This is a genomic window from Bacillus fungorum (genome assembly GCF_002746455.1).
Classification (GTDB): domain Bacteria; phylum Bacillota; class Bacilli; order Bacillales; family Bacillaceae_G; genus Bacillus_A; species Bacillus_A fungorum.
The window spans coordinates 1-50,715 of sequence record NZ_NWUW01000028.1 but is presented as its reverse complement, the minus strand read 5'-3'; the positions used below and the strand labels follow the sequence as shown (position 1 = coordinate 50,715).

The 50,715-nt window shown below is 36.1% G+C and carries 47 protein-coding genes, 1 tRNA gene and 1 riboswitch; of the genes, 31 read left to right on the top strand and 17 right to left on the bottom strand.

The features are described from left to right. Positions 1-129: 129 nt before the first annotated feature. From CO726_RS25515 to odhA, 5 genes are all read right to left on the bottom strand, one after another. Positions 130-1,671, bottom strand: coding sequence for a SagB family peptide dehydrogenase (locus tag CO726_RS25515; RefSeq protein WP_099686114.1), 1,542 nt, complete (start codon positions 1,669-1,671; stop codon positions 130-132). A 15-nt stretch (positions 1,672-1,686) separates the two neighbouring features. Further along, the gene (locus CO726_RS25510) at positions 1,687-3,636 is read right to left on the bottom strand and encodes a TOMM precursor leader peptide-binding protein (protein ID WP_099686113.1); all 1,950 of its coding nucleotides are present in this window, start codon (positions 3,634-3,636) and stop codon (positions 1,687-1,689) included. After that, the gene (locus CO726_RS25505) at positions 3,633-5,552 is read right to left on the bottom strand and encodes a putative thiazole-containing bacteriocin maturation protein (protein ID WP_099686112.1); all 1,920 of its coding nucleotides are present in this window, start codon (positions 5,550-5,552) and stop codon (positions 3,633-3,635) included. The genes CO726_RS25510 and CO726_RS25505 overlap by 4 nt, the downstream gene beginning before the upstream one ends. 125 nt (positions 5,553-5,677) lie before the next feature. After that, positions 5,678-6,928: a 2-oxoglutarate dehydrogenase complex dihydrolipoyllysine-residue succinyltransferase gene (gene odhB, locus CO726_RS25500; protein ID WP_099686111.1), complete on the bottom strand. Its 1,251-nt coding sequence runs from the start codon at positions 6,926-6,928 to the stop codon at positions 5,678-5,680. Between the two features lie 132 nt (positions 6,929-7,060). Then, a complete protein-coding gene (gene odhA / locus CO726_RS25495; RefSeq protein WP_099686110.1) occupies positions 7,061-9,928 on the bottom strand; it encodes a 2-oxoglutarate dehydrogenase E1 component in 2,868 nt (955 codons plus the stop codon). A gap of 826 nt (positions 9,929-10,754) precedes the next feature. Here odhA and CO726_RS25490 point away from each other — a divergent pair. From CO726_RS25490 to CO726_RS25465, 5 genes are all read left to right on the top strand, one after another. Continuing rightward, positions 10,755-10,964, top strand: a complete 210-nt coding sequence (locus CO726_RS25490; protein ID WP_098758762.1) for a helix-turn-helix transcriptional regulator — start codon at positions 10,755-10,757, stop codon at positions 10,962-10,964. Between the two features lie 2 nt (positions 10,965-10,966). After that, the gene (locus CO726_RS25485; RefSeq protein WP_001109902.1) at positions 10,967-11,344 is read left to right on the top strand and encodes a hypothetical protein; all 378 of its coding nucleotides are present in this window, start codon (positions 10,967-10,969) and stop codon (positions 11,342-11,344) included. 28 nt (positions 11,345-11,372) lie between these two features. Then, a complete protein-coding gene (locus tag CO726_RS25480; protein ID WP_001178300.1) occupies positions 11,373-11,555 on the top strand; it encodes a DUF3976 domain-containing protein in 183 nt (60 codons plus the stop codon). A 324-nt stretch (positions 11,556-11,879) separates the two neighbouring features. Next, positions 11,880-12,425 carry a hypothetical protein gene (locus CO726_RS25470; RefSeq protein WP_136699849.1) on the top strand — a complete coding sequence of 182 codons (546 nt, stop codon included), beginning with the start codon at positions 11,880-11,882 and terminating at the stop codon, positions 12,423-12,425. Positions 12,426-12,582: 157 nt separating this feature from the next. Next, positions 12,583-13,179 carry a hypothetical protein gene (locus CO726_RS25465; protein WP_136699848.1) on the top strand — a complete coding sequence of 199 codons (597 nt, stop codon included), beginning with the start codon at positions 12,583-12,585 and terminating at the stop codon, positions 13,177-13,179. Positions 13,180-13,242: 63 nt separating this feature from the next. Here CO726_RS25465 and CO726_RS25460 read toward each other — a convergent pair. Next, positions 13,243-13,315 (bottom strand) — tRNA-Val (locus CO726_RS25460). Positions 13,316-13,503: 188 nt separating this feature from the next. Then, positions 13,504-13,728, bottom strand: coding sequence for a hypothetical protein (locus CO726_RS25455; protein ID WP_099686106.1), 225 nt, complete (start codon positions 13,726-13,728; stop codon positions 13,504-13,506). A 285-nt stretch (positions 13,729-14,013) separates the two neighbouring features. Between CO726_RS25455 and CO726_RS25450 the strand changes: the two genes are divergently transcribed. The 6 genes from CO726_RS25450 to calY all read left to right on the top strand — a co-directional run bounded on the left by CO726_RS25450 (position 14,014) and on the right by calY (position 18,983). Next, positions 14,014-14,241, top strand: coding sequence for a hypothetical protein (locus CO726_RS25450; RefSeq protein ID WP_000251865.1), 228 nt, complete (start codon positions 14,014-14,016; stop codon positions 14,239-14,241). Positions 14,242-14,395: 154 nt separating this feature from the next. Next, complete coding sequence (locus CO726_RS25445) at positions 14,396-15,682, top strand: D-alanyl-D-alanine carboxypeptidase family protein (protein ID WP_099686105.1); 1,287 nt, start codon at positions 14,396-14,398, stop codon at positions 15,680-15,682. A 192-nt stretch (positions 15,683-15,874) separates the two neighbouring features. Beyond that, positions 15,875-16,444, top strand: a complete 570-nt coding sequence (gene sipW, locus CO726_RS25440; RefSeq protein ID WP_087951725.1) for a signal peptidase I SipW — start codon at positions 15,875-15,877, stop codon at positions 16,442-16,444. A 60-nt stretch (positions 16,445-16,504) separates the two neighbouring features. Continuing rightward, positions 16,505-17,092 (top strand): CalY family protein, encoded by a 588-nt coding sequence (locus tag CO726_RS25435; protein WP_000172849.1) that lies wholly within the window; start codon positions 16,505-16,507, stop codon positions 17,090-17,092. Between the two features lie 161 nt (positions 17,093-17,253). After that, positions 17,254-17,988 (top strand): DUF4047 domain-containing protein, encoded by a 735-nt coding sequence (locus CO726_RS25430; protein WP_099686104.1) that lies wholly within the window; start codon positions 17,254-17,256, stop codon positions 17,986-17,988. A gap of 401 nt (positions 17,989-18,389) precedes the next feature. Continuing rightward, positions 18,390-18,983: a biofilm matrix protein CalY gene (gene calY, locus CO726_RS25425; protein ID WP_087965352.1), complete on the top strand. Its 594-nt coding sequence runs from the start codon at positions 18,390-18,392 to the stop codon at positions 18,981-18,983. Positions 18,984-19,063: 80 nt separating this feature from the next. Here calY and CO726_RS25420 read toward each other — a convergent pair whose 3' ends face one another. Then, the gene (locus CO726_RS25420; RefSeq protein WP_099686103.1) at positions 19,064-19,387 is read right to left on the bottom strand and encodes a helix-turn-helix domain-containing protein; all 324 of its coding nucleotides are present in this window, start codon (positions 19,385-19,387) and stop codon (positions 19,064-19,066) included. Between the two features lie 79 nt (positions 19,388-19,466). Next, entirely contained in the window at positions 19,467-19,601 is a 135-nt protein-coding gene (locus tag CO726_RS25415; RefSeq protein ID WP_060630024.1) for an anti-repressor SinI family protein, read from the bottom strand. Positions 19,602-19,944: 343 nt separating this feature from the next. On the opposite strand from CO726_RS25415, the gene inhA1 reads away from it, so the two are divergent. From inhA1 to CO726_RS25360, 11 genes are all read left to right on the top strand, one after another. Then, positions 19,945-22,332 carry a M6 family metalloprotease immune inhibitor InhA1 gene (gene inhA1, locus CO726_RS25410; protein ID WP_099686102.1) on the top strand — a complete coding sequence of 796 codons (2,388 nt, stop codon included), beginning with the start codon at positions 19,945-19,947 and terminating at the stop codon, positions 22,330-22,332. Between the two features lie 170 nt (positions 22,333-22,502). Continuing rightward, positions 22,503-23,870 (top strand): aldehyde dehydrogenase, encoded by a 1,368-nt coding sequence (locus CO726_RS25405; protein ID WP_099686101.1) that lies wholly within the window; start codon positions 22,503-22,505, stop codon positions 23,868-23,870. A gap of 238 nt (positions 23,871-24,108) precedes the next feature. Then, complete coding sequence (potA, locus tag CO726_RS25400) at positions 24,109-25,092, top strand: spermidine/putrescine ABC transporter ATP-binding protein PotA (RefSeq protein WP_136699847.1); 984 nt, start codon at positions 24,109-24,111, stop codon at positions 25,090-25,092. Beyond that, positions 25,089-25,937 carry a spermidine/putrescine ABC transporter permease PotB gene (potB, locus tag CO726_RS25395; protein WP_000715496.1) on the top strand — a complete coding sequence of 283 codons (849 nt, stop codon included), beginning with the start codon at positions 25,089-25,091 and terminating at the stop codon, positions 25,935-25,937. Before potA ends, potB begins: the two co-directional genes overlap by 4 nt. Positions 25,938-25,943: 6 nt before the next feature. Then, the gene (gene potC, locus CO726_RS25390; protein ID WP_000714199.1) at positions 25,944-26,744 is read left to right on the top strand and encodes a spermidine/putrescine ABC transporter permease PotC; all 801 of its coding nucleotides are present in this window, start codon (positions 25,944-25,946) and stop codon (positions 26,742-26,744) included. Between the two features lie 38 nt (positions 26,745-26,782). Further along, entirely contained in the window at positions 26,783-27,832 is a 1,050-nt protein-coding gene (potD, locus tag CO726_RS25385; RefSeq protein WP_099686099.1) for a spermidine/putrescine ABC transporter substrate-binding protein PotD, read from the top strand. Positions 27,833-27,891: 59 nt separating this feature from the next. Further along, complete coding sequence (locus CO726_RS25380) at positions 27,892-28,539, top strand: phosphatase PAP2 family protein (RefSeq protein WP_099686098.1); 648 nt, start codon at positions 27,892-27,894, stop codon at positions 28,537-28,539. A 109-nt stretch (positions 28,540-28,648) separates the two neighbouring features. Beyond that, positions 28,649-30,841, top strand: coding sequence for an MMPL family transporter (locus CO726_RS25375; RefSeq protein WP_099686097.1), 2,193 nt, complete (start codon positions 28,649-28,651; stop codon positions 30,839-30,841). A 99-nt stretch (positions 30,842-30,940) separates the two neighbouring features. Continuing rightward, positions 30,941-31,357 carry a hypothetical protein gene (locus CO726_RS25370; RefSeq protein ID WP_060630031.1) on the top strand — a complete coding sequence of 139 codons (417 nt, stop codon included), beginning with the start codon at positions 30,941-30,943 and terminating at the stop codon, positions 31,355-31,357. 98 nt (positions 31,358-31,455) lie between these two features. Continuing rightward, positions 31,456-32,379, top strand: a complete 924-nt coding sequence (locus CO726_RS25365) for an RluA family pseudouridine synthase (RefSeq protein WP_099686096.1) — start codon at positions 31,456-31,458, stop codon at positions 32,377-32,379. A 91-nt stretch (positions 32,380-32,470) separates the two neighbouring features. Next, complete coding sequence (locus CO726_RS25360) at positions 32,471-33,076, top strand: DUF1648 domain-containing protein (protein WP_099686095.1); 606 nt, start codon at positions 32,471-32,473, stop codon at positions 33,074-33,076. Between the two features lie 40 nt (positions 33,077-33,116). Here CO726_RS25360 and CO726_RS25355 read toward each other — a convergent pair whose 3' ends face one another. From CO726_RS25355 to CO726_RS25340, 4 genes are all read right to left on the bottom strand, one after another. Next, on the bottom strand, positions 33,117-33,929 hold the full coding sequence (locus CO726_RS25355; protein ID WP_099686094.1) for a CAP domain-containing protein: 813 nt from the start codon (positions 33,927-33,929) through the stop codon (positions 33,117-33,119). Between the two features lie 455 nt (positions 33,930-34,384). Beyond that, positions 34,385-35,713: a (Fe-S)-binding protein gene (locus tag CO726_RS25350; protein WP_099686093.1), complete on the bottom strand. Its 1,329-nt coding sequence runs from the start codon at positions 35,711-35,713 to the stop codon at positions 34,385-34,387. After that, positions 35,710-37,122 carry a glycolate oxidase subunit GlcD gene (glcD, locus tag CO726_RS25345; RefSeq protein WP_099686092.1) on the bottom strand — a complete coding sequence of 471 codons (1,413 nt, stop codon included), beginning with the start codon at positions 37,120-37,122 and terminating at the stop codon, positions 35,710-35,712. The genes CO726_RS25350 and glcD overlap by 4 nt, the downstream gene beginning before the upstream one ends. 117 nt (positions 37,123-37,239) lie before the next feature. After that, positions 37,240-38,355, bottom strand: coding sequence for a CdaR family transcriptional regulator (locus CO726_RS25340; protein ID WP_099686091.1), 1,116 nt, complete (start codon positions 38,353-38,355; stop codon positions 37,240-37,242). 136 nt (positions 38,356-38,491) lie between these two features. On the opposite strand from CO726_RS25340, the gene CO726_RS25335 reads away from it, so the two are divergent. The 9 genes from CO726_RS25335 to CO726_RS25295 all read left to right on the top strand — a co-directional run bounded on the left by CO726_RS25335 (position 38,492) and on the right by CO726_RS25295 (position 46,648). Continuing rightward, positions 38,492-39,466, top strand: coding sequence for a YncE family protein (locus CO726_RS25335; protein WP_099686090.1), 975 nt, complete (start codon positions 38,492-38,494; stop codon positions 39,464-39,466). Then, positions 39,459-40,130: a response regulator transcription factor gene (locus CO726_RS25330; RefSeq protein ID WP_099686089.1), complete on the top strand. Its 672-nt coding sequence runs from the start codon at positions 39,459-39,461 to the stop codon at positions 40,128-40,130. Before CO726_RS25335 ends, CO726_RS25330 begins: the two co-directional genes overlap by 8 nt. 3 nt (positions 40,131-40,133) lie before the next feature. Next, entirely contained in the window at positions 40,134-41,534 is a 1,401-nt protein-coding gene (locus CO726_RS25325) for a sensor histidine kinase (RefSeq protein ID WP_099686088.1), read from the top strand. Positions 41,535-41,761: 227 nt separating this feature from the next. Continuing rightward, complete coding sequence (locus tag CO726_RS25320) at positions 41,762-42,451, top strand: FadR/GntR family transcriptional regulator (protein ID WP_281259857.1); 690 nt, start codon at positions 41,762-41,764, stop codon at positions 42,449-42,451. Positions 42,452-42,619: 168 nt separating this feature from the next. Continuing rightward, positions 42,620-43,339, top strand: a complete 720-nt coding sequence (locus CO726_RS25315; RefSeq protein WP_099686086.1) for a (Fe-S)-binding protein — start codon at positions 42,620-42,622, stop codon at positions 43,337-43,339. A gap of 16 nt (positions 43,340-43,355) precedes the next feature. Beyond that, positions 43,356-44,777: a LutB/LldF family L-lactate oxidation iron-sulfur protein gene (locus CO726_RS25310; protein WP_099686085.1), complete on the top strand. Its 1,422-nt coding sequence runs from the start codon at positions 43,356-43,358 to the stop codon at positions 44,775-44,777. Next, a complete protein-coding gene (locus tag CO726_RS25305) occupies positions 44,777-45,487 on the top strand; it encodes a LutC/YkgG family protein (protein ID WP_099686084.1) in 711 nt (236 codons plus the stop codon). Before CO726_RS25310 ends, CO726_RS25305 begins: the two co-directional genes overlap by 1 nt. A 112-nt stretch (positions 45,488-45,599) precedes the next feature. Continuing rightward, the gene (locus CO726_RS25300; protein ID WP_099686083.1) at positions 45,600-46,322 is read left to right on the top strand and encodes a prepilin peptidase; all 723 of its coding nucleotides are present in this window, start codon (positions 45,600-45,602) and stop codon (positions 46,320-46,322) included. A gap of 14 nt (positions 46,323-46,336) precedes the next feature. Then, on the top strand, positions 46,337-46,648 hold the full coding sequence (locus CO726_RS25295; protein ID WP_099686082.1) for a cyclic-phosphate processing receiver domain-containing protein: 312 nt from the start codon (positions 46,337-46,339) through the stop codon (positions 46,646-46,648). Positions 46,649-46,675: 27 nt separating this feature from the next. Here CO726_RS25295 and CO726_RS25290 read toward each other — a convergent pair whose 3' ends face one another. From CO726_RS25290 to CO726_RS25275, 4 genes are all read right to left on the bottom strand, one after another. Further along, positions 46,676-47,527: a formate/nitrite transporter family protein gene (locus tag CO726_RS25290; protein ID WP_098758793.1), complete on the bottom strand. Its 852-nt coding sequence runs from the start codon at positions 47,525-47,527 to the stop codon at positions 46,676-46,678. A gap of 206 nt (positions 47,528-47,733) precedes the next feature. Then, positions 47,734-48,528 (bottom strand): TerC family protein, encoded by a 795-nt coding sequence (locus CO726_RS25285; protein WP_000383326.1) that lies wholly within the window; start codon positions 48,526-48,528, stop codon positions 47,734-47,736. A gap of 90 nt (positions 48,529-48,618) precedes the next feature. Next, positions 48,619-48,784: riboswitch (yybP-ykoY riboswitch) on the bottom strand. 38 nt (positions 48,785-48,822) lie between these two features. Then, positions 48,823-50,142, bottom strand: coding sequence for a TrkH family potassium uptake protein (locus CO726_RS25280; RefSeq protein WP_099686081.1), 1,320 nt, complete (start codon positions 50,140-50,142; stop codon positions 48,823-48,825). 114 nt (positions 50,143-50,256) lie between these two features. Next, complete coding sequence (locus CO726_RS25275; RefSeq protein WP_000241212.1) at positions 50,257-50,442, bottom strand: alpha/beta-type small acid-soluble spore protein; 186 nt, start codon at positions 50,440-50,442, stop codon at positions 50,257-50,259. Between the last annotated feature and the right edge of the window lie 273 nt (positions 50,443-50,715).

Genomic DNA, 50,715 nt, shown 5'->3' with positions numbered 1-50,715 from the left:
TTCCTTTCTTTTGGTGATTTGGTTGTGGTGACTTAATTATATCAAAGTTGGACGATTCTTTTTTATGTTTTATGCAAAAAAAGAGGTTGCCCAAAAGTAACTATTCAGCTACTTTTGGGACAACCTCTTCTAATTATTCAAAGCCCCTTTTAACCAATTCCGCGCTCGATACGCCCCAACAGGAATTTGAATCAGTGACGTCTCATTTCCAACATCTATCCCGTACAATTGATCACATGAATTTGTATCAAAACTTAGTAACGGATGCCCGCCCATCCCCATAGCAGTTGCAGCAAAAACGAGTTTATGAACGAGTATACCAGCTTCCATTTGGTGAATGCGGTACCCTCTATAGCCTAATGCATGTGTATAGTAATCTTTCTTTCCGACTACATGTAGGCAAAGCGGTACTTGAAAAAGATTTACGTTATCCATCGTCATACTAGATTGAAGGGGATAACGAAGGTCTCCGTATCGAAGTGGTTGTATAGAATGAGCTTTACTGTTATAAGCGTAAGCACCGTTTTCTATATCTTTTACGTTATAAAAACATCCATATAATGAAACGCGTGCATTTTCATTTACATACTGACCATCAAGGTCGTTGTAATATGGGAAGGAAAGGCTTGCTTCTTGTAGTAAAGTAGCGAGTTCGGCTGCATCCCATTTCGTAAAAATAAAGTCAGCATCAGGGGAATATCGCTTTTTACAAAGTTGTAAGAAATCGTATGATAACCGCTCTACTTTCGGCAGCTGTACAGCGTGGGTATTATATTGATAGTGCTCTTCATGATTCAGTGTTTGGAAGTGTGCTGTCGATTCGATCATAGAAGCTTCATTTATTCTTGTTATCATAGGATATTCATCTACTCGCTTTGATCGAACGAAATGTTCATGTGTTAACGGCGGGATTTGCTGCAACAGGTCATGAGAAGTAACGGTTTTATTTTCACGGTGATCATTGTAAAACCAATCAGTTTGTGGTTCTGTACTGAAAGGAACAACGGCATACACACTTTCTTCGCCTTCTGAAAGTCCGAGTAAATGATTCATTGCACGATCTAAAAACTGAAAATATACGCCATTTGTGTAACCGAACTGTTTGGCACATTCAAGTAATTGACCGATGAGAACACCACTATCTAATCCTTGAAGCCGATATGAAAAGTTATTGTATTTAAAGAAGTTTTTCCAAAACATAGTGGACACAAATACAGCACCAAAACAAGAATGTAAGTTACAGCGATTGCCGAGCGCTTCTGTAATATACGAATCGAAATTACCTTCACGAAGTAAGATAAGTCGGTGATGCGCAGCATCGTAATGGTAAATGCCGTCTGGGTAATCGTCAATCTTTAAATATATATACAATTCATTTGGATATAAGGCACCACCTGAAGGGATAGATCTTCGGAATAAAATTTTCTCGCTATTTAACTGGCATAATTGTGTTAAACCAAATGAATACCAAAGGTAATGACCAATCTCCTCCAAAGTAGGTGTAGTAGAAGAGTTCGGCAAAGACGACGGTATTTCTAAAGAGAGAGGGATAACAGGTACATTTCGATATAATTTATAAGGAAGCGGTGCATCTTCCCAATCCACTTCATGATTCGGCATAATTTCATCAATAGAAAAATGGAGATGATGTAAAAAAGTATCCAGCTGCATGAAATCCCTCCTTTTCTATGGAAACGGATGCGGATGTGGATTTAATTGTTCATTTGTTAAAGGTTCGGCTGTATATCCGAGTGTCATTGGTACAGTATAAACTCGGTCCAACCCTGTAAGTCGAGTAAGATGGTGACCGAACGTCATCGGTAGCATGCCTGGGATAATGACTTTTACACAATGTAATCCGTTTTTTTCTATAAGAGATACTGTTTGATCTACAACGATTACTTCAAGGTCAGATTGATGCAAGCGATTTAAAAGTTGATGAAGATCGGATGTTAAGTCTATATTAAACGATTGTAATGCATTCATTTCTTGGAACGTTTGCACCGGAGCATCTTCACGTAAAAGGAAGTGAAGACGTTCTTCCGCTTCTTTCAATCCGTACAGCATACTATGGTCTTCCATTTTATTTACGAGATAAGGATCGTGTAAGCAGTTCTCGTAGTGCTCTCTTTTTTGTTCGAGTTCATCGTCTGTTATTAGTAACATGCCTGCTATTTCGTGAATGGCACTCTTTAAAGCGCGGACTGGGTCTAAATGAGAGCCACCTGCACAAACAACGTTCATTCCATCTTCACGCGTATTTTTCGCAATTACCCATAAGCTTGGGATGCCGTGTTCCATCGTTGCATTAAAAGCATGTAACTCATACCCGGTAATCGTGTACAGCCGCTGAATCATTAATTGTAATTCCGTATCATTTGCTGAACTAAGATCAAGGCGGGGAAGAGGTAATTCCGTATACCAAGTGAGCAAAAAGGCATCACGCTCTACAACTTCTAAAATGCCGTGAAAAATTGCTTCTTCTAAACTACCACCAATGGCACATCCATTTGATGTTTCATATACGTAAGCATCTCGATGACCGAGGCTATAATAAGCGATTGATTCAGGAACTAAAATTGGCCGGTTTTGTAATAAAGAATAGCCCCATACCCAGTTTTGTTCATAGTCAGGATCAAACGGCTTAAACGGAAAACTGTCACGATTATAATGTTCATTTGTATGTACACCGAGCGTAAGGGGATTCAGTGCGTGATCCTCTAAATCATGAAAACTACCATGCACATTCGTCTTTTTTCCTCGAGGTGACATACCACAATAGCGTTCTAAACCTTCTAAAATAGCAGTCGCTTCACTCATTGCAAATGAATGAGTTCGACCTGCGACACCTTCATTTCCAAACATTAATGGCATGTTTATAATAACATCAGCAAATGGTAATAAAGAATGCTGCATTTTTCCGTTCAACATACCGACCCGATAATCTAAATAATCTTTCGTTAAAAATGTATTTAGTTCATGAATGGAACGACAGCGATATGTTGCATCACTTGTTTTTAAGCTCGGTTGTAACGAAATCGTTGCCGCATCTGCCGTATCATCAGGCAAATTGCTACATACAGGGCAGAGGGGATCTGGAAGAAAAGAATGCCGCGTACATTGCAGTGTTTGTAAGTTTAGTAAAATGAGTTCATGTTCTAAAGAAGAATGGTTATGAGTTAATATTTTCTCTGCTTCTGCACAAATAAGATGGCACATTTGTAACATGCCATTTTGTGTGGCACGTACATCACGTCTTGTTACATTCTCTGCTTTTAACGTATATTTCCGTTGTAGTTCCCACATTTCTTGTTGATCAAATCCAGCGATAAACCGGCGTCCATCAGAGCAGTTGGAACAGCCAGTTGCAAGAGGATGAATGTAAGGACCGATAATACCTTCACCAAATGAAGTAAATGCACGTAGCCATGGAATATGATTCGATCGGAAAATTAGCTCGGCATCATGATGAATAGCAGAAGGAGAGCCATCATGTAATACGAGAGCGAGATAAATATTTTCAGGAAGTTCTTCTGTAAGGCTATGCTGGCGAATGATAGAATATTGTTTGCATAGTTGATCATGTACATAGTTTGCCAGAAGACCATCTCCTATAAGCAATATATTTTGAGTCATAGACTGTCCTCCTTTGCAATTAATACCCCATACACACCATCTAAGTTTTCTTTCAAAAATGATTCAATTGCTAAATCAAATACGAATGGATAAAAATTGTGTTCTTCTAAATGTTGCAAGGCAAGCTGTACAGATTGCACACCTGGAATTTCTTCTTCCGCTTGTATTTCCACTCTAAAAGAAGCAGTGTCATATAAAATAATAGAGGATTCAGGCAAGATATTAGCTCTGTATGGAGTCTCGTCATTTTGAATATGAAGAAGTGATAATTGTAGTGCGTTTCGTAACGCTAACGTCGTATTTATATTAGATGCACCGTACCATCGATCATTTATACCGACCCAAACGACTGGAAAGCTGAGAATCTCTTCACTTATTGCTATTTTAGGTGTTTCATGAATTGTAGTGAGGGCATCGTAATAAAATCTACAATGTTTATCATGAATTTCGGTTAAGGCGACCGTCGTAATTTCTTCTAGCATATGTGACTGCCGTTCATACAGTTTGTTATTTAAATGTTGTTGTAGTGCCCGGTATACACCTTCTGTCATCGTTTCTCCAGCGCCAATACCGATATCGTTATGTTCAGGAATAAGACGGTGTATAATTTCTGCTACATATGTTTCAATTCCTGCTAAACCAGCTTCTCGGCGCGCTTCGTTATGAGTTAAACCACCACAAGTCATAAGAGGCAGGAGGGAAGCAGGGCCATCTGATAATGGTGTAGCTACTTGAACATTGCATTGTGATAACGGTAATTGATATAAATCTTGTTCATCCCACACATGGAATATACCAGCTTCTTTAGAAGTTAATGAATCGAAAAAACGGAATAAATCAGTTGAGGTATGTTGGCCATACCGATGCTCAAGTTTTTCAGAAAGATTTTCTATCGTATCAATTGTAAAACTTTCATCAGTTGCGATAGGATGTTTTATAAAAGGATGCCATGTTCCTTCAAGTGTTTCATAATTTAATAAAAAGAATTGTGGATTGTTTTCTCGATGTGAATCATCAGCAACATGTTTAAATAATTCAAAAACGATTATATTTGCTAACATTGCAGATGTAACTGGTGAAAAGGATGCTAATGAATGTTCATTTTGTAAAGTAGTTTCATGTAGCCGATGCCATGCAGATTCCCAGCATTCTTCACGATTAGCTGTTACGACAGGACCAGCTATACCAAGTGTTGATAAACAGACAGCAGGTATGAGATTCTTTCCTATTTCCTTGCAAATCGTATGAATTGCTCTTAGACCTTCAATATCTCCATTTTGAGAAACGTACAAAATCCAGTCGAAAGGCTCGAACACTTCATGCAGAGGACGATCAATTGTCGTATCAATTTCTTGAACAAGTACAGTATCATCAACTTCATATGCAAGTTCGACTAGCTCATTAATGCGATCGTAATTTGTTTCCGCATAATCTGTCACAAGGTAATGAAAGGTAGGTAATCCAGATTCTAATAAAGAAGAAACTAAGGAAGTAAGCATATCCCCAGAACCAATTATAAGGACATTTGCCCCGCGGTACGTTTCAAATTTTAGAGCACCTGAATGCGAATCAGCTTCTAAAAATTCTATTTGAGAAGCATATCTGTCGAGTAACGCGCTATTTAACTCATGAGGTGCATCTTGATTTACATCACGGACAAATCCATTTCCATATAAAATCTCTCCAATTTCAAGCACACGATTTTGATAGGGGAGAGGGAGACCATCGGTTATTTCTGCTAAAGAATAATTACCGTTAAACATAGGCATTAATTTTTCAATCCAGTTATAAATTCCATCACCGTCCATGCGAAATGAACTGGCGTTATTTCGAAAATAGACACCCCCGTTTGAATCGGGGAGGAAAAAAGTATCCTTATTTACTTTAAGTTTTGCATCAATTGGAAGGTTACTCATTTTAATCCTCCTTACGTTCTAGGCATACATTATTAGCTTATGTTATGAAATTTGTCCCGTATGAACGCAATAAAAAAAGGCTGTAGAATGATTCATTCTACAGCCTTTGATAGATTATTAATCTATCAACCTTCTAATAATAATGATTTTGGATCTTCAAGCATATCTTTAACAGCAACAAGGAAGCTAACTGCTTCTTTACCATCAACGATACGGTGATCGTAAGATAAAGCAATGTACATCATTGGACGGTTTTCCATACGTTCTGCATCAATAGCAACAGGACGTACTTGGATTTTGTGCATTCCTAAAATACCAACTTGTGGGCTGTTTAGGATCGGTGTTGACATTAGAGAACCGAACACACCACCGTTTGTAATTGTGAATGTACCACCTTGTAGTTCTTTTAATGAAAGTTTGTTGTCACGTGCTTTTTTACCTAATTCACGAATTTCGCTTTCGATTTCAGCGAAGTTTAATTGGTTAGCATCGCGTACAACTGGAACAACTAATCCATCTGGAGCAGCTACTGCAATACCGATATCATAGAATTTTTTAATGATAAGCTCGTCGCCTTGAATTTCAGCATTTAATAATGGGAATTGTTTTAATGCTGCAACAACTGCTTTTGTGAAGAATGACATGAAGCCAAGACGTACATCATGTTTTTTCTCGAAAGCATCTTTACGCTCTTTACGTAATTCCATGATTGCAGTCATATCAACTTCGTTAAATGTTGTTAACATTGCAGATGTTTGTTGAACTTCTACAAGACGTTTTGCAATTGTTTGACGGCGGCGGGACATTTTCACGCGCTCAACTGGTTTTTCAAATTCCGTTTTTGCAACTGGAGCAGGAGCTGGACTTTTTGGAGCAGCTGGTGCTTCTTTTGGTGCTGCAGCATGAGCTTGTACATCGTGAGGTCTCACACGTCCAAGTGGATCTGTGCTACGTACGTCGTTTAAGTCGATTCCTAATTCACGAGCCATTTTTCTAGCAGCTGGTGATGCGATAGGACGGTTCGTATTTGGTAAACCTTGTAGAGTTGCAGCTTGCTCAGCAGTTGGAGCCGCAGCTTTCGGTGCTTCAGTTGTTTCTTGTTTTGGTTGCTCAGCAGGTGTACTTACTGCAACTGGTGCTCCGTTTGCATCTAAAATTGCGATAGTTGCGCCAACTTCAACTGTATCCCCAGGTTCGCCTAGTAATTTCGATACAATACCTGAATCTTCTGCAATGATTTCTACATTGACTTTATCAGTTTCAAGCTCAACAACGCTGCCACCTTTCTCAACTTTGTCGCCTACGTTGATAAGCCATTGTGAGATAGTTCCTTCGGTAATAGATTCTGCAAGCTCAGGTACTTTAATTTCAATCATTTTAAATGTCCTCCCCTTATTTGCCTAACGGTGTGTTTTTTCTTCTTTTGTCTTCGGTAATCTCCATTTGTTAGCCCGCCCCCGGGCAGAATATCTGTCCGGGGAACAAGCTAAAAACTTTCGTTGTTACTTTCAGTTGCTGTAAACTTCAATTTCTTGTTTGTCTTGACGGAAGTTATACTTCACATCTAAAGCGTGTGCAACAATTAGTTCTTGCTCAGCTTTGTGAGCGAATGGATCACCACCAGATGGGCTAGAGCGATCTGGGCGTCCAATGTAACCTGTTTTCACTTTATCTCCAGCTAGTTCGAACAGAATTGGAGCCATGTAATGCCATGCGCCCATATTACGAGGCTCTTCTTGAACCCAAATGATTTCTTCTAAGTTTTTAAAGCGTTTAATAATAGATTGAACTTTCTCAGCAGGGAATGGGTACAACTGCTCAATACGAACGATATGAACTTCATCTAAGTTGTACTCATGTTTTCCAGACTCGATTTCTGCAGCTAAGTCAATCGCCATTTTACCTGTAGTTAAAACTAGACGTTTTACTTTGTTTGGTTTTGTACCAAGATTTTCTTGTTCTAGAGCAGGCTGGAAACGTCCTTCGCTTAACTGACTAGCAGTTGAAAGTGTAAGTGGGTGACGTAATAAACTCTTCGGCGTCATCAGTACTAATGGTCGAACAGCTTCTGTTCCTAAGATAGATGCTTGACGACGTAAAATATGGAAGTATTGTGCCGCGCTCGTTAAGTTTGCAACTGTCCAGTTGTTCTCAGCAGCTAACTGTAAGAAACGTTCAGGACGTGCACTAGAGTGCTCTGGTCCTTGACCTTCATAACCGTGTGGTAATAGAAGAACTAAACCAGATTTTTGCCCCCATTTTGCTCTTCCAGCTGAAACATATTGATCAAATAATGCTTGTGCAGTATTTGAGAAGTCACCATATTGCGCTTCCCACATAACAAGAGTTTCTGGAGCGAATACGTTATAACCATATTCGTAACCAACAACAGCAGCTTCTGATAACGGACTGTTATGAACAGAGAATGAAGCGTTAATGTTTGGTAAGCGATGTAATGGTGAATATGTTTCATTTGTATCAGTATCGTGTAATACGATGTGACGATGCGCGAATGTACCACGCTGTGAATCTTGACCAGTTAAACGAATTGGCGTACCTTCTTGTAAAATAGAAGCGAATGCTAATGACTCAGCAAGTGCCCATTCAATTTTACCGTTCTCTTCAAGAGCATCTTTACGGCGCTCAAGAATTTTCTTCACTTTCGGATATACGTTAAAGCCTTCTGGCCAAGATAATAGACCTTCATTAATTGCACGAAGTGAGTCAATCTCAACACCAGTATCAATTGGATGGATGCCTTTTGCAACAACATCAGGCACTTTAACGTGAATTGTTGCATCGCTTGTATCAGCTGGTGGTACTTGTGCATAGTCAGATTTTAATTGCTCTTGTATAAACTGAGTAATTGTTTCAACCTCATCTGCATTTAGAACGCCAGCAGCTTGTAATTGGTCTGCATAAATCGCTCTTACAGTTGGGTGATTTTTAATCTTTTTGTACACTTGTGGTTGTGTAACTGCTGGGTCATCCATTTCGTTATGACCGTAGCGGCGGTAACCAATTAAATCGATTAAGAAATCTTTTTTGAACAATGTACGATATTGAATTGCAAGGTTAGCAGCAGCAAGACAAGCTTCCGGATCATCAGCGTTCACATGAACAATCGGAATATCGAAACCTTTTGCAAGGTCACTTGAATATTTCGTAGAACGAGAATCATAGCTATCAGTCGTAAAACCAACTGCATTGTTTGCGATAACATGAATTGTTCCGCCTGTTTGGTACGCGTTCAATCTGCTTAAGTTCAACGTTTCAGATACAATACCTTGACCAGGGAATGCAGCATCACCATGAACTAAAATTACGAATGATTTTGAAGTATCTTGTTCTGGAAGACCAGATTTTTTACGATTCTCTTGAGCAGCACGTGCGAAACCTTCTACAACAGGGTTAACGAACTCAAGGTGACTCGGGTTATTTGCTAATGTAACGCGAGTGCTAACTTTTTCGTTACCAACGACTTGTTCTCTACCTAAATGGTATTTCACGTCGCCAGTCCAGCCAGAATTTGCCACTGCGCCTTCTATTTTTGCATGTTTGAACTCAGCAAACATGTGACTATATGGTTTTTCTAATACGTGTGCAAGTACGCTTAGACGACCGCGGTGAGCCATACCAATCATGACATCTTCTACGCCGCCCTTTGCACCTTCTAGAACAATTTCATCTAGAACAGGTACAAGCATATCAACGCCCTCGATAGAGAAACGCTTTTGCCCAACGAATGTTTTATGCAAGAATTGCTCGAAACCTTCAACAGCTGTTAAACGTTTTAAAAGAGCAGTTCGTTTTTTATTTGATAGTGGTTGACGCAATGAATTTGATTCCACCATTTGATGCAACCACGCGCGTTCTTCACTATCTTGTATATGAGAAAATTCATAAGCTAAAGATTTTGTATAAACGTCTTTTAATCTATGAATTACATCAAGTGCAGTGTGAATACCTTCTGGTGCATCTTGCCATACTGTTTTAGCTGGAATCGCTTTCAAATCAGCATCGCTCAGTTCGTTCATCGCTTTCTCAAGAAGAGATTGTCCATTTGCAGCATCTTCCATCGGATTGATGTGAGCCAACGTATGCCCGAAAGAACGAATCTGTTCAACAAGCTGAACGACTTTAAGAATTTTTTCAATGTTCCCTGTGTTTTGAGGAGAAAAATGTGTTGCTGTGTTGTCCCCTGTTACGACATCATCTTGAAACGAAGGAGCTCCAAAAATTTCAAAAAGCTCTTGTAATTCCGGATCAACAGAACCTGCTCCAGTTACGTAAAGATCATATTGTTCAATCACATAACCAAGGTTCGGACCATGGAACTTGGCCCAAGGGTTTGTCGTTGTATTCTTCCTCGTCATTTGTTTAAACCTCCCAATGCATATAATCCTTTTTCCATACAAAAAGGTGCATTTTGCTCTTTTCAATAATTGATGAACCAATAATCAATGTAAATGTTTTTCTTTACTCTTATGTTATTACAATAATTTACATAATACCAAACACTATTACTTATCTGTTTTGTAAAAAAACATTCACAATAACTTATCACCCAAGTTAATCTTTCATGCTATAAAGTAATTTTACAGAAAAATGGGGTGGATATATTTGGTATACCTATACAAATAACTAAAATTGTTGCATGTAAATATAAGTATAATAGTTAGAATGTTTCGGTAAAAATAAGTTCGAATTATGTATATTGAAATAATAAGCGCTTTCATTGATATTATACAACAATATAACGGAATATAGTATAAAAAATAAAAAATTATGAATTTAATGTAAACTTTATTTAGATAGTGTTAAATATTGAAAGGAAAATGAAGGATTTCTACAAAAAAAGTTGCTAAACATAAAAAATGCTTCATAAACAGTTAGTTTCTATAAATATGACGAAAAACACTTTAAAACCAATAACGCATTTTGTGGAATAAAGAGATAAATGAAATATTTTAAAAGGATAAAACCAATATGGAGATATTAAATTTTAAAAAAAGAGAGGAGGAGATATAGTAACGGTTATTTACAGTGTTCCGTGTTTTGTTTCAAAATAGACGTACTGAAATTGAAAAAGTTTCTTCTATATAAATAGCGTGAATAATAATCAAAACTAATGTAAAGGAAGCTTGACGTAAAGTTTACTTTACATGTATACTCGGTATAAGGGAGGAGGGAGATATTTCCTTGGAAAATAAAATGGTCGAATACCGAAAAAAATTTGGACTATCTCAAGAAAAATTGGCTGAGAAACTTGGAGTTTCCAGACAAACCATCATTTCAATTGAAAAAGGAAAATACGATCCATCACTTCCATTAGCATTTGAAATAGCAAAAACATTTCAGACAACGATAGAACATGTATTTATGTATGAAGGAAAAGAAGGGGAGGAGTAAAGATGAACTATTCACAAAAGTACTTCGTTATTATGGGAATTATTTTTCTATTTATGAGTGGATTTATGATATTAACAGGTATAATGACGCATTCTGCCCCGCCGGCTATAACTTATCCATTACTTGGGATGATGATTATGAGTTTCTGCTTAAGTTACTTGCACCCACAATTTAAAGAAAAAGATGAGCGAATGAAACTCATTCGTTATAAAGGAATGTTCGTGACCTTTTTTGCACTAACCGCATATTATCTTCTTTTCTCTATCGGCTTAAATTTAAAAATACTTACACTATCTGCTACTGAACTATTGAACATACTTATGGCACTTACGATGAGTACAGTTTTTATCTCATTTGTTGTTTTATCGAAAAGATATTAAGATGGAAGAGAGAAAGGAAGATTAACATATGCAAATGATGTATGCTTTTGGCATTGGGCTTGTATTATTTTTAGCCGTATTCTTATTTATTCGGAAAGACGTTCAAGGTGGAACGTTAACGAAAAGAGGCTTTTATAAAATGATCGGCTGTTTAGTTGTTATGTTTATAGCGATTATTGTAATGATCGTTTTAATAAATCAATCACTATAGAATATAAAAATGGAACCTTACTTTAGTGAGGTTTTTCTTTTTGGTATAAAACCCTAAAATACCCATGTAATGAATAGAGGGGCACTACAAAAGAGAGACTTTATTTTATACTTATTATTTGCTGCTATGAATATATCGCTTTGGTTATCGCTTATGATCTTTGATCGAAGTATGTGGATGGTAGCGGGGCATTATGTACTTGGAGCAATTGTTATTGTTTTTTCGAATATGAATAAGAGATAAGCCAGCAATCTTAAAGTTGCTGGTTTTTATTTTGCTATTTATAATGAAGAAACAAATTTTTAATAGAGAGTAGTGGGCATTATGAGATGGAAAGCAGGAACTTTTGAAAAAATAGAAACGAATGACTCATCTATTGAGAAAATTATAAACACGTTTAAGGAACAAAACTTAAATGGTGGCGCAATAATAAGCTGTTTTAAAGTACATGACGAACAAGTTTTCAAAGAAATACCTTATGAAAGAGATAGATACGAGCATTTTTTTAGAAAAATCTTCAGTTCTTTAGATATAATCCAAGACTTAGAGGAATTAAAAATACATACATCAGAAAAATATAAATCTCAATTTCAATATAGAAGTGCGGTAATGCTTGATGGGAGTATTGCATTTCAAATTATAAGAGGAGGAGCATATAAATACTTTCCGGAGAGAATGGTAATCGCGAAGCAATTAGCGAGCGATGTATGCCAATATATGTTCCAAGATCGTTATGAGGATATTATAGCATTCGAAAGTCATGCTCCTTGGACAGATTGGTTTTATGATGTTGCATGGGATAATACTTGGATGGTGTTAGATAGTAAGGAGCATAAATTGTGGTTCATTTGTGCTGCGGATACGGATTGATAGAAAAGGGCCTTGTAGGAATGCTACAAGGCTTCTTATCTGTTGGGAATGAATAGAAAATAAATCATATAAATGTTATACTAAAAAACGTTTGTAATGTCAGTTTCATACTATTGTATAATGCTGACTTACTAGAAAAGATAAGAGGAGAATGAGCGTGCAAAAGATAAAGAAATTATTACTGTTAATGATGGTAGTAGGATTAACAGTAGGTGTTTTAGCAGGGTGTGCAAATCCGAAAGATACTACAGAAGAATTTTTAACAGCGATACAAAAAGGTGATGTAGAAAAGGCTCGTACATTTGTTGAGAGTGACAAGGAATTTAATAAACTAAATGAAAAAACAGATGATGCTGAGGCAAAAGCAATGCTAAGTGCAATTACGAAAAACTTTAAATTTGAAAAGCTAGAAGAAGTATCGAAAAAGGATGACAAAGCAGAAGTGCAAGTGGAAATTACATCTGCCGATCTATCTGTTGCTGTAACAAAAGCTGTGGGAGAAGTTATGCCAATGGCCTTTGCTAGCGCTTTTAGCGAAGACAAAGAACAATCTGAAAAAGCAATCGAAAAAACAATGACATCAACTATCGTCAAAAACTTAGCGGATAAAGATGCAGCAATGGCAACTCGCAAAGTTACATTGAACTTAAAGAAAGACAAAGGTGGCGACTATAAAATCGTTGCTGATGATAACTTGAAAGAAGTATTGTTTGCTAATGCGAATTCTTTGGAGAAGATGTTTGGTGGGAAGTAATTGAATTAGATAAAAAAAGAGACACCATATCACGTAGAAGGTTGATATGGTGTCTCTTTTTTATGACCCCGGAGAGGCTCGAACTCACGACCTCCACCCTGTCAAGGTGGCGCTCTCCCTGCTGAGCTACGGGATCTTCAAAATGTGTATGTAACAGCATCTTTAATTTTTATGCTAAAGTAATTATATATAATTAACTGAAATTTTACAATATTTTTATATTAATCTTTTGAAAGGAAAGTATTTGGAAGTACGCTAGTAGTGTATTAAAGAATATATAAGTAGAGAATTTAATGAAAGGTGGGTTCGAATAAAGCGGTTATATTATTTTTTTCTATACCAATCCCAAGGACCTTCATCACTTAAATCAACAAGAAAAGGGAATAGGAAGTGTAAAGGTAAGCTTAAAAGTTCTGGCATAGCGTTCACTGTTTTCTTTGATAGATATTGCCTTCCAAAACAATACGGACAATCTTTTTCAAATGTCACTAGTATCGACCATACATCTTTTACTTTCCATTTCGTTTTACAAAACGTACAGCGCGCCATGGAGTTCCTCCTCGTTTTCAGGTGTTTTCTAATATATTCCATTTTATTGTACTAAAATCATTTGTATTCGGTGTGATAAAATATAAGTCGGTTTGTTTTTATGTGAATTTATTTAGTAGTTTATAATCATTTACATATTGTTTGACATTTTTGTAGGATGATAGATTTGCAGTTTCAAGATCCAAATTGGCCAATATATCCTTTTTACAATTTACTTAAAATCATGTATAACAGAGATACAAGATTATTTTATAAATATTCAAGAGTAGAGGGAGAATTATTGTAATGGTAAGGAAAACGTTCAAGATGCGCGTATCTAGAAATAGAACGATTTCGATTAATGGCTCGATTCTTGATGTGGATGTTACACATGATGAGTTTTTACAAGAGTTTGTTGAGTGGGTCGATTCTAAAGGTTGGTCGTTTATGGGGATGACAGATGAGATTACACCTGAGGAAGCTAGTCAAAATTTAATAGATTCATTGATTGATGAGAAGGATAAGAAAGAATAATTCTTTCTTATTTTTTATTGTATATTTATGTTCTTTATCGTAAAAGTATGATATAGTAAAAAACAGTTAATATTCTTCCAATTTAATACAAATTGCATATGAATTGGTAGATTCAGTTTTTTTACTGTGGGAGTATATGAAAAGGGAGAGTCATATGGTAAATTTTAAAAAAATCTTGGCTTTTATTACCGTTATTTGTTTGTTTTTTTTAACACCTATGACGTTACGTGCTGAGACAAATATTGGAGTGAATCCAGAACAAGTGGCACCACCACCTAAGGAAGGGCCAAATGTTTTTAGTCAGTTTGCAACTACGATTGATGCGAAAACTGGAGATGTTTTGTACGATAAAAACGCACATCATCGTGCATTTCCGGCTAGTATGACAAAAGTGTTAACGGCGATTTTACTTATGGAGCATACGAAACCAGAGGATCAATTTACGTTTTCACAATTAGCATTAGATCAAGAGAAGAGTAATTATCAAATTGAGTTTCAACCTGGTGAGACGGTTAATAGAAATACTGCACTTATGATTTTAATGGTGCTGAGTGCGAATGATGTGTCGTATGCGATTGCGGAGCGTATTGGTGGAAGTGTTGAGAATTTTGCTAATATGATGAATGAGAGAGCGAAGCAATTAGGAGCTATAGATAGTCATTTTGTCACACCGAATGGATTGCATGATCCGAATCATTATACTACGCCATTTGATATGGCCATGATTACAAGAGGTGTACAAAAGTATCCTGAAATTTTACAAGCGATGAACACGAAAAGAACGACAGTTACGACATCTAGGCAGACGGTGTCTATTTTTAATAAATCTACTTATTTTGAAAATCCATTTAGTATTGGTGGGAAGACGGGTTTTACAAATGAAGCGCGCAATACACTCGTTTTATTAAATGAGAAGGATGGAAATCGTATTATAAATGTAGTAATGGCTTCTCAAAGACCTGAAATTTATGAAGATTTAAAGCAGATGGCGGACTATTCTTTCGGTCAATTTGTGAAGCAAACTGTACTAGATAAACATAGTTGGCATCAAAAGACAACGTATTTAAATAAAGATATTGATAGCGAACTTGAACAAAGTGCAGAACTGATGCTTAAGAAAGATGAAGGGAAAAATGTGAGGACGACTTTCCGTGCTGCTTCATTAGATAAAGATTCTTTGTATCATAAAGGAATTCATCGTGGTGAGGTAGTTGGTGCAGTTGATATTACGAAAAATAATCAAACAATTGCGACGATAAATGTTCTTTCTAAAGAAGATGTTACTTTTGCGATGCCTAAAAAAGATACGGTTGAGCCTGAAGTAAAAGACTCAAATGTGAAAATGATAAGCATTGGGATAGGTGCTGCCATATTATTTGGAGCCATTTTATTTGTAGTGCTACGCCGAAATACAAAAGGAATGGGATCAGAAGAAAAATAAATTACTAGTTTAAAAGACTGTGAAGAGACTTTGTCACAGTCTTTTTTTATGTTGGAAATAACTGATAATTATAAATTTTCTTATTGCATTTCCATTTAGTTCGTTATATTATTTACTTGTGTTCTTGTTAAAGAACGAAGGTGAATATTGCATACTTCAAATAATATAAAACAGCGGAGAGGGAGAGAAACGATGAAATTAATTTGGAAGGTGATTAGCAACGTTATCTCATTTGTTTTATTTGCGTTAATGGTTTGCTTAGCTTTTGTAGTTATTTCTTCAAAAGCGAGCGGTGGTGATCCAACGGTGATGGGATATCAATTTAAGAGTGTTCTTTCAGGATCGATGGAGCCAACATTTTTAACAGGATCAATCATTGCGATAGAACCGACGAAAGATGGTTCTAAATATCAAAAAGGTGATGTTATTACCTTTAAAGAGAAAGATGAAAAAATTATCACTCACCGTATTATCGGTGTGAAAGATACAAATGGAAAAGTAATGTATGAAACAAAAGGGGATAACAACAACGGCCCTGATTTAGAACCAGTGCTTGCGGAGAATGTCATTGGGAAATATGCAGATATTACAGTTCCTTATGCAGGGTATGCATTAAACTATGCAAATTCAAAAGCTGGAGCTGCTTTGCTTCTTATTATTCCAGGAGTCTTTTTACTAGGCTATTCCGCGATTTCTATTTTTAGTGCTATTCGTAGCATCGACGGAGAAAAGAAAGAGAAAAAAGTAGAACAATCCGTCTAGTTCGTTTGGTTATACTTTCCGGTTAGGAAGTTAACAAATATATATTAAGGGGATATGGGCATGACTTTAAAGAAAAAATTAGGGATGGGTATCGCATCAGCAGTATTAGGAGCGGCATTAGTTGGCGGAGGAACATTTGCATACTTTAGCGATAAAGAAGTGTCAAATAATACATTTGCGTCTGGTACGCTTGATTTAGCATTAAATCCATCAACAGTTGTTAATGTATCGAATTTAAAGCCTGGTGATACAGTTGAAAAAGAATTTAAATTAGAAAATAAAGGGACATTAGATATTAAAAAAGTACTACTAAAAACAGATTACAATGTTGAAGATGTGAAGAAAGATAATAAAGATGATTTTGGTAAACATATTAAAGTAACATTCTTAAAAAATGTAGACAAGCATGAAACAATCGTAAAAGAAACAACGCTAGATAAATTGAAGGGTGACACACTTACTGCGGTAAATAACGATTTAGCTGCTTGGTTCTGGGATGAAAAAGGTATTTCAGCAGGTAAATCTGATAAATTCAAAGTGAAATTTGAATTCGTTGATAATAAAAAAGATCAAAATGAATTCCAAGGCGATAAGTTACAATTAACTTGGACGTTTGATGCACAGCAAGGCGATGGTGAAACAAAATAATAAGGACAACAAAAAGAGACTATCGAAAGTGATAGTCTCTTTTTCTGCTAAAAGCGAAATGTAAAAAGAAAGATAATTTTTATATCATTTTGTAATTCACTTTATTATAATAAAGATATAGTTCTTGATAAAGAACAAGTTGTTCGATAGGAGAGATTAAAATGCTGAAGCAACCTCGTAAATTCAAAAAGATGCTTATATTGCCATGTTTGTGTTCTATTACTTTTTATTTAGGCTCTCAAATGATGACTTATACAGAAGCAGCTTTCATTCATGAAACGAAAGTAGAGGCCACTATTTCTACAGCAAGTATTTTTCCGAAAACAGTTGATCAATTAATAGAACAAGCTAAGCAGCATAAGGAAGTTATTTTGCATGAGTATGAAGGGATGAAATCAAAATTAACTGTTAGCTCCGCTCAAGAGTTAGAACAGGCGCTTGTTATATGGAAGCAAGGGCGAGAGAAAATAGCTACTGAGAGAGAATCGTTACAAAAAGTATATAAATCAATAGAAGAACCTTATAATCAAGTACAAGAAGAGTTAAAAGGAAATGGAACTGAATCGAATAAGCAAGTATTCTCGTATGTGAATGCTGGTTTTCATATAGTGAAAGAAAACTGTGAGTATGTTGATAAAGAAGTTAATTTACAGGTGATTGATAAACAAATTCAAGATTTTGAGAAGTTACTAGTAGATGAAACAGCAAAACAAGTGAGTGAGGCTGAGAAACAAAAGGAATTAGAAGAGAAGAAGAAACAAGAGGAAGCGAAAAAACTAGAAGAGAAGAAACAAGAAGAAGCGAAAAAACTAGAAGAGAAGAAGAAACAAGAGGAAGCGAAAAAGCTAGAAGAAAGTAAAAAACAAGAAGAACAGAAAAATAAAGATAGCAAGTAAATTATAGTAATACTCCAAAGTAGATAGGGATTATAAAACAGATAGGTGAGAGAGCACTATCACTCGCCTATTTTTCGTGTCCTTCTTATTTTATTTAGCCACTTAGAGGTAGTTAGATGGATGAAGGCTACTAATTAGTGGGGGATAGGTCAAAAAAACAACAAATTTTTTCTCTATTCCTCAAAAATTTGCCGAAAATTCAGAATAATATTGAGAAATAAAAATAACTGAAAATATTAATAAATATGTGTTGTATTTATATAGTCACGTTCGTTATAATGAACTTAAGGTTTTTAAAAAAGAACAAATATTAGCTAAGCTAATATAGCTTTAGCTACATCTCTTATTTTAAATAAGAGATAGCAATAAAAAATATAAAAAACAGCTAGGGGGAATTGATTGTGAGTCTGAAAAAGAAATTAGGTATGGGAGTTGCATCAGCAGCATTGGGGTTATCTTTAATTGGTGGAGGAACATTCGCTTACTTTAGCGATAAAGAAGTATCGAACAATACATTTGCAGCTGGGACGTTAGATCTTACATTAGACCCTAAAACGCTTGTAGATATTAAAGATTTAAAACCAGGGGATTCTGTTAAGAAAGAATTCTTATTAAAGAACAGTGGTACGATAGCAATTAAAGATGTCCAATTAGCAACAAAGTATACTGTGAAAGATGCAAAAGGTGATAATGCTGGTGTAGACTTTGGTGAGCATATTAAGGTGAAATTCATTTGGAATTGGGATAAACAAAGTGAGCCTGTATATGAAACAACATTAGCTAAGTTACAAAATGAAAAGCCAGATGTTTTAGCTAAAGCAATCTTTGCTCCTGAGTGGGGAGAAAACGGTGGCTTAGATGCTGGTACAGAGGACTATTTATGGGTACAATTTGAATTCACAGATAATCAAGAAGATCAAAATAAATTCCAAGGTGATTCATTAAACTTAGAATGGACATTCAACGCTCATCAAGCAGATGGCGAAGAAAGATAATAAATAAAAAAAGCGGGTATCCCCCGCTTTTTTTTATAAAGAAAAAAGAAGTGCCGATTGTAAGCACTTCTTTCTATTTATTATTTTTGATCTTGCTTCCATTTTGTAAATTCAAGAAATTCACGAAATTGTTCTTTGGAGACGCCAGAGCTCATCGCATCTTTAACGAGTTGTGTCCATTCGGAGTCTAGGTTAGTTTCCTTTGTTGTTTCATCATGAAGTAAAGTATCAACTGGAATTTGTAGAACTGCTGCGATCTTTTCAAGAAACTGAATGGAAGGGTTTTTTTGTAAATTTCGTTCTATAGAACTAATGTAAGATTTAGCAACACCGGCTTTTTCGGCAAGTTCAGTTAATGAAATACCTTTTTGTAAACGCAGGCGTTTTATACGTTCTCCAATCATATTTGCGCACCTTTCTATCAATATGTCGTCTTCTTATGATGTCATTATTATAACATAAACTTCGCTAAAAAGAACAAACCTATTGAGCCTGGCTTGATGGTTTCGTACGTTGGAAAAAATGTTCGATATCTTGCAGGGCGATACCAGCGTCTAGAGCTTCAAGTATTAAATCAATCCATTCTTGATCCAATGCGTCAGTCTTATCTTTGTACAAATGTAATTCCTCCCTAATTATCGGTCATAACTGCTGCTACAGAATACGTGATAATGCAATCGGATTTTGTATTTTTATGTAGTGAATTATCAAATATTTTATAGATAAAACAAAGATAAAATCCCCATTAAATTCCCTCTATGGCGATTATAAAGTTTCTGACAAATATTTTCAATATTTTCAGAAAACATTGTTGAATTGTGATATATTCGTATGCAAACTATGGAATTTTTACAAATATATTAAAAACATTACATAATATGACTAAATATTGAAAAAATATTGAATTTTTAATAAAATTCAATTTGTAATACATATTATTTATTAGGGGAGGAAATAAGGGATGAACAAGAAACCGTTCAAAGTTTTATCATCAATCGCTTTGACAGCTGTACTAGGCCTTTCGTTCGGAGCTGGTACTCAATCTGCATATGCTGAAACGCCTGTGAATAAGACAGCTACGAGCCCAGTTGATGATCATTTAATTCCGGAAGAACGTTTAGCAGATGCGCTAAAAAAACGTGGGGTAATTGATTCGAAGGCTTCAGAGACAGAAACAAAGAAAGCTGTCGAAAAGTATGTAGAGAACAAAAAGGGTGAAAATCCTGGGAAAGAAGTAACAAATGGGGACCCGCTTACGAAAGAAGCATCTGACTTTTTAAAGAAAGTGAAAGATGCAAAAGCAGATACGAAAGAAAAGTTAGATAAACCTGCAACAGGAACACCTGCAGCGACAGGGCCAGTTAAAGGTGGTCTAAATGGTAAAGTACCAACATCTCCAGCAAAGCAAAAAGAATATAACGGTGAAGTTCGTAAAGATAAAGTACTCGTTTTACTTGTAGAGTACGCTGACTTTAAACATAACAATATCGATAAAGAACCTGGTTATATGTATTCAGAAGATTTCAATAAACAACATTATGAAAAAATGTTGTTCGGTGATGAACCATTTGCGTTAGAGGATGGAAGTAAAATCGAAACGTTTAAACAATATTACGAAGAGCAATCTGGTGGTAGTTACACAGTAGACGGAACGGTTACTAAATGGTTAACAGTTCCTGGTAAAGCGGCTGATTACGGTGCGGATGCTGCTACAGGTCATGATAATAAAGGACCAAAAGGACCACGTGATTTAGTAAAAGACGCATTAAAAGCAGCTGTAGATAGTGGTATTGATTTATCTGAGTTTGACCAATTCGATCAATACGATGTAAATGGTGATGGAAATCAAAAGCAACCGGACGGTTTAATCGATCACTTAATGATTATTCATGCAGGTGTTGGACAAGAAGCGGGCGGTGGTAAATTAGGTGACGATGCAATTTGGTCACATCGTTGGACAGTTGGACCAAAACCATTCCCAATTGAAGGTACACAAGCGAAAGTTCCATATTGGGGCGGAAAGATAGCGGCATTCGACTACACAATTGAACCAGAAGATGGCGCAGTTGGTGTATTCGCGCATGAATATGGTCATGATTTAGGTCTTCCAGATGAGTATGATACAGACTATACCGGTCATGGTGAGCCAATTCAAGCTTGGTCTGTTATGAGTGGCGGAAGCTGGGCTGGTAAGATTGCAGGAACAACGCCAACGAGTTTCTCACCACAAAATAAAGAGTTTTTCCAAAAAACAATTGGTGGTAACTGGGCGAATATCGTAGAAGTAGATTACGAGAAATTAAATAAAGGTATCGGTCTAGCAACATATTTAGACCAAAGTGTTACGAAATCAGCAAGACCAGGTATGATTCGTGTAAACTTACCAGATAAAGATATAAAAACGATTGCTCCAGCATTTGGTAAGCAGTATTACTACAGCACAAAAGGTGACAATCTTCATACAACGTTAGAAACACCGCTGTTCGATTTAACGAATGCAACGACTGCGAAATTTGATTTCAAATCGTTATATGAAATCGAAGCAGAGTATGATTTCCTTGAAGTACATGCTGTAACAGAAGATGGTCAAAAAACGCTAATTGAAAAACTTGGTGAGAAAGCAAATAGTGGAAATGCAGATTCGACAAATGGAAAATGGGTTGACAAATCATATGATTTAAGCCAATTCAAAGGTAAGAAAGTAAAATTAACATTTGAGTACATTACAGACGGTGGTTTAGCATTAAACGGTTTCCTACTTGATAATGCTTCATTAACAGTAGATGGTAAAGTAGTATTCTCTGATGATGCAGAAGGTACACCACAATTTAAATTAGATGGTTTCGCAGTTTCTAACGGAACTGAGAAGAAAAAACATAACTACTATGTAGAGTGGAGAAATCATACTGGATCAGATAGCGCATTGAAATTTGCTCGCGGTCCAGAATATAACTCTGGTATGGTTGTATGGTATGCAGACTCAGCTTACACAGATAACTGGGTTGGTTTACATCCAGGACATGGTTTCCTTGGTGTAGTTGATTCTCATCCAGAAGCAATTGTAGGAACTTTAAATGGTAAACCGACAATTGAAAGTAGTACACGATTCCAAATCGCTGATGCGGCGTTCTCATTCGATAAAACGCCAGCATGGAAAGTTGTATCTCCAACGCGTGGAACGTATACGTATAATGGCTTAGCAGGTGTGCCAAAGTTTGATGATTCGAAAAAGTATATTAATCAACAGATTCCAGATGCAGGACGTATTTTACCGAATCTTGGTCTGAAGTTTGAAGTTGTAGGACAAGCTGACGATAATTCTGCAGGTGCTGTTCGTTTATATCGTTAATACAGTAAAACTACCGAGAGATTTTCTTTCGGTAGTTTTTTGTGAGCAATGAATTTTATATAGAAGAAGAAATTATATATAATGTAACTTTACGAATGAAAATTAGTTACATAAAAAGTATATATAAATAATGAAAGAATTGGATGAAAATAGTGGGAGAAGGTGGATGAATGAGTGTTTCTTCTATTGTAAATAAACAAAAAACATACTTTTATAATGGCCATACGAGAAGTGTAGAAGTGAGAAAGAATAATTTGAAGAAGCTTTATAAAGGCATTCAGCGTTTTGAAGAAGAAATATTTCAGGCGTTGAAATTAGATTTAAATAAGTCAGTTCATGAGTCGTTTACAACGGAAGTTGGATATGTATTAAAAGAAATTTCCTTTCAATTGAAGCATATTTCATCGTGGAGTAAACCGAAGCATGTTCGAACAGCACTCACTCATTTTGGATCAAAGGGAAAAGTAGTGCCCGAACCGTACGGTGTGACGCTTATTATTGCACCTTGGAACTATCCGTTTCAATTAGCAATTGCACCACTTGTAGGAGCGTTGGCAGCTGGAAATACAATCGTTTTAAAGCCGTCGGAGTTAACGCCAAACGTTTCAAAAGTGCTTACGAGAATGTTAGAGGAATTATTTCAAGAAGAGCTTGTAGCGGTAGTAGAAGGTGGTGTAGAAGAGAGTACGGAATTGTTAAAGGAACCCTTTGATTATATTTTCTTTACAGGCAGTGTGGGCGTTGGGAAAGTTGTCATGGAAGCAGCTGCGAAACAGTTGACGCCGCTTACGTTAGAACTTGGCGGAAAAAGCCCATGTATTGTACATAAAGATGCAAAAATAGACGTAACAGCAAGACGAATTGTGTGGGGGAAGTTTTTAAATGCAGGGCAAACGTGTGTAGCACCTGATTATATGTATGTACATGCTTCGGTGAAAGAACAATTAATCGAGGCATTGCGAAACGAAATTGCGGAGCAGTATGGTAAAGAGCCACTGCATAATGATAATTACGTACGAATTGTGAGTGAGCGTCATTTTGAACGATTATGTCGATTTTTACAAGATGGTCAAGTCGTAATTGGCGGGAACTATAAGAAAGATACATTACATATTGAACCGACAGTAGTAACGAACATTACATGGCAAGATGCGGTTATGGAAGATGAAATTTTTGGTCCGATTTTACCAATTGTAGAATACGACAACATAGAAGAGGTAATTGGCACAATACAGCAACATCCAAAGCCGTTAGCGTTATATGTATTTTCTGAAGATAAAGAAGTACAAAAGAAAGTGACGAGTAATATTTCATATGGCGGAGGCTGTATTAATGATGTTGTCTATCATCTTGCAACGCCATATTTGCCTTTTGGTGGCGTCGGCAGTAGTGGATTAGGGAGTTATCATGGGGAAGAAAGTTTTCGGACTTTTTCACATTATAAAAGCATTTTAGCCCAATCTACGGCATTCGATATGAAAATTCGTTACTCTTCTACAAAAAGTGCTTTAAAATTCATACGAAAGTTGTTAAAATGATGATGGTGTTTATCAGTAGGCGTAGCCGTATGATAATAGCCCCTTCGCAATGGAAGGGGTTTTTCTGTTCGACATTATGTATCGTGCGAAAATGAATCAAACATACTACATAAAGAATAGAAGTGAACGCTTGCTAAATAACCATTTTTGTTTGGATCGAAACAAAAAATAGTCTATAGAACATAAATATTTATTCATGAATATAAAAATTAAAATTTAAGGTAGATTGGACGGGAAAATGAAAAAGATTATTAAAGTTGAAGCAGTAGAAAAACATTTTGGAAGTCAAGTGATTATCCCACCTCTTTCTTTAGATATTAAAGAGGGAGAATTTTTAACAATTTTAGGACCGAGTGGTTGCGGGAAAACGACGTTACTTCGTATGATCGCAGGATTTGAAACGCCAACTAAAGGGAATCTTTTATTAGATGATGAAAAGATTAACGATTTGCCACCATATAAGCGTCATATGAACTTAGTGTTCCAACATTATGCGCTATTCCCACATATGAATGTGGAGAAAAATATTTGTTTCGGTATGAAAATGCAGAAAGTACCGGCAGCAGAGCAGAAAGAGCGTGCTGAAGAGGCAATGCGTTTAACGCAGTTACTTGAGTTCCGTAATCGTAAACCTGCAAAGCTTTCTGGTGGACAGCAGCAGCGTGTAGCAATTGCGAGAGCGATTGTAAATAACCCGCGTGTATTATTACTAGATGAGCCACTTGGGGCGTTAGACTTTAAGTTAAGAAAAGACTTGCAACGTGAATTGAAAAACTTACAACGTAATTTAGGTATTACGTTCATATACGTAACGCACGATCAAGAAGAAGCGATGAGCATGAGCGATCGTATCGTTGTTATGAATAAAGGACATATTGAACAAATCGGAACGCCGAAAGAAATTTACAATAAGCCGAAAACGCTGTTCGTTGCGACGTTTATCGGTGAAAATAATATTGTGAAAAACGGGGAAGGCTATGTAGCAATTCGCCCTGAAAATGTAAATGTGCGTTCAGTTGAAGAGCCGATTTTAAAAGAATACCATCTTGGACATATTGAAGACATTGAGTTTGTTGGAAATATGGAAAAGCTGTATGTACGTGACGAGAAAACATCAGAATTACTAATGGCATATCAAACTGCTGAAGAAGCAACGCAGTGGAGCATTGGAGATAATGTATACGTAGGCTGGGAGCAAGAGGACGAGGTGACCTTAAATTGAAAAAAGGGAAATTACTCGCACTACCTACAGTCGCGTGGCTGTTAATCTTCTTCCTAATTCCCCTTCTGTTTGTATTGGCATTTGCCTTCATGCAGCGCGGAGCATACGGAACAGTGGAAATGCAATTTACGTTAGAGAATATAGCTCGTGTGTTTGATCCACTATACATGGGAACGTTATGGGAAACTGTTAAGATTGCAGTTATTACAACAGTAATCTGTTTAGTAATTGGTTATCCATTTGCTTATACAATTACAATTGTTGACCGCAAATACCGTTCAATTCTTTTATTATTGGCAACGATCCCGTTTTGGATTAACTTCCTTGTTCGTTCATACGCATGGATTGTTATTTTACGTTCACAAGGTCTTGTAAACACATTGCTATTGAAACTAGGTATTATTAGTGAACCTTTAAATTTACTATATAATACACCTTCTGTAATACTCGGAATGGTATATTCTTTATTACCATTTATGATTTTACCGGTGTATGCAGCGATTGAGCAGCTTGATAAGCGTAAGTTAGAAGCAGCTTATGATTTAGGAGCAACACCAGTAAAGGCGTTTTGGAATGTTACAGTACCAATGACGATGTCAGGGATTGCTACTGGTTCTATTTTAGTGTTTGTTTCTTCTATCGGAATGTTTGTTGTATCAGACGTTATGGGTGGATCGAAAGTAGCGTTAATCGGAAACGTAATTCAAAATCAATTCTTAGGAGCGCGTGACTGGCCGTTTGGATCTGCGTTATCTATGATTGTTGTTCTATTCTCTGTTCTGTTAATTTACTTATATTATCGTGCAACGAAAGTATATAAATATGATGGGAACGGAGGGGAATAGGCAAAGATGAAGAAGTTCTTAGTTTCTTATTCTTGGTTAATTTTATTGTTCTTGTATTTTCCAATGATGGTTTTAATGGTATATTCCTTCAATGATTCTCGCATTAACGCGGAATGGGAAGGTTTTACATTCCATTGGTATACAGATTTATTTCAAAAACAAGATGTTATTGATGCGTTTGTAAATAGTATGACGATCGCGATCGTAACGACGATTGTAACGACAGTTCTTGGCGTGATTTTTGCTATTGCATTACATCGTTACAAATATCGTTATGAAGGTGCTATTAACGGTCTTGTGTATTTACCAATTTTAATTCCTGATATTTTAATGGGATTATCTTTACTTATCTTATTTAGTCAATTAGGTATGGAACTTGGCAAAACAACAATTATTATTGCACACATTACATTTAGTATTTCATTTGTTGTCGTTATTTTAGCAGCACGTCTATCTGGTATGGGACGTGATTTAGAAGAGGCTGCGAATGATTTAGGAGCAACGCCGTGGCAAACGTTTCGTTATGTAACGTTCCCAGCAATTGCACCAGGAGTTATTTCAGCCGCATTATTAACATTCACATTATCAATTGATGATTTTGTAATTAGTTTCTTCGTATCAGGACCAGGATCAACAACATTGCCATTATACATTTACAGTATGGTTAAGCGCGGAGTATCACCAGAAATTAATGCACTTTCTACAATTTTAATTGTGGCTATCGTAGGATTAATGGTTCTATCTGAAATCTTCCGTAACAAAGGTGCAGATGGTGAAGAAAACTCTGGAGGACACCTTCCTTTATAATACGAACGATATAGAAAGTACGAGGGGGTAATAAATCGATGAAATTAATGAAAAGATTAGCTGGCGCAGCAATTAGCTTTAGCCTTGTTGCTGGTGTACTTGCTGGTTGTGGTGAAAAAAAAGAAGAGTTAAACATTTATAGCTGGGCTGACAATTTTGATGAGCAAGTGCTAAGAGATTTTGAAAAGAAATATAACGTGAAAATTAACTATGATAAGTACGCAAGTAACGAAGAAATGCTTGCGAAATTACAAGCTGGTGGCGCGAAGTATGATTTAATTCAGCCATCTGATTACATGGTTAAAACAATGGCGAAAATGGACTTATTAGCACCGTTAGATAAAAAGAATATCCCAAATATCGAAAACATGGTTTCAAATTTCAAAACACCTGCGTTTGATCCAGAGAATAAATATTCTTTAGTATACACTTGGGGCGTAACAGGGATTGCATACAATAAAAAGTATGTGAGAGAAGCACCTACAAGCTGGGCTGACCTATGGAATGAGAAATATAAAGGGCATGTAACTTTATTAAATGATTCTCGTGAAGTATTAGGTATGGGTCTTAAGAAAAACGGTTTCTCAAACAGCACAAAAGACGATGGGCAGTTAAAGACAGCAGCAACTGATTTACAGAAGCTACTTCCAAACTTATTAGCATTTGATACAGATAATATTAAACAAAAATTCATTACAGAAGATGCTTGGATCGGAACAGTTTGGTCTGGAGACGCAGCATTTATCGCAAAAGATAATAAAGATGTAGAGTACGTTGTACCAAAAGAAGGCGGCACAATTTGGGCTGACACGTTAGCAATTCCAAAAGGTGCAAAACATAAAGAGCTGGCAGAGAAGTTTATGAACTACTTACTAGATGAGAAAGTAAGTGTGAAAAACTACGAGTCCATTGGATACAGTAATCCTAATGAAAAAGCTCATCCTCTTCATAGTAAAGAATATCGTGATAACCACATGATCTTCTTAACGAAAGAAGAATTAGATCGTACAGAATGGCTTGTTGATGTAGACGATAAGTTAAAAGACTATGATCGTTACTGGACAGAGTTAAAAACAAAAGGTAAATAAGTAAGGAAATGCGGTTTCTAAAGTAGAAATCGCATTTTTTCATAGTAGGAGGAAATCCCTTGAAAAAGAAGTTGCATCAATATGAGGTAGTATGTATCGTGTTATTACTTGCTGTATTTGGCATTGTTGCTTGGCGAGTACATGCGGGTGGCGTTACAGTGATGGATACATATGTCCAATCATTAGTAAAAGGATTACAAACAGAAGGTTCGCTTACATTTTTCTCACACTATACAAAATTAGGGTCTGCCATTGGGATCGTAACTACGCTCGTTATAAGTATACTTATTTTTTGGAGAAAACGTTATTATGTTGCGATGATCGTATATCCAATGGGCATTTTAATAACACATCTTGTGAACAAAGGGATAAAAGAAGTTGTGAAAAGAGAGCGCCCATCGTTAAATGAGGCGTTGGATGCACTTGGGTATAGTTTCCCTAGTGGGCATGCAATGTTATCTATTATGACATTCGGATTTCTTGCTTATATCATTGCGGCGAATTTGAAGAGTGTAACTGGGAAATATGTTATAACGATTTTGATGGGAATAGTAATTGTATCGATTGGATTAAGTAGAGTTATTTTAAATGTACATTATCCAACTGATATTTTAGCAGGTTATTGCGTAGGTTGTATTTTGTTAATTATGGCGATTTTTTGCCATCGTTTACTTACCAAGAGATGGGGGCTTAATAAAGAAAGATAAAAAACGTCTGGAAAAACTATCATTATAGTGTTTCCAGACGTTTTTTGTTTGTACGAAGATGTGATACAGTATAAATGACAATTGAATGATGTAAAGTAGGTGAAAATGTGTGAAAACAAATGTACATAAAGTAGATAAGTGGGGGAAGTTAGGAGCTTTTTTGCATCAGTTTCGTTATACAGTAATTGTAGCTTTACTTTTGCTTGCGATCGCACTTGGGATTTTTGCTCCAAAGTTACCGGGAGTATTAGGTGGTGATGGTTTCCAAACAGAAGGAGACTATCAAAAAACGAAAGAAATTTTAGATAAAGATTTTCAGAGGTCCCAAGATACGCTCCTACTCGTTTTTGAAAAAAATAAGGGTGTTTCACATGAAGAATTTCAAAAGCAAATAGAGGGAATTGTAAAAAATGTACAAGAGACAGAGACATTTGAATCTTTCCATCACCCAGTGCAAAAGAAAGAAATGTTACAAGATGATATCGGCTATGCGACAATTTTATTTTCCGGGAAAACAAATAAGGAACGAATGGAAAAGACATTACGATTTGCTGATAAAATCGAAAAGGAAAGTAATGCAGCATTAAAAGTAACGCCTACAGGGTTTCCAAAAATTAATCAAGAGATTAATGAAAGAACGCAAAATGATTTAAAAGTAGCAGAGATGATTGGATTACCGATTGCATTCCTCGTATTACTATTTTCATTTGGTAGCCTTTTGGCATCTATTTTACCAATTGTAAATGGGGCACTTAGTGTTATTAGTACGATGGGTATATTATACTTTATAGGTAGCGATAAGGAACTATCTATCTTTGTGTTAAATGTTGCACCAATGATCGGCCTTGCGCTATCTATTGATTTTGCGCTATTATTTGTAAATCGCTTTCGAGAGGAAGTTGCAAAGCGAACGGTAAAAGAAGCGATAGCAATTACATATCAGACAGCAGGGCGCGCCATCGTATTTTCAGGATTATGTGTATTTGTTGGATTATCCGGCTTGTTTTTCTTTAAGATTGATTATATTCAGTCTGTTGCAATTAGCGGAATGATTGTTGTGATTATGAGTATTTTATTCTCACTCACACTTCTTCCAGCGCTATTATCACTAATTGGTAAACGAATATTAAAAAAGAATCAAGTAGCACATACACCAGCAAAGGCGTGGCGTAAATTTGCACAATTTGTAATGAAGCATCCAATTGCGATGATTATTGTTGTTACAACATTTATTGTTATTTGCTTATTACCATTACGTACAGCTAATTTGCAGTTCCCTGACGTGGAAGCTCTACCTAAACAGAGTGATACAAGGGTTGCATATGAGAAGTACGAAGAGGCATTTAATGAAACTGCAAAAACACATGCTGATGTTACATTAGTAGTAGAGACGAAAAAAGACATGAAAGAAAAAGAAAGTTTACAAAAGGTAGAAGAAGTTGTTAGAAAGTTAAAAGATGATAAGAAAGTATATGAAGTAAGAAGTTTATACGACGGGTTAACTGGTATGAAAGCAAATCAAGTTGCTCAAATATTAGAGTCGCCAGAGGCAGCGAAACTAGCTCCTGTATTCGAAGCATATACGAACGGGAATAAGACGACGATAGAAATCTTTTTGAAAACGAAACCACGTACTGAAACTGCTAAACAGTGGGTCCGTGATTTTAAACAAAATTATAAAGAAACAGATGTTACATATTATCTAGGCGGAATGACGACGTTCCAGCAAGAGTTAGAAGATGAAATTAAACATAAAGTGGCAATTGGTATGTCTGTTATATTTGGATCAACCTTTGTTATATTATTATTTGCATTCCGATCTATACTCATTCCAATTAAGGCGATTATTATGAATATACTTAGTTTAAGCGCAACAATTGGAATTGTTGTTTGGTTATTTGAAGGTGGGCATTTTGGTTTAGAAGCGAGTCCTGTTCTATTTGTCTTACCAATCTTCATTTTCGGCCTCGTATTTGGGCTTAGCATGGATTATGAAGTCTTTCTTATTTCACGTATTCATGAACTGTATGAAGAAACAGGAGATAACGATCAAGCAACGTTAGAAGGACTTGTGTCAACAAGTAGAATTATTACGTCCGCTGCTTTAATTATGATTGTTGTAACTGGTGCGTTCGCCTTTACTGATATTTTACCAGTACGGCAAATGGGGCTTGGCGTTGCATTAGCGATATTTCTTGATGCAACAATTATTCGTCTTATGCTTGTACCAAGTTTAATGAAATTGTTTGGAGACTGGAACTGGTGGTTACCATTTCGAAAGAAAAGAGAAAAATCATCGTAAAAAATGTTCATCTATAAGATGAACATTTTTTTGAATAGCAAGACCTACATTTTGCAAATAGTATGTAATAAGAACATTACATATAAGTAGGTGAAGGCAATGTTTCGTTATTTTAAGTTTAAACTAAATGATACAGTACAGTTTGCAGAAAACGATGGGCATATGTATCGCATTGTCGGTTATCGGTTAGAAAAAGGTTTTTATCCAAAAGATGAATGGACTCATATCATTTATGAATTGCTTAGAGATTTTGATGGGTATACGATGGATGCGGAAGAAGAGGAGCTTGTAAAGGTCATTCAAGTAGAGGATGAGTATTACAAAATACAAGAAGTATCGGGCTATCGTTATCCGGTAAAAATGAAGCAAAAACAACAAGTGATGAAAGTAGAAAAGATGGATGACTTATTAGATACGTATAATGATTATAAAAGATTGGCGGATTTCTTTAAAGATTTATCGTATGAGCAAAAAGCGGAAGAAGTATTACAGGAAATGAAAAGGCGTAGAGCATGAGGGGCAGTCTATTATAAGACTGTCCTCTATTTTTGACGGTGCATCAAAGTGTATTTTCCGTTACAATGAGAGAATCAATAGAAATAAGGTGATACAGTATGGAAACGAAGAAGAAGGGCGAATGGTGCGAAATTACTGTTCCAGCAAAATGGAATGGTATAAGCATTGAGTCGTTATTAAAAATAGAATGGGAAATACCGAAAAAGTTGTTGCATCAGCTTCGTATGGAAAAAGGTGTTACCGTTAACGGGGAACAGAGAAGATGGAATGAGCTTTTAAAAGAAGGTGATAAGTTACAAGTTCATATGTTTATGGAGGAAGAGTATGATGTAGAGCCTGAATATGGTGAGTTAGATGTAGTATATGAAGACGATCACGTACTCATTGTAAACAAGCCTGAGAAGATGGATACGCATCTTGCTGAAAAAGGTGGAACGGGAACACTTGCAAACCTTGTTGCCTTTCATTTTCAAATGCAAGGTTTAGAGACGAAGGTTCGTCATATTCATCGGTTAGATAAAGATACGACAGGTGGTGTCGTGTTTGCTAAGCATAGAATTGCTGGTGCAATTATGGATCGTTTATTAATGGAACGAAAAATTAAAAGAACATACGCCGCGCTTGTGGAAGGGAAAGTAAAAAAGAAGCAAGGAACAATTAACGCAGCTATTGGAAGAGATCGCCATCATGCGACGAGACGACGTGTTTCTCCAAAGGGAGACCAAGCTATCACATATTATAAAGTAGAGAAGTATTTTAAAAATCAAAATGTTACGCTCGTAACGTTACAATTAGAAACTGGTAGAACACATCAAATTCGTGTTCATATGAGCTATAATGGCAATCCATTAGTTGGAGATGTATTATATGGTGGACAAACGAAATATATGACAGGGCAAGCATTACATGCGATGAAGATAAACTTCTTACATCCAATTACGAAAGAAGAGATTGAAGTGGATGTACCATTTCCTGCAAAATTAAATAATACAATGAAAGAATTTCAAAGAGTGAATGCGTAAAGTGTAAGTTTAAAGTTGAGAAAAGTAGATTTTTGCAGGAATTTCTCTAAAAGAAGCGAAGCCGTTAAGAGAAAAGAGAGGTGAGAATCACTTGATCAAATATAAATATATACTAGGAATATTTTTCGCTTGTCTTTTAGTTACTCTATGTCTCTATCCATATTTACCAGAGTATTTGGCGGTACATTGGGATGTAAATGGTCGGCCGAACGAGTTTATGAGTAAACAAGTTGTTATAGCACTTATTCCTTGTCTTATTATTTTCTTACATGGATTCATGTATATTATTTCACATAATATACATAAGTTTAATGGAGACGAGCATGTCATTATAAGTGGATTTCTAAAGACGATTACTTTATTTATGTTGTTTATCCATATGCTCATTCTCTTTATTAATTTTGGAAGCATGATAACCTTTCAAACAGGACTAACAATTGGGATTAGTATGTTTCTTTTTATGCTTAGTAAGGCGTTTAAAAAAGTTCAGAGTACGGAAAAAGACCCAATCAAATTAAAAAAGATCCGTTTAGTGAGTAGGCGGATTTTTCAAGTGATGGCATGTAGTATATTGTTTTCATTGTTTTTGAACTTGAAATGGGGATTTTATGTATTACTTAGCGTAATAAGTGGTGGTTCTATTTTGTTTATGTTCTACGCTTTATACTCATACATAATAGAAAGTTATGAAACATAAAAAAGGGTCTTCTCATTATGAGAAGACCCTTTTAATCTATTTACTTCGTAATAAATTGTTGTGTCCAGTAGTTGCCGTTTTCTACATAGCCAACACCGATATGAGTGAAACCATTATTTAAGATGTTTGCACGGTGTCCAGCACTGTTCATCCAAGCTTGTACTACTTCTTCAGGTGTACGTTGACCTTGAGCGATGTTTTCACCAGCAGATGTGTAAGAAATACCAAACTTCTTCATCATATCAAACGGAGACCCGTATGTAGGGCTGTTATGATCAAAGTAGTTATTTTTTTGCATATCTTCAGATTTAATGCGTGCTACTTTGCTTAATTCATTGTCGATTTTTAAAGCTGGTAAACCTTGTTTTGCACGCTCAGCGTTTGTTAATTCAACAACGCGTTGTTCGAACTCGCTTAAAGATTTTGTTTCTTCAGCAGGCTTTTGCTCAGCAGGTTTTTGTTCAGCAGGTTTTTGAGTATTGTTGTTTTCAGCAGGTTTTTGAGCTTCTGGTTTTTGAACTTCTGCAGCAGGTTTTTGCTCAGCAGGCTTTTGAGTTTCTGGCTTAGCTGTTGGTTGTTCAGTTACAACATTTTCAGTAGGTTGTTGACCAGGAACGAAGCAGTTTGGTTGGAAGTTTCCTTGTTGCCATTGTGCTAATGATTCAACTCCCATAGATTGTAAGAATGCTTGTAATTCTTGTTGGCTCATTTGCTTCATCATAACCTTTGAATGCTGAATATTTTGAACCTTTACGTTAGATGGTTGTACTGTTGCAGCTTGTGCATCTAGAGAAGATACTCCTAAAGTAAGAGCTGTTGCAGCAGCTACAGATAATAAAACACGCTTTTTCATGATGTGTGTCCCCCTATATAAAGTTTTAATTTGTTTTCACACGATTTGTTTTTGACAGCCTGTCTGACTGACAAATTCATCGTAGCATACAATTTGCGAGAAAAAAGATGGAAAAAAATTCATAGACTTTAAAATTACCTAATTTATCCTAAGTGAAGAAAAGGGAAGAAATAAGAGAAACGTAGAGTATAAAAGGAATTTTCAGCATTTTTATACTTCGCTTTAAGAGGGGGTTTTTGGATAAAGTTACCTAAATAGAAAATGAAGAATCCTATTGTATCAATGGTTTGAACGATTTTTTGAGGAATATACTGGATTGATTTTTACAAAACTGTAATGTTTCTGTTGTTCTTTTTTATAATAAAGTAACATATTTTTAATGTTGTAGCGGACAAAAAAGCGGCTATCTCTTTACATAGACGAAGGAGATGGCCGTTTTCCTATTATTACGTATATTACGAGTTGGTTTCAATTGCTTCTAATAATAGATCTACAATGTGAATTCCTCTCATTTTATGAGAAAGCCCTTCTCGCTCAATACCTAATTTCATTTGTAATAAACAACCTGGATTTGCAGTAACAATGGTTGCTGCTTCTGTTTCATGTACACGGTCCATTTTATAATCTAGAAATTCCATGGATAGCTCTGCATGAACAATATTGTAAATACCAGCAGAACCACAGCAGCGATCCGCATCTTTCATTTCGCGGTATGTTGCGCCTTGAATTGATTCTAGTAACATACGAGGTTCTGAAGATGTTCGCATAACATTGCGTAAATGACAAGAGTCTTGATACGTAATAATTTGCGGCGTGAGTCGTAAGTCATTCCGTTTATGGAAGTCTAGTTCTACTAGAATAGCGGTAATATCTTTAATTTTAGAAACAAACTGCTTTGCACGTTCAGCCCACTGTGGATCATCTTTTAAAAGATAATCGTAGTCTACGAGATAAGCTCCGCAACCACCAGCATTCGTAATAATATAGTCGATGTTTAAATCTTCGAATGCTTTTATATTGCGTTTCGCTAATTCTTTTGCTCCACTTTTCTCACCAGCATGACCATGTAATGCTCCGCAGCAACTTTGTGTTTTCGGAATAACGATATCACAACCAGCTAACTGAAGAAGTTTCATCGTTGCGTTATTTGTCTCTAAAAACATCGTATCCATTAAACAACCTGTGAAGAATGCAACTTGTTTCTTCTTTGTACTTTCAGCAGCTAAAAATTCAGGACGATCTTTCATTGCTTTCATTTTAGGAACTTTTGGTAAAACGAGATCCATCGTTGCAAGTGTTTCAGGGAATAACTTCATAATCCCTGTTTTATGTGTTATCGTTTGTAAACCAGAACGTTGATAAAACCCAATTAGTCCGGTTAATGTTCTCATTCGATTTTTATGCGGGAATAGTCCTTCAAAAACGACTTTGCGAACGGCTCTCACTGGCACCGAGAACTTTTTGTTTTGATTTATAATATCACGAGCTTCTTCTAATAAATGTCCATAATTCACACCAGATGGACAAACAGGTTCACAAGCACGGCAGCCAAGGCAAACGTTTAATGTGTTTTCAACATCTTCATCTGGCTCAATTAAACCGTCAACGACCGCTTTCATTAATGCGATACGTCCTCGTGGTGAATGTGATTCTTTATATCCAGATTGAATGTAAGTAGGGCAAGTTGGTAAGCAGAAACCGCATCGCATACAGTTTAGTAGTTCATCTTCACTTAATCGCTCTTTAAATTCTTTTTGAATATTTTCTTTATTTAATGTTGTCATCGCTCAACCACCACTCTTTTGCGAGTGTCTTTCGCGAACATCTTTCCTGGATTCATAATGTTATTTGGATCGAAGGCTTGTTTAATTCCTTGCATAGCAGCAATACCTTCTTTACCTAGTTTCATTTCTAAATACGGAGCTTTCATGGCACCAACACCATGTTCACCAGTGATCGTGCCACCAAGTTCGATTGCTTTCGAAAATATTTCAGCAAAAGCTTGTTCAGCTCGGAGCATTTCTTCTTCGTTGCGAGCATCTGTCATACAAGTTGGGTGTAGGTTGCCATCGCCAGCATGCCCAAACGTACAAATAGGAATATTATATTTTTTGGCAATGGCATTAATAGCTTCAACCATCGGAGCAATCTGTGAGCGTGGTACCGTTGCATCTTCCAGTATTGTTGTAGGTTTTAGTCTTGCCAGTGCTGATAGTGCGCTACGGCGAGCGGTCCGAAGCGCATCTGCTTCTGCTTCATCTTTTGCAACGCGAACATCGACTGCATTCATAGAGCGGCAAACATTAGCCATTTTTTCAATATCTCGATTGACAACTTCAGGCGGACCATCTTGTTCAATTAATAAAATTGCTTTTACGTCAGTTGGTAAACCGATTTGTGCAAACTCTTCTACTACTTCAATTGTCGGCTGGTCTAAAAACTCAAGTGTCGCTGGAATGATTTTATTTGCAATAATAGAAGAAACAGCACGTGCAGCTTCATTAATATCTTCATAGAGCGCAAGCATCGTTTTCTTCGTTTCAGGCATAGGAACAAGTTTTAATATTGCTTCTGTTACGACGCCAAGTGTTCCTTCAGAACCGATAAATAACCGAGTTAAATCGTAACCAGCTACATCTTTTGCTAATTTACCACCAGTACGAATAATATCGCCATTTGGTAAGACAAGTTCAAGACCCATCACATAATCACGTGTTACGCCATATTTTAATCCGCGTAAGCCACCTGAGTTTTCATTAATGTTACCGCCGATTGTAGAAATTTTCATTGAGCTTGGATCTGGTGGATAAAATAAACCTTTTTCTTCTACTGCTTTAATAATATCAAGTGTAATCACACCAGCTTGTACAGTGATTGTTAAATTCTCTTCATCAATTTCTAAAATGTTATTCATATGACGGAAGATAAGGACGATACCGCCTTCAAGTGGACATGTTCCTGCGCAAAGGTTTGTTCCAGAACCGCGAACATATACAGGGATGTTGTGAGTGTTACATACTTTTAACACTTCTGCTACTTCATTTGTATTACGAGGAGCAATGACTGCATCAGGCATTGCTTGGAAATTTGGAGTGGCATCATAACTATACGTTAAACGCCCCATATTGGATGTATCTACATTACCTTCGCCAACAATGGATACGAATGAATCAATAATTTGCTTTTCTAACATTGGAAATCCCCCTCAAACTGTTAACGTATTTAGTCATTATAAAAAACGTTGTCACAGTGCTTTCATTATAATGATAAAAAAGTTGGGGGATTCTTTCTATGTATAATCATCTAAAAATTAATCTGTTTTATCGTTATTTTTTGTATAATTATCTAATAAGAGGAGTGAGAAGTATAAAATGTTTAAGTCTTTGAATTGTTTCGGATCAAGTCCTGTATACTCCTCAATTTTTTTTAGTCTGTAATGCAATGTGTTAATGTGTATATGTAATTGCTTCGCTGTTTGTTTATAGGATTGGTTATAATCGATAAATAAACGTAAAGTGTGTATAAGCTCAGGCGATGATAGTAAGTTTTCGATGGTGCGCCTTAGAAACAGTTCCCGCGTTTCAGCAGAAATATCTTGTAAGCACATTTCTAAACGTAAATCTTCATTAAATACAATTTTTTTCGTTTCAAGTGATACAGAAAGAGCTTGTAACGCTTGTTCGTACGATAAGTTCATATTGTTTGGCGTAACGGATTGTCCAATCCCGATATATAAAGGAATAGAAAATAAAGTTTCACAGTCTTGTTTTAATCGTTTTAAAAATTGATACGTTTGCTCTTTGGAGTTCGTGGCTGTAAATAAAATAAATCGATCATTTCCCCAGCGAACAAATAGATGCTCCTTTGTTAATAGATTGCGTACGTGTTGCCAAATCTTACGCTGAAGCATCGTGTCATCTTGATCGATAGAGAACAAAATGAGTTGTTTCTTCCTATATAAATCAATACCAAGTGTTTTTGCGCGATCTAGAAAACTTGGAGACCAGTCTGTACTTTGAAGCCAATCAAAGACAAATGCTTCATAAGAACGGTGTTCAAGTTCTAGTTGTTCTAAAAAATAGTTTTCGTGAATGAGTAGTTCGGTCATTTTACGTAATATTTCTCCGTATTGTGAAATATTTTCAGGTTCGCCTGTAATTCCAATGACACCAATTACTTCGTCATGGAATAGTAAAGGGAGGTTCATACCCGCCTTTACGCCTTGCAAACGTTGTTCATCTTCTTTTGTAATAATGACAGTTTTCTTTTGTTTCGCACAGCGGAGTGCGCCCTCATGAAATTGACCGATTCTTTCTATATCTGTACTTGCGATAATAACGCCTTGTATATTAATGATAATGATATTTTCTTTAATTAGTCTGCGTACTTCTCGTACAATTTTATTCGCTAAATCAGGAAAAAGCATAATTTGCACACCTCAAATTCTATTTGTTGTACATTATATATGTAAATGAAGTAAGAAAGGGAAATTTCACACTTTCCACACATTTATTTGTTATTTTACAATTATAACGAAATCATCTGAAGATGGAGGGAATCTTTTGAGAAAGTATGTTTTTCTTCTCTGTTTTTTATTTCTATTAGTAGGGTGTCAAGGAAGTTCGTATACACCGATTGCTAAAGATAAAAGTGTTATTATAACAACGAATATAAAAGAAGGTAGTATTAGTTTTGTTGATAAACAAACGAAAAAGTTAATTACGACATGGGAACTTAATGAACCAATGGCAGGGATTGCACTACTTCCAAACGATGAAGATGTACTTGTATATGGTAAGCAGTTAGAGTACATGTATGTATATTCACTAGCAGAAGGAAGACAAGTGGAAAAATATAAAACTGGAAAAGGTATTGTAAATGTGATCGTATCCGAAGATAAAAAACAATTATTTGCTGCCGATCAAACTGCTCAAAAGGTAAGGTTCTTTACGATAAAAGGGAAAGAGACAGGGAGTGTGTCAACCGGAAAAGGACCAATAACGATGGTAGAGTACCATAACCAGTTATCAGTATTAAACTTTTATGATACGAAGCTAATGACAATTGATACAAAGAAAAGAGAAGTTATACAATCTTTTATGATTCCCCCAGCGTCAACAGGAGCGACAATTAGTCCGGATGGGAAAGAAATATGGATTGGCGGACATGGTGATGGAAATCAAGTCAATGAGAAAGTATTAGTGTATTCTTTACAGAGCGGAGAAATGGTACGTTCTTTACACGCTCCGTTTATGCCTGTAAATATAACGAAGGATAGTAAGTATGTATATGCATTAAGTCACGGTTCGAATACGCTTAGAAAGTTTGACGTTAGCACGTATAAAGAGGTGGCTTCTGCAGAAGTAGGATCAAACCCATTTGCATTTTTGAAGAGCGGAGCAGAAGGATACGTAGCAAGCTATGATAGTGATGAATTGTGCGTTATGGATATGAAGAACTTGAAAATAAAACAAACAATTAAAGTCGGAAAAGGGCCGTTTCAACTCATAGAGAGGGAAGGGAAGGAAAATGAATAGATATAGGGTGCTAGTTGTAGATGATGAAAGTGATATGAGGCAGCTCGTTGGAATGTACTTAGATAATTTCGGATACGAGTGGGGAGAAGCTGAAAATGGAAAAGAGGCACTAAAAAAATTAGAAACGGATCATTATGATTTCGTTGTACTAGATATTATGATGCCAGAGATGGATGGACTTTCAGTTTGTAAAGAAATTAGAAAAACGTCAGATGTACCAATTATATTTTTAACAGCAAAAGGTGAAGAGTGGAATAGGGTGAATGGCTTACGTATGGGAGCAGATGATTATATTGTAAAGCCATTTAGTCCTGGTGAACTAATCGCTCGTATGGAAGCTGTATTAAGACGTTATACAAAGCAAGAGCAACAAGAGGAGATTCAGTTTGGACCGATTTTTATTAATGAAAAAAGTAGGAAGATTGAGGCTGATGGTGAACCGATTTCTCTTACAGTAAAAGAGTTTGATTTACTCTATTTTCTTTGCCAACATACGGGACAAGTATTTAGCCGGGAACAATTGCTGGAAAAGGTATGGGGATATGATTATGCCGGAAGTACAAGAACAGTAGATACGCATGTGAAAACGATGCGTTTGAAGCTTGGAAAAAGTGGAAACTACATTCAAACTGTTTGGGGTGTAGGCTATAAATTTGAGGTGTAACGTATGTTTACGATGGTACAGAAGCTTTGGCTGACAGTAGTATGTGCAGTATTTGTAACAGTTTCCTTTCTTTATTTTGTATCTTTATACTCGTATGAAAAACTATACGTTGATAATTTAAAAGATTCATTAGTAATGGAAGGAAAGCGTCTTGCTGCGCAATATGATAAACGTGAAGGAATATCAACCTTTGAAGAGAAAGTAAGAGCATTTGATCAAATATCTAGTTCAGACGTTCTTTTCGTATCTAACCCACGTGATTTAAGCGCATGTTTACCTTTTGATGTGCATCATCATTCTCTTATAAGTGAAGGGGACAGGCAAGCATTATTGGATGGAAAAACTGTGACAAAGATAGGATATGAGGAACATTTTGACCGAAATATTATGGGGGTTGTTATCCCTGTTTTAGAAAAGAAAAAATTAGTTGGCATTGTATATTCTTATATTCCTTTAAAAAGTATAAAAGACTTAATATATGATATGGGACTTATTTTAGCACCGTTAGCACTTGCTATAACTTTACTGACAATATGGATTGGTAGAAAAATTATTATTGCTATTACGAGACCTCTTTCGCAAATGGAACGAGTTGCCAATCATTTGGCTACGGGAGATTTCTCAGAACGAATTACAATTTCTTCCGAAGATGAAATTGGACGATTAGGAAAAGCATTTAATAAAATGGCAAATTCTTTAGAGACAGAAGACGTAAAGCGGAAGGAATTTTTAGCTAACGTTTCGCATGAACTAAGAACACCGCTTAGTTATATAAAAGGATATAGCGAGGCTATTTTAGATGGTGTAGCGAAGGGACCGCAGCAGGAAAAAGTAACGCAGCTTATTCATAAAGAAGCAGATCGCATGCAGCGTCTCGTGCATGATTTGTTAGATTTAGCGCAGTTAGAAGGGGAACATTTTCCGTTAAAGAAACAACCTATCGTTTTTTCACAACTGATTGAAGATGTGTTAGATACGTATGAGATTAAGTTTATAGAAAAAGAAATTCGTATTTCAACAAATTTAAATCCAGAGATTATTGTAATGATTGATGAGGATCGTATGCAACAAGTGCTTCATAACGTGTTAGATAATGCGATACGGTATACAAATCAAAACGGGGACATTATGATAACGCTCAGGCAGATAGATGATTACTGTGAACTGAACATAAAAGATACAGGAATCGGTATTGATACAGAGCATTTAGAAAACCTTGGCGAACGTTTTTACAGAGTTGATAAAGCGAGAAGTCGTCAACATGGTGGAACAGGTTTAGGCCTTGCTATTGTAAGACAAATTGTTCATATACATGATGGACAGTGGCAAATTGAAAGTGAAAAAGGGAATGGAACGACGATTAGTATTAAATTAAAAGTACAGGATGAGGAGAGCATGTTCTAATTTTTAGGACATGCTTTTTCTATTGAAGTCAATAGTTATACGTAAAGATATAAATCAATATGTAATAAATATCAAAAAATTGACGATTTTATGAACAAAACATTTGTACTTCTTACCAATTCGTTCTAAAATAGTTATGATGCAAAGTTCTTATAAATCGTTTCAATTGTTGTTTGGAAGATACTGAGGTGATTTAACTGGAGTACAAATCTATTAAACCGAAAAAGATTTACGAAGAAGTATCTGAAGCTATTTTAACAATGATTAAAAATGGTACGTTAAAACCTGGTGACAAACTACTTCCTGTACATCAATTAGCTGAGCAGTTTCAAGTTGGCAGATCTGCTGTTCGTGAAGCGCTAAGTGCGCTAAGAGCGATGGGCTTAATTGAGATGAAACAAGGAGAAGGTACATATGTGAAGAATTTCGATTCTTCTTCATTAACAAAATCATTAAACAATAGATTATTAATGAAGAAAGAAGATATTTTGAATTTATTAGAAGTACGAAAGGTGCTTGAAGTGGGGGCAGTTCGAGCAGCTGCGGCAAAACGTACGGAAGCTAATTTGCAAAATATGAAGCATTGGTTAGGTGAAATGGCAAAGAGCATTGGAGATGAAAAAGCTGGTGAAAAAGCAGATTTTCAGTTCCATATGGGAATTGCGGAGTCTTCGCATAATAACATTTTGCTTGAACTCATGAATCATGTTTCAGAGATGATTGCTGAAACGATTGGTGAATCGAGACGCATTATTTTATATGGTGAACAAACAACATCAGAACGACTTATAGAAGAGCATCAAGTTATATATGATGCAGTGTTAAAGCAAGATGTAGAGTTAGCGCAGCAAGCAATGCTAGATCATTTAACAAATGTAGAACATATTGTCACAGGTAAAAACGATATAAACTCGTAATTTAATCTTTTAAAAATCAAATTTTTTGATAAAATAGAGAGAGATTAAGTAAGCGTTTTCTTTAGAAGAGGGAGAGGATAGGCCGTGGTTGAGCCTACTTCTTCTTTTCTTAGTCATCTGATGACCATATGTTTGTTGGCGAAGTTGTAATGAGGGGGAATAATAATTATGAAAGTTACTTTATTTGTTACTTGTTTAGTCGATATGTTTGAAACAAACGTCGGCAAAGCAACAGTTGAAGTGTTGGAGCGTTTAGGTTGTGAAATTGAATTTCCAGAAGCGCAAGTTTGTTGCGGTCAGCCTGCTTATAATAGCGGCCATGTAGAAGCAGCAAAAGAAGCGATGAAACATATGATTGAAACTTTTGAAGATGCAGAATATATCGTTACGCCATCTGGTTCTTGTGCGACAATGTTTCATGAGTATCCGCATGTTTTTAAAGATGATCCGAAGTGGGCTAAACGTGCACAAAAAGTTGCTGATAAAACATATGAATTTACACAATTTATTGTAGATGTTTTAAAGGTTACTGATGTTGGTGCAAGTTTACCAGGGGTTGCTACTATTCATAAATCATGTCATATGACACGTATGCTTGGAGTAACAGAAGCACCAGGAATTTTATTGTCAAATGTAAAAGGATTAACTGTGAGAGAGCTGCCAAATGTGCAAAATTGTTGCGGGTTTGGGGGAACGTTTTCAGTGAAGATGACTCCAATTTCTGAGCAAATGGTAGATGAAAAGGTAGATAGTGCAATGCAAACAGGTGCTGATTATTTAATCGGTTCAGATTGTGGGTGTTTGTTAAACATTGGCGGACGTATTGAGCGTTTAGGAAAAGAAATAAAAGTAATGCATATTGCTGAGGTACTGAATAGTCGCTCATGAAGGGGGAACATAAGCTATGTCTATGAAAATCAGTGAGAAAAAATTTAATGATCGCGTTGGCGACGGAATTCAAGATTCGTTTATGCGCGGAGCAGTATCTTCTGCACAAACGCGCTTATATACGAATCGCTTAAAAGCAGCAGACGAATTAGGAAACTGGGAAGAATGGCGTGAACTCGGTGAAGAAATTCGTCAACATACGTTAGAAAATCTTGATTATTACTTAATGCAGTTAAGTGAAAATGTATCAAAAAGAGGCGGACATGTATACTTTGCAAAAACGAAAGAGGAAGCAGCAAAGTATATTCAAGAGGTTGCAAAAAAGAAGCAGGCAAAAAAAGTAGTAAAATCAAAGTCGATGGTAACAGAAGAAATTAGTATGAACCATGCGCTTGAAGAAATCGGTTGTGAAGTGTTAGAAAGTGACTTAGGAGAGTATATTCTGCAAGTAGATAACGATCCACCTTCACATATTATTGCGCCTGCACTTCATAAAAATAGAACGCAAATTCGTGATGTATTTAAAGAAAAGCTTGGCTATGAAAATTCTGATGATCCTTACGAAATGACGAAGTTTGTTCGTAAACAACTTCGTGAAAAATTTATGGATGCAGAAATTGGTGTGACAGGTTGTAACTTCGCTGTTGCAAATACTGGTTCTCTTTGTTTAGTAACGAATGAAGGTAATGCCGATCTTGTCATGTCGATTCCAAAAACACAAATTGCAGTAATGGGTATGGAACGTATGGTTCCGACAATGGAAGAATTAGATGTTTTAGTTGGTTTACTTTGTCGTAGCGCAGTAGGTCAAAAGTTAACAAGTTATGTAACTGTAGCGGGACCAATTCAAAAAGAGGAAGTAGATGGACCAGAAGAATTCCACTTAGTTGTTGTCGATAATGGTCGTTCTCAAATTCTTGGATCTGAATTCCGTCAAGTATTGCAATGTATTCGTTGTGCTGCTTGTGTTAACGTATGTCCTGTATATCGTCATGTTGGTGGACATTCATATGGTTCTATATACTCAGGACCAATTGGTGCGGTATTAACACCACTTTTAGGTGGATACGATGATTACAAAGAGCTTCCTTATGCCTCTAGTTTATGCGGAGCGTGTACAGAAGCTTGTCCAGTAAAAATTCCATTGCATGATTTATTATTAAAACATCGTCAAGTTATCGTTGAGCAAGAAGGACGTGCACCACTTGCAGAAAAATTAGCAATGAAAATGTTTAGTATGGGTGCATCTTCAGCAGCTTTATATAAAATGGGATCAAAAATGGCGCCAGCAGCAATGAGTCCATTTACATCTGGTAACCGTGTATCAAAAGGTGTTGGGCCACTTAAAAACTGGACAGATATTCGTGAATTCCCGGCTCCAAGTAAAGAACGATTCCGTGATTGGTATAAAGATCATAAGAAAGGCGGGGACAAATAATGACAGGATTAATTCAAAACCGTGAGTCCTTTCTAGAGAATATTGCAAAAGAACTTGGACGCGCGCGTAAAACGGATGGTGTAAAACGTCCAGTATGGAAAAATAATGTGAATAAAGAAACGTTAAAAGATTATTCACAAGAAGAATTGTTAGAAGTATTTAAAAATCAATGTACAAACATTCATACAACTGTTGTGGAAACGACAAACGACCGTTTACGTGAAGATATGCAAAAAGTAATCGTGGAAAACGGCGGGGGACCTATTATGTTATCGGCAGATGAACGTTTTGATTCTTATGGGTTGACTTCTTTATTTAAAGAAGAACTTCCAAAGCAAAATGTTGAAGTGAACGTATGGGATCCTGAGAAAAAAGAAGAGAATATGCGTATCGCAGAAAGAGCGAATATTGGAATTGCATTTAGTGATTATACTTTAGCTGAATCTGGTACGATTGTTGTACAAAGTCATAAAGGCCAAGGTCGTTCTTTACACTTTTTACCGACTGTATACTTTGCTATTATTCCACGTGAAACACTTGTGCCTCGTATTACACAAGCAGTTCAGGATATGAACACGCGTGTAGAAAATGGCGAGACAGTGGCATCTTGTATTAACTTTATTACAGGACCCAGTAACTCGGCAGATATTGAAATGAATCTTGTTGTCGGAGTACATGGACCATTAAAAGCAGTATATTTCATCGTATAAAAGAGGGGAAAGCAGGCCAGAAAATGGCCTGCTTTTTTAATAGAATAGAGATAATATGAAGTAGAAGTTCTCTCCTTTTTTTGCTATGTTCTTCTGGAAAGGAGAGGAAGGGATGTTCACTTATTTATATGCATTGTTAGTGGGGATGGTGTTTGGTTCTTTTTTTATGTTAATCGCGATGAGAGTTCCACTAGGTGAGTCTATCATTACCCCGCGTTCACATTGTCATTATTGTAAGTATGTGCTAAAGCCAAAAGAATTGATTCCCATTATTTCTTTTTGTATACAAAGAGGACGTTGTACGAATTGTAAGAGGGAAATTTCAATTTTGTACGTAGTATTTGAACTTGTAACCGGAATGATATTTCTTCTTACTGTATATATGATCGGGGTGGAACGAGAGCTTATCATCATTTTATCGCTTTTTTCGTTACTTCTTATTATTTCAATTACAGATTACATATATATGTTAATCCCTAATCGTATTTTAGCTTGGTTTGCCTGTTTACTCATTTTAGAATGTGCTTTTGTACCGTTAGTTACTTGGACAGATAGTATAGTTGGTAGTGGCGTTATATTTATTTTGTTATATTGCATGCAAAAGATATATCCAGAAGGGCTTGGTGGAGGGGATATAAAATTACTTTCGTTACTTGGATTTATAGTGGGATTGAAAGGGATTTTTATGATTTTATTTTTAGCATCTTGCTTTAGTCTTTGCTTCTTTGGAGCTGGTATCGTATTAAAACGTATTAAAATAAGGACCCAAATTCCGTTTGGCCCTTTTATTAGCCTTGGGGCAATGTGTTATATGTTGGTCACATATACAAAATAGAGAGGGAATAGAAAATGAATGTATATATGGATGATCAAAGAAGTTGCCCGTACGGGTATGTGGTGGCAACTACAGTAGAATGTGCCTTGCAAATGGTTCGGGATTATGATGTGAATATTCTTTCTCTTGATTTCAATATGGGATGGGGAGAAAAAAGTGGATTAGATTTTGTAGAGGCTTTTTGTAAAGAGGGGTTATATGTAAATGAAATTCACCTTCATACGAATGATGTCATCGGTATGCATAAGATGAAGCAGAGAATTAATGAAGGAAAGGAAGAAGGTGAGATTAATCCTCACCTTGTTGTTAAATATGTGGGGAGCTAAAAACTCCAAAGTAAAACTTTGGAGTTTTTAATGTTTCATATGCGCTTGCAATGGAATAATCTCTTCTTGTTGAGCTGCTACTAATTCAGTTTCTTCTTGTTTCACGTCAGGTACTTTTTTTGTCAAGTAATGGTATACCATACCGACAAATACAGACCCGCCAATAATGTTACCAATTGTAACTGGAATTAAGTTATGAATAGCACCTGCAAAAGAAATTGTCTCCGGGTGTGGTGAAACTAAAGATAAAGCAAACAGTGATAAGTTTGCAATGCTATGCTCGTAACCAGATAAGAAGAATGTGAAAACGAGTAGCATCATCATCATCATTTTTGCTGTATCACCTTTAACTTGAGAAGGTAAGAAACACGCAAGACATACAAGCCAGTTACATAAAATTGCTTTAAAGAATAACTGTATTGTAGGTGTATTCATTTTTCCTTCTACTACTTTATTCATGAAATGACCGTGATCAATTGCTTCAAAAATTCCAGTTGCATAAAAGAGTAAGGCAAAGAATAAAGCTCCAGCCAAATTACCTGCATAACAAGCGACCCAGTTACGAAGTGTATCAGCAATTGTTGTTTCTTTTCTTAAAGTTGCTACAGTGAAGTACATTGTATTTCCAGTAAACAATTCAGCCCCCCCATATATAATAAGTACGAGGGCAATTCCGAAAAACATAGAAGCAGCTAAATAAGTTGCTGGTGAATCTGCAATGTGAAAAAAGTTACCTAATTTAAAACATAGTACAATAATAAAACCGATATAAATACCTGCAAGTGCGGCGCGAATGAAATATTGCATCGGGTTTGTATCTAACATTTGTTTTTTGCTCTTAGCCAGTTTGACAACATAATCTAATCCTTGTTCTAGCATGAGTAATACGCTCCTTTAGTACATCATCTATAAATACTCCTTATATGAATAAAGTACATGGATTCGGTCATAGTTTCAATAAGTTTGTGTAATATTTCACAAAAAGGACATACACACTGAAAGAAGGCGCTTACAAAATATAGTATAATGGAATTTTTTCTGAAAATAGAGAGGGAATTGAAACGGAAAAAGAAAAAGCGCTGTAATTACAGCGCTTTTTCGTCTAAATTCTTTTCTACTTTTACTTCTACTTCTTTCGAGAAGAACCAGCCGCCAACTGCGATTCCAACTAATACAATCCAGAATGTAAGCTTCCATGGTGTAGATTCTGGGAAGGAATGCGGAATTACATTTAATGCAGGGTGTGCTAATGTATAAACTGCTAGTTTCACACCAACCCAACCTACAATTAAAAATGCTGCAGTTTCAAGTCCTGGTTTACGTTTTAATATTTGTACGAAAGCAGTTGCTGCAAATCGCATAATGATTAATCCGATAAGTCCACCTACAAAGATAACAACGAATTGCCCAGTATCAAGACTACCAATTGTACCTAATCCTGTTTTTGGTAAAGTCATTGCTAATGCAACAGCAGCTAAAATAGAATCAACTGCGAAGGCGATATCAGCAACTTCAACTTTAAATACAGTCCACCAAAAGTTCTCTTGTTTTTTCTTTGCTTCTTTTTCTTCTGTTTCTTCATCCGTATTCTTTTTAACATAGGTTTTAAATAAATGATTACCAGCGATAAACATAAGGTAAATGGCACCGATTGCTTGCACTTGCCATACGTCGACTAGGAAAGAAATCATAAATAACGATCCAAAACGGAAAACAAATGCCCCCGCTAATCCGTAAAATAGTGCTTTCTTTCGTTTTTCTTCTGGTAAATGTTTTACCATAATTGCAAGAACGAGAGCGTTATCAGCTGCTAAAATCCCCTCTAGTGCAATTAGGATGAGTAATACCCAACCATACTCCAATAATAATGATACATCCATGTACATTCTCCTCTCATTTCTATAAGTACTAAATAAGTGAAGAATTTCCCCACTATTTAGTTTCCCCATACTCCTGCCTATTAACTTTGGAAGAATTTGGAAGCGAATGCAAAAAAGACCTCTGCCGTTAATAGGCAAAGGTCTTGCTAGACATATGTAATGAAAATGCCAACAAAGCCGGAAGAACTAAGTTCTACGTAATGACGACTTTGTTTCCAAGAAACATTCTTGGACGCTACTCCCCTTTGGAGATATGCTATTGTACTCTTATTATATGGATAATTTATACGGTTGTCAACCTGTTAAAATATCTTCATTCGGATATTTTATTTTTCGGTTCTTTTTACGTGCAAATGAAAAAGCTAATGTTAAAGGTCCCATTTTCCCGAAAAACATCATAAAGATGATAATAGCTTTTCCAATCATAGTTAAGTGGGGTGTGAAATTCATACTGAGGCCAACAGTCCCAAATGCTGAAAATACTTCGAAAGCACTCATCAATAGAGGAACTCGCTCAGTAATACTTAAAATTAAAATAGCAAAAAAGATAAATGAAATGGAAATAATGGTGATGGTCAATGATTTGACAATGAGAGTATCTTTAATAGATTTTTTAAACACGACAATATCATCTTGTTCTTGTAAAAATTTAAACACCCCAAAAAACATGATTAAAAAAGTTGTTAACTTAATTCCACCACCCGTTGAAGCACTACCAGCACCAATAAACATAAGGAGCATCATTAATAAAAGGGAAGGCTTTGATAATGCAGAAATATCAACTGTATTAAATCCGGCTGTACGCGTTGAAATGGCTTGGAAATAAGCAGCCATTCCCTCTTCAAATGGAGTAAAGCCTCTCATAGAAAGAGAATTGTGGAACTCGAATATAAATATAAAAACAGTCGCAATAATATTAACGATTAGAGTAGAAGAGAGCATAAGTTTTGAGTGTAATGTAAGGTTTTTAAAATTTTTCTTTCTTTTTATATCTACGATTACTGTAAAACCAATCCCACCTAAAATAATGAGGGAGGAAATAACGAGATTGACAAGAATGCTATGAGAATGGGACATTAAATTATCGCTCCATACAGAAAAACCTGCATTGTTAAAAGCAGAGATCGAATGAAAAAAACTATAATAAATCCCTTTAGCAATACCGTATTTCGGTACCCATTCAAAAGAAAGAATCAACGTAGCGATACATTCTACTGTAAAGGAGAATAAAAATAATGCTTTGGCAAGACGTATGACACCGCCAATATTCGTTTGATTTAACGCCTGTTGCAGTAAAATTCGGTTTTGAAGACCAATTTTTCTACCGAGCATAATTGTAATTAAAACGGCAAAGCTCATAATGCCAAGTCCGCCCACTTGTATAAGTGTTAAAATGACACACTGTCCAAATAAAGTAAATACCTTTCCCGTATCTACAACACCAAGCCCTGTAACCGTACAAGCAGAAACGGTTGTAAATAAAGCATCGAGCCATGAAATAGACGTTGTTGTAGCAATTGATAGTTTTAATAAGCATGTACCGATAATTGATAACATAATAAAAGACAAAGTAAGAACACGGGGAGGACTCATGCTAATATTAATCCGTTTCATGTGACATATCGTTCCTTTCAGTTTGTTCTTACTAGTATGTGAAAAAGCACGATTATGTATGTTAAAAATAGAAAGAGGCAGAGAATATCTGCCTCTAAGCCATATGTTATAGGACTATCCACGTAATTGTTGTTGAGCTAAAGCGACAAGGCGTTTTGTTACTTCACCACCAACTGATCCATTAGAACGAGATGCTGTATTAGATCCTAAACTTACACCGAATTCTTGCGCAATTTCATATTTAAATTGTTCAAGCGCTTGTTCAGCACCTGGAACTAGTAATTTGTTTGTTTTTACCATGTTGATACACATCCTTATGAGTAGTCCAGTTTAACTAAACAATATCTAAACTGGTAACGTTATTTTATGTGGAAACGAGGTGCTCATACCCGGAAGTAATCGGTGTGATTAGAAGTTCTTGGATAGAAAAAAGAGTAGCAAATTTGTGAACTGCACCCCAATTGTTAGACACAGTCTAACAATTGGAGGTGCAGTTTTTCTATGGCTAAATTTACAGCTGATGAAAAAATACAAATCGTTCTACGTTATTTGAACGGAAATGAAAGTTATCGA

What these genes read in the sequence shown, in the direction of transcription:
- CO726_RS25515 (WP_099686114.1), bottom strand. Translation starts at nt 1,671, where the DNA reads ATGCAGCTGGATACTTTTTTACATCATCTCCATTTTTCTATTGATGAA.
- CO726_RS25340 (WP_099686091.1), bottom strand. Translation starts at nt 38,355, where the DNA reads ATGCTTTTTCCTGATTTAGCGAATAAAATTGTACGAGAAGTACGCAGA.
- CO726_RS25315 (WP_099686086.1), top strand. Translation starts at nt 42,620, where the DNA reads ATGAAAGTTACTTTATTTGTTACTTGTTTAGTCGATATGTTTGAAACA.
- glcD (WP_099686092.1), bottom strand. Translation starts at nt 37,122, where the DNA reads ATGTTAGAAAAGCAAATTATTGATTCATTCGTATCCATTGTTGGCGAA.
- CO726_RS25470 (WP_136699849.1), top strand. Translation starts at nt 11,880, where the DNA reads ATGAGATGGAAAGCAGGAACTTTTGAAAAAATAGAAACGAATGACTCA.
- CO726_RS25285 (WP_000383326.1), bottom strand. Translation starts at nt 48,528, where the DNA reads ATGGATGTATCATTATTATTGGAGTATGGTTGGGTATTACTCATCCTA.
- CO726_RS25420 (WP_099686103.1), bottom strand. Translation starts at nt 19,387, where the DNA reads ATGATTGGAGAACGTATAAAACGCCTGCGTTTACAAAAAGGTATTTCA.
- CO726_RS25290 (WP_098758793.1), bottom strand. Translation starts at nt 47,527, where the DNA reads ATGCTAGAACAAGGATTAGATTATGTTGTCAAACTGGCTAAGAGCAAA.
- CO726_RS25300 (WP_099686083.1), top strand. Translation starts at nt 45,600, where the DNA reads ATGTTCACTTATTTATATGCATTGTTAGTGGGGATGGTGTTTGGTTCT.
- CO726_RS25305 (WP_099686084.1), top strand. Translation starts at nt 44,777, where the DNA reads ATGACAGGATTAATTCAAAACCGTGAGTCCTTTCTAGAGAATATTGCA.
- CO726_RS25280 (WP_099686081.1), bottom strand. Translation starts at nt 50,142, where the DNA reads ATGAAACGGATTAATATTAGCATGAGTCCTCCCCGTGTTCTTACTTTG.
- CO726_RS25505 (WP_099686112.1), bottom strand. Translation starts at nt 5,552, where the DNA reads ATGAGTAACCTTCCAATTGATGCAAAACTTAAAGTAAATAAGGATACT.
- CO726_RS25370 (WP_060630031.1), top strand. Translation starts at nt 30,941, where the DNA reads ATGTTTCGTTATTTTAAGTTTAAACTAAATGATACAGTACAGTTTGCA.
- CO726_RS25310 (WP_099686085.1), top strand. Translation starts at nt 43,356, where the DNA reads ATGTCTATGAAAATCAGTGAGAAAAAATTTAATGATCGCGTTGGCGAC.
- CO726_RS25295 (WP_099686082.1), top strand. Translation starts at nt 46,337, where the DNA reads ATGAATGTATATATGGATGATCAAAGAAGTTGCCCGTACGGGTATGTG.
- CO726_RS25510 (WP_099686113.1), bottom strand. Translation starts at nt 3,636, where the DNA reads ATGACTCAAAATATATTGCTTATAGGAGATGGTCTTCTGGCAAACTAT.
- CO726_RS25435 (WP_000172849.1), top strand. Translation starts at nt 16,505, where the DNA reads ATGACTTTAAAGAAAAAATTAGGGATGGGTATCGCATCAGCAGTATTA.
- CO726_RS25485 (WP_001109902.1), top strand. Translation starts at nt 10,967, where the DNA reads ATGAACTATTCACAAAAGTACTTCGTTATTATGGGAATTATTTTTCTA.
- CO726_RS25275 (WP_000241212.1), bottom strand. Translation starts at nt 50,442, where the DNA reads ATGGTAAAAACAAACAAATTACTAGTTCCAGGTGCTGAACAAGCGCTT.
- CO726_RS25325 (WP_099686088.1), top strand. Translation starts at nt 40,134, where the DNA reads ATGTTTACGATGGTACAGAAGCTTTGGCTGACAGTAGTATGTGCAGTA.
- CO726_RS25480 (WP_001178300.1), top strand. Translation starts at nt 11,373, where the DNA reads ATGCAAATGATGTATGCTTTTGGCATTGGGCTTGTATTATTTTTAGCC.
- CO726_RS25355 (WP_099686094.1), bottom strand. Translation starts at nt 33,929, where the DNA reads ATGAAAAAGCGTGTTTTATTATCTGTAGCTGCTGCAACAGCTCTTACT.
- CO726_RS25455 (WP_099686106.1), bottom strand. Translation starts at nt 13,728, where the DNA reads ATGGCGCGCTGTACGTTTTGTAAAACGAAATGGAAAGTAAAAGATGTA.
- potC (WP_000714199.1), top strand. Translation starts at nt 25,944, where the DNA reads ATGAAGAAGTTCTTAGTTTCTTATTCTTGGTTAATTTTATTGTTCTTG.
- inhA1 (WP_099686102.1), top strand. Translation starts at nt 19,945, where the DNA reads ATGAACAAGAAACCGTTCAAAGTTTTATCATCAATCGCTTTGACAGCT.
- potD (WP_099686099.1), top strand. Translation starts at nt 26,783, where the DNA reads ATGAAATTAATGAAAAGATTAGCTGGCGCAGCAATTAGCTTTAGCCTT.
- potA (WP_136699847.1), top strand. Translation starts at nt 24,109, where the DNA reads ATGAAAAAGATTATTAAAGTTGAAGCAGTAGAAAAACATTTTGGAAGT.
- CO726_RS25450 (WP_000251865.1), top strand. Translation starts at nt 14,014, where the DNA reads ATGGTAAGGAAAACGTTCAAGATGCGCGTATCTAGAAATAGAACGATT.
- CO726_RS25365 (WP_099686096.1), top strand. Translation starts at nt 31,456, where the DNA reads ATGGAAACGAAGAAGAAGGGCGAATGGTGCGAAATTACTGTTCCAGCA.
- CO726_RS25445 (WP_099686105.1), top strand. Translation starts at nt 14,396, where the DNA reads ATGGTAAATTTTAAAAAAATCTTGGCTTTTATTACCGTTATTTGTTTG.
- odhA (WP_099686110.1), bottom strand. Translation starts at nt 9,928, where the DNA reads ATGACGAGGAAGAATACAACGACAAACCCTTGGGCCAAGTTCCATGGT.
- odhB (WP_099686111.1), bottom strand. Translation starts at nt 6,928, where the DNA reads ATGATTGAAATTAAAGTACCTGAGCTTGCAGAATCTATTACCGAAGGA.
- CO726_RS25350 (WP_099686093.1), bottom strand. Translation starts at nt 35,713, where the DNA reads ATGACAACATTAAATAAAGAAAATATTCAAAAAGAATTTAAAGAGCGA.
- CO726_RS25430 (WP_099686104.1), top strand. Translation starts at nt 17,254, where the DNA reads ATGCTGAAGCAACCTCGTAAATTCAAAAAGATGCTTATATTGCCATGT.
- sipW (WP_087951725.1), top strand. Translation starts at nt 15,875, where the DNA reads ATGAAATTAATTTGGAAGGTGATTAGCAACGTTATCTCATTTGTTTTA.
- CO726_RS25330 (WP_099686089.1), top strand. Translation starts at nt 39,459, where the DNA reads ATGAATAGATATAGGGTGCTAGTTGTAGATGATGAAAGTGATATGAGG.
- CO726_RS25405 (WP_099686101.1), top strand. Translation starts at nt 22,503, where the DNA reads ATGAGTGTTTCTTCTATTGTAAATAAACAAAAAACATACTTTTATAAT.